The sequence below is a fragment of the Stenotrophomonas sp. PA-6-5C genome (genome assembly GCF_021605635.1).
Classification (GTDB): domain Bacteria; phylum Pseudomonadota; class Gammaproteobacteria; order Xanthomonadales; family Xanthomonadaceae; genus Stenotrophomonas; species Stenotrophomonas lactitubi.
Genome location: NZ_WKEE01000048.1, coordinates 1 through 42,716, shown reverse-complemented (window position 1 = coordinate 42,716; position 42,716 = coordinate 1). Strand labels below are relative to the sequence as shown.

Genomic DNA, 42,716 nt, shown 5'->3' with positions numbered 1-42,716 from the left:
CCCATCCCGAACTCGGAAGTGAAACGTAGCTGCGCCGATGGTAGTGTGGCCTAAGCCATGCGAGAGTAGGTCATCGCCAGGGTTTATACCCAAAAACCCCGCTGCTCACGCAGCGGGGTTTTTCTTTATTAAGTGAAGGCTCTGCTTTTTCGAGTTGCTTCCGCCCCAAGGGCAAGTACGCGAGCTGGCGCTGCAAGCGCTGCTGCAACCGTCTCCCTGGTGAAATTAGCGCTATGGAACCACCCGATCCCATCCCGAACTCGGAAGTGAAACGTAGCTGCGCCGATGGTAGTGTGGCCTAAGCCATGCGAGAGTAGGTCATCGCCAGGGTTTACATCCAAAACCCCGCTGCTCACGCAGCGGGGTTTTTCTTTGTGCGCAGGAAATACCCGCTAGTGCCGGCCGCTGGCCGGCAGATGCGTGGATGCCGCCGCTGCGTACGGTGCTGCCAACCAAGGTTGGCAACTACCAACGGCGGGGCCGGATGCGTCCTCCACACACGCACAAAAAAAGCGGCGCCCAGAGGGCGCCGCTTTGTGTACAGCTCGGCGGCGGGGGGACTTACTTCGCCGCAGCCGCCGGTGCCTTGGCCTTCATCATCGTGTCGCGGGCAGCCTTGAACGGATTGCCTTCGTACCAGTTCGGCCAACGATCGCCGCCGGCCAGTTCCTTGCCGACGCCGTACATCAGCTGCAGGTCCTCGACCGTGCCATCCAGCTTCCAGGTCGCCGCGTCATACTCGTCCTTCGGACCGTGGTAGCGGTTGGAACCGTAGTCGGCGGCCGCCTTGCGGCCCGCCTCGACGCCACCGTCGCGCAGGTCCTCACCGCCGTCGGCATACAGCGCCGGCACACCCGCCTTGGCGAAGTTGAAGTGGTCCGAACGGAAGTAGAAACCGCTCTGCACCGAGGTCTCGCCGTGCAGGGTGCGATCCTGGGCTGCAGCCAGCGGCTTGAGGATGTCTTCCAGCTCGGAACTGCCGAAGCCGGTCACCGTCACGTCCTTGGCACGACCGGCCACCGACATCGCATCGATGTTGATGACACCGGCGATCTTGTCCAGCGGGAAGGTCGGGTGGGCGACGTAGTACTTCGAACCCAGCAGGCCGGATTCTTCCAGGGTCACCGCCAGGAACACCACCGAACGTTCCGGCTTCGGTTCCTGGTGGGTCATGGCCTCGGCCACCTCAAGGATGCCAGCCACGCCGGTCGCGTTGTCGACGGCACCGTTGTAGATGTTGTCGCCCTGTTCGCCCTCGTGCTTGCCCAGGTGGTCCCAGTGCGCCATGTACAGCACGGCCTCGTCGGCGCGCTTGCTGCCAGGCAGCACACCCACCACATTGCGCGACTGCTTCTGCGCGACCTTGCTCTTCAGGTCCACCGACGCGGTTGCCTTCAGCGGCACCGGCTTGAAGCCGCGCTTGCTGGCGTCCTTGTAAGCCTGGTCCAGATCCAGCCCGGCGCCGGCGAACAGCGCCTTGGCGGCGTCGGCGCTCAACCAGCCCTGCACCGGCAGGCGCGGTTCGGCGTCGTCCTTGGCCGGCAGATCGTACTGCGGGCCGGCCCAGGAGTTCTTCACCACGTCCCAGCCGTAGGAAGCGCCTGCGGTGTCATGCACGATCAGTGCGGCGGCCGCACCCTTGCGCGCGGCTTCCTCGAACTTGTAGGTCCAGCGGCCGTAGTAGGTCATGCGCTTGCCGTCGAACAGCTTTTCATCATCGACATGGAAGCCCGGGTCGTTGACGAACATCACCACCGTCTTGCCCTTCCAGTCCTGGCCGGCGTAATCGTTCCACTTCTGCTCCGGTGCATCCACGCCGTAGCCGACGAATACGAGGTCGCTGGCATCGACCTTCACTTCTGTCTGGCCGGTACGGGTGCCCACCACCATGTCGGTGCCGAACTTCAGTTCGGTGGTTTTGCCGCCCTGGGTGAGGGTGAGCACGGTCGATTCATCGGCCGTGGTCTCGGTCATCGGCACGTCCTGGAACCAGCTGTCGCCGTTGCCGGGCTGCAGGCCGATGCGCTGCATCTGGTCGCGGATGTAGTTGACCGTCAGTTCTTCACCCTTGCTGCCAGGCGAGCGACCTTCGAACTCATCAGAGGCCAAGGTCTTCACCATCTCGGCAAAGTCGGCGGCGTTGATCGCGGCTGAGAACGTGTGCGGGGCCGGCTTGGCGGTGCTGTCGGCGCTGGGCGCCGGCGCCGGGGTGTCTTCGCCTTTGCAGGCGCTGAGCGCGGCCGCAGCGGCCAGGCACAGGAGGAGTTTGCGGGGCATCATCGGTTCCTGGAAACACAAGGGACGGCCGCGCAGCAGGCGCGACCGGTATCGGCAGTATCGCCCAAGCCGCAGGCTCAGTCCGCCGGGGCGGTATCGGTATCGAAGGGGATCGGGTCGGCGCCGGTGACCGGGCCGATGCGTGCACTGCTGTGGACATACAGCACCACTTCGCGCTCGAACAGCAGGCTGCCACTGACCGCCGCATTGGGGCCGATGATGACCCGCGGCTTGCGACTGGCCGTCAGCGAGACACTGAAGTTCGGCTTGCGCACATGCACACCGCCACCGACCTGCGAGCCGATGCCGATGGTGATGTCGCCGTTGACGGTCTCCACGTCCTTGCGCACGCGGCTGCCGACCAGGCCGATGCCACCGTTGACGGTTTCCACGCCGCCCTCGATCTGGCTGCCCTGGTCGCTGAAGATGCTGCCGTTGACCGTGCTGACATCGCCGTGGGCCGTCACGTCGCGGCCCATGCGGATGCCGCCGTTGACGGTCTCGATGCTGCCGGTGCGGGCCCGATCGGCGACCTTGACGCCGCCGTTGACGGTGTCGATGCTGCCGGTTTCCACGCCTTCGCCGACACGGATGCCACCATTGACGGTGTCCAGCTTGCCGTAGCGCTGGCCCGGATCGGCGCTGATGCTGCCGTTGACCTTGCTGACATCCGCCTGGCCCCAGGCCGGGCCACTGGCCAGCGCAATGCCCAACAGCAGCGGAATGGAGAGAGCTTTCATGGGAACCTCGTTGTTGTGCGGCTGGCAGGCCGCGTGCGGAGATGTCACCATTCCCCGCACGTCTCCGCATCTGCCTGAAGTCACTGGAAAGCCCTTGCGCAACAACGTCTTCCCCTCACGCCGGCATCACATCGCCACCCTGCGCGGTGGACGTTGCCTGTTGCTGGGAATGGCGCTTGCCCTGGCGCTGCCATTGCCGGGCGCGGCCCAGACCGCTTCGACCCGCGAGGCCGAGCGCAAGCTGCAGAAGCTGCGCAGCGAGCTGAAGGGCGTGGCGCAGGAGCGCCGGCAGATCGAGGGCCAGCGCGGACAGGCGTCGCAGCAGCTGCGCGAGGCCGATGAAAAAGTCGCGCGCAGTGGTCGCACCTTGGCCCAGACCGAGGCGGCGCTGCGTGAGCAGACCCAGGCGCTGGCCCAGGCCGAACAGCGGCGCAATGCATTGCAGTCCAACCTGGCCAAACAGAATCGCGAACTGGCGGGCCTGTTGCGCGCCGCCTACCAGTTGGGCAACCACGCGCCGTTGAAGCTGCTGCTTTCGCAGGACACGGTGGCCGATGCCAACCGTGCGCTGGCCTATCACCGCTACCTGCAGCGCGAGCGTGCGCAGCGCATCACCACGCTGACGGCCGATCTGAAGGAGCTGGAGACACTGCAGACGCAGATCGCCCAACGCCAGCAGCACCTGCAGGGTACCCAGCGGGAGCAGAAGCAGCAGGTCGCCACGCTCGCGTCGGACCGTCGCGAACGCGCGCAGACCGTGGCTTCGCTGGAAGAACGCTTCAAGGACAAGCGCGAGAAGGAACAAGCACTGGGCCAGGATGCCAAGGCGCTGGAAACCCTGTTGGCCAACCTGCGCGCTGCTGCGGCCCGTGCCGAGGCGGAGCGCCGTGCCGCCGCCCGCAAGGCCGCCGCCGAAAAAGCCGCCGCCGAGCGCGCGGCCCGCCAGGCCGCTGCCGCCGGCCGCCCACCGCCGCCGCCGACCAAGGTTCCCCCGGCGGTTGCCTCAGCGCCAGCGCCGAAGGTCGGTGGCTTGGGTTGGCCCCTGTCGGGCAATCTGCTGGCCCGCTATGGCGGCAAGCTGCCGGACGGCCGCACCAGCAGCGGCGTGTTGATCGGCGCACCTGCCGGAAGCACCGTCACCGCTGTGGCCGACGGCACCGTGGTGTTCTCCGATTGGATGACCGGCTACGGCATGATCCTGATCGTCGACCATGGCAACGGCTACATGAGCCTGTACGCCCACAACGACACCCTGCTGAAGGATGCCGGCGCGCGGGTCAGCCGTGGCGACGCGGTGGCCAAGGTCGGCAACTCCGGTGGCCAGGGCGTGACGGCGCTGTACTTCGAGCTGCGCCGTGGTGGGCAACCGGTCAATCCGGACAGCTGGCTGCAGTGGCGCTGAATTCCGGCTGGCCGCACGAGGCTGGATTCAACGGGAATTTAGCCACGCTTCGCGCATAATCGGTGCATGTGCCTTGGGCACGATGCCATCGTCGACAGGAGTGATCCATGCGCGCAGCCCGTACCGCCACCCTCTTGCTGGCTCTGTTGCCGGCCCTGTCCTGGGCCCAGCAGACCGCCCCCGTTCCATTGAAGGAAACTCCCGGGAAGGCGGCGAACAGCGAGGAGGCGGTGACCTCGAAGGTGCCGCTGGACGATATCCGGCGCTTCGTGGCCGTCTACAACGCGGTGCGCGCGGCCTATGTCGATCCGGTCGATGACAACAAGCTGATGCAGTCAGCCGTGCGCGGCCTGCTGCTCGACCTCGATCCGCACAGCACCTACTTCAACAAGGAAGATGCGGAGGCGTTCGACGAGCAGGCGAACGGCGCTTATGAAGGCATCGGCGTCGAGCTGCAGCAGCAGCCGGACAACGCCAGCATGAAGGTGATCTCGCCGATCGACGACACCCCGGCGGCCAAGGCCGGCATCCTCGCCGGTGACCTGATCATCGCCATCGATGGCAAGCCGATCAGCGCGATCGATGCCAGCGAACCGCTGCGTGGTCCGGCCGGCAGCAAGGTGGTGCTGACCATCGTCCGCGACGGTAAGCCCAAGCCGTTCGACGTCAGCCTGACCCGGCAGACGATCCGCGTGACCAGCGTGCGCAGCCGCCTGCTGGAGCCGGGCTATGGCTACATCCGCCTGAGCACCTTCCAGGCCGACACCGGCTCTGATTTCCAGAAGCACCTGCAGCAGCTGCAGAAGCAGTCCGGCGGCAACCTCAAGGGGCTGGTGCTGGATCTGCGCAGCAATCCGGGTGGTCTGCTGACCGCTGCCGTGCAGGTAGCCGATGATCTGCTCGACAAGGGCAACATCGTCAGTACCCGTGGCCGCATCAGCATCAGCGATGCACGCTTCGACGCCACCCCGGGCGACCTGTTGAAAGACGCGCCGGTGGTGGTGCTGGTGGATGCCGGTTCGGCCAGTGCATCGGAAGTGCTGGCCGGTGCCTTACGCGACAACAAGCGTGCGCGCGTGATCGGCAGCCGTACCTTCGGCAAGGGCTCGGTGCAGACCGTGCTTCCACTGGACAACGGCGATTCGGTGAAGCTGACCACGGCGCGCTATTACACGCCCAGCGGCAAATCGATCCAGGCCACCGGCATCGTGCCGGAAGTGGAACTGAAGGCCGCACCGCGTCCGGAAGATGAGGCGCTGCCGGCCAGCCTGAGTGATTACAGCGAAGCGACCCTGCCGGGCCACCTCCGTGGTGACGAGGAAGGCACCGAGGGCTACCACGCAGGCGCCGTGCTGCCGGGCGATGGTCCGATCAACGATGCGCTGGCCGAACTGAAGAACCCGGGTTCGGTGGCGGCGCGCTTGAAGGCAGAAGCCGCGAAGGCCGAAGCGGACAAGGCAGCGAAGGCCGCCGCCAAGCCTGCGCCGAAGGCGGAGCCCAAGGCTGAAGCGAAGCCCGAAGCAAAGCCGGAAGCAAAGCCCGAAGCAAAACCCGAAGCAAAGCCCGAAGCAAAGCCCGAAGCAAAGCCCGAAGCAAAGCCCGAAGCAAAGCCCGAAGCAAAGCCCGAAGCAAAGCCCGCAGAGGTCCCGGCCAAGCCTTGATTCTGTAGATTCGAGCCATGCTCGACTAATGTTCAAACACCGCCCGAGCATGTCTCGGGCGTTTCGCGGAACGCGGCAAGCGGACGCTAGAACCCGTGCCGCTTGCGCAGTCGCCGTGCGATCGCCGCGCGCACGTACATGCCGTACACCACACCGAACACGAAGCCGCCGATGTGCGCCCACCAGGCGACCATGCCGAAGGTCGGGCCGATGTAGGCGAACACCACCTGCAGCGCCGCCCACACACCGATCAGCAGATAGGCTGGGGCGCGCACGAATTCCAGGAACAGCCCCAGCGGAATCACCACGCCCAGGCGTGCGCCGGGGAACAGTGCCAGATAGGCGCCGATCAACGCCGACACCGCACCGCTGGCGCCGATGATGATCTGGTCCGGGCTGCCCATGGTGTAGATGGCGACCAGGTTCGAGATCGCACCGCCCACCAGGAACAGCAGCAGCAACCGCCACGGGCCCAGCACCCGCTCGGCCGGGAGGCCGAAGATCAGCAGGAACACCAGGTTGCCCAGCAGGTGCGACCAGTCGGCGTGCAGGAACAGGGCGGTGAAAAGGCGCAGCACGCTGCCGTCCTGCAGGGTCGCCCACCAGTCCAGCGGGTGGGTCAGGCCGGTGGACAGAGCGCCCCAGTCCAGCCACAGGCTTCCACGGGCATCGTCCGGGCGCGAGATCGACCACAGGAATGCCAGCCACAGTGCCGCAAACAGCACGGGTGTAGCCCACCGCAGGGTCGCCTTCTTGCGCGAGGGGAGGGAGACAAACATGACACTAGCCTAGCGTGCGGGCACTTTTGGCGGGGAGGGAGCCTGTTCAGCTTTTGCGACGAAGAAAGCCTCGGCGCTGTTATTGTTTCATTAACGGCTCTGGGTAATACTCGCATACGGCGTCGTATGTCGGGAGGGGAATCCGGCGCGCTTCGAAAGGCCATCCGGCCTGACGGGCGCAGGCGCACTCAGAGCACCATCACCGCTTACCGGAGAGAGAACTACGATGCAAACCGCTTCCACCATTGCACGACTGACCCTGCTGGCCGTCGGCGTTGCCGGTGCGCTGGCCGCCGCCGATGCCAACGCCGCCGCCTTCCAGCTGAAGGAAAACAGCGCCAAGGGCCTGGGCCGCGCCTTCGCTGGTTCCACCTCGACCGAAGGCGACGCCTCGGTCATCGCCACCAACCCGGCCTCCATGCGCCTGCTCGACGGCACCGTGGTGCAGGGCGACGTCAGCGCCATCAGCTTCGGCGCCAAGTTCCGCGGCGAAGGCCGCTACGGTAACGGCGCGCCGATTTCCGGCGGCAACGGCGGCGACGCCGGTATGATCGCTCCGGTTCCGGCAGCCTACTTCCACGTCCCGTTCGGCGAAAACAACAACATGCATTTCGGCGTGTCGCTGACCGTGCCGTTCGGCTTCAAGACCGAATACGACCGTGACTGGGTCGGCCGCTACAACGGCGTCAAGACCGAGCTGCAGGCCGTCGACCTGGGCGCTGCGTTCTCCTATGACGTCAACCCGTACCTGTCGTTCGGTGCGTCGGTGTTCGCCGAGCGCCTGAATGTCGACCTGACCAGCGCCGTCGATACCGGCACCGCCATCAATGCAACCGCCCAGCGCACCGCTGCTGCGCGCGTGCTGGCTGCCGGTGGCACCCCGGCCCAGGCCGCTGCCGCTTCCCAGGCCGCTGCCCGACAGGCCGCACAGCTCGGCTTCTCGCCGGGTACCGCCGATGGCTACCTGCGTATCAAGGGCGATGAGGTGTCGGTCGGCTACACCCTCGGCATGACCGTCACCCCGGTGGAAGGCACCAACATCGCCTTCAGCTACCGCTCGGAAGTCGAGCACAAGATCAACGACGGCAAGGCCGACTTCACCGTCCCGCAGAATGCTGCCGCCTTCCTGGCCACCGCTGCCCCGGGCACCTTCATCGACAGCAACGGCCGCGCCACCATCACTCTGCCGGCCAGCGCCACCGTCGGCTTCACCCATCGCGTGAACGACCAGTGGCAGATCATGGCCGAAGTCACGCGTACTGCGTGGAGCAAGTTCGACCAGGTCGTCGTCGATTACGACTCCAACCAGCCGGACAGCGTGCTGCCGTTCCACTACCGTGACACCACCTTCGCGTCGATCGGTACCGATTTCCGCGTCAACGACAAGCTGACCCTGCGTGGCGGCCTGGCCTATGACCAGACCCCGACCACCGACGCCCACCGCGACGTGCGCGTGCCGGACACCACCCGCAAGTGGCTGTCGCTGGGTATGACCTACGCCGCTTCGGACAAGATGGAATACAGCGTGGGCTACACCCACCTGTTCACCAAGGATCCGAACGTCAACTCGACCTCGGCAACGGCCAACACCGTTACCGGCAAGTACAAGGTCACCGGCGACGTGCTGGCTGCGTCGATGCAGTACAAGTTCTGATTCCGGCGATTGCCTGAAGCGGTACGAAGGAGGCCCCGCGCAAGCGGGGCTTCTTTTTTCCGGGGATCCGCATCCATGCATGGCGTGGATTTACTGCGACAATGGCTTCATGGCCGATCGCCGATACCTGAAGAAGATGACCCGCTACTGGGCTGCGGAAGAGGCCAAGGCGAACGCGATTCTGGATCGCGTGCTGGAGTCGGAATGGTTCGACTACTGGCACACGCATCTTGACTGGATGGGGCGCGGCAATCGCCATGTCAGTGACCGAATCGCCGTTGCCGCAGGGCTACTGCGGCTGCTCGAGCGGGCTGTGACGAGCGGGCGGGAGGATGTGCAGTGTTGGGTGACGCTGGCGCCGGATACCGGTCAGAGTGCGCTGTTCCTGCATTCGCCGAATCCTCGGGGAACACCGTGGCCGTACCCGTTCGATGGGGTGACCTGGGACATCGCTCCGCCTGACTGGCTTGCGCCTGTGCTCTCTTCAACCGGCCTGCAGCCAGGACGCTGGGGAAGCGGAGAGAGCCAGCGGTTGCTGGTGCGCGTGCGCGCTTGATTTCCATCCACGCATGGCGTGGATCTACTGGCTCAATCACGCATGGCGTGGATCTACGCGACAATAGCGTCATGAACCTGTCCGACCCGAACTTCCAGCTGGAGCTGGCCGCCAACATCGCCGTTGCCGGCTCGATTCTGCTGGCCGGCCGCAACAACGTGCATACGTGGTGGCTGGGTATCGTCGGCTGTGCGCTGTTCGCTGCCGTGTTCGAGCGCTCGCACCTGTACGCGGACATGGTGCTGCAGTTCTTCTTCGTGGTCATCAGCGTGTTCGGCTGGTGGCAATGGCTGCGTGGTGACCATGGTGCGCCGCTGCCGATCACCCGCTTGCCTGCACGCGCGTGGAGCTGGCTGCTGCCGTTGGCGGTGTTGGCGACCTTCGGCTACGGCTGGATGCTGACCCGGCTGACAAACGCCTATGCGCCGTATATCGACTCGGCGGTGCTGGTGCTGAGCGTGATCGCGCAGATCCTGATGATGCGGCGCAAGCTGGAATCATGGTGGGTGTGGCTGCTGGTCAACACCATCGCGGTGCCGCTGTACTACAGCCGTGGCCTGCATCTGACGTCGATCCTGTACATCGGCTTCTGGATCAACGCACTGGTGGCATTGCGTCACTGGCGGCACCTGATGCGGGATGAGGCCAGGGCGGCCGATGTTGTTGCCTGAGCACGCTGCGCGGGGCCTGGTGGTCGGCAAGTTCTGCCCGCTGCACCTCGGCCACGAGCGCCTGATCGAATTCGCCTCTACACGCTGCGCGCAGCTGCTGGTGATCGGCTGGTCGCAACCGGGCTTTGCCGGCTACAGCGCAGAGCGCCGCGAACGCTGGCTGCGCGTGCGCTTTCCGCAGGCCACCATCGTGGTACTTGATGATGAGCGGCTGGCCGCATTGTGCATGCAGCGGGGCGCGCCGGTTCGTGCTATGCCGCAGGACAGCGACGACGAGCAGATGCAGCGCGCGTTTACCGCATGGCTGTGCATGACGCTGTTCGGTGGAGCGGTGCAGGCGGTGTTTACCGGTGAGGACTATGGTGACGGCTTCGCGCAGGCGCTGGCCGCGCACTTCGGCACGCCGGTACGCCATGAGCGGCTGGAGCGCACTCTGGATATCGAACAGGCCTGCGGTACGCAGTTGCGCGCCGATCCGCATGTGCACCGGCACAGCCTGTCAGCGGAGGTGTATGCGGCCTACGTGCAGCGCGTGGCCTTCATTGGTGGCGAGTCCAGCGGAAAGACCACACTCGCGCGGGTGCTGGCCGAACGCCTGGGCACGGCATGGGTACCGGAGTTCGGACGTACGTTGTGGGAGCAGCAGGGCGGGGAGCTGCAGGCGCAGGATCTGCTGCGCATCGCAGTGACCCAGGCACAGCACGAGGACCAGGCCGCGCAGCACGCGCATCGTTGGTTGTTCTGCGATACCACGCCGTTGGTGACGCTGGGCTACAGCGGCTGGATGTTCGGCACAGCGCCCGAACCGCTGCAGCGGGCCGCAGCGCGTGCGTACGACCTGCTGTTCCTGTGTGCCCCGGATATTCCGTTCGAGCAGGATGGGACACGGGTGGGGCAGGAATTCCGCGTGCAGCAGCACGCGTGGTATCTGCAGCAGTTGCAGGCGCGTGGGGTCGACTACGTGTTGCTGGAAGGTGATCTGGAAACGCGTATCGCGCGCGTGCAGGCGGAGCTGGCAAAGCGTGCGGACAACCGGTTAAGCGTAACGGCGTGATCGTCGCCGGGCATGGCCCGGCGCTACCGGCAATGCACAAAAAAACCCCGCTTTCGCGGGGTTTTTCGTTCACCGCATGACGCCCGGAATCAGTCGCCCAGGGTCAGCAGCGAGGCGTTGCCGCCGGCGGCGGTGGTGTTCACCGTCACCGTCTTCTCGGTGGCGAAGCGCAGCAGGTAGTGCGGGCCGCCAGCCTTCGGGCCGGTGCCGGACAGGCCTTGGCCGCCGAACGGCTGCACGCCGACCACCGCACCGATCTGGTTGCGGTTGACGTAGACGTTGCCGACGTGGACGCCGTTGCTGATGCGGTCGACGGTCTCGTCGATGCGCGAATGCACGCCCAGGGTCAGGCCATAGCCGGTGGCGTTGATCTGGTCGATCACTGCGTCGAGCTGGTCGCCCTTCCAGCGGATCACGTGCAGGACCGGCCCGAAGATTTCCTTCTGCAGCTGGCCGAGATCCTTCAGCTCATACGCACGCGGTGCGAAGAAGGTGCCGTTGGCCGCGTCGGCGGACAGTTCGGCAGCCGCGATCAGGCGCGCTTCGCGGTCCATTCGCACGGCGTGGTCCTGCAGGATCTGCAGCGCATCGGCGTCGATCACCGGACCCACGTCGGTGGACAGCAGGCCCGGATTGCCGACCTTCAGCTCCTTCATCGCGCCAGCCAGCATGGTCATCACCTTGTCGGCGATGTCGTCCTGCACGAACAGCACGCGTGCAGCCGAGCAGCGCTGGCCGGCGGAGGTGAAGGCCGAACCGATCGCGTCCTTGACCAGCTGTTCCGGCAGCGCCGAGGAGTCGGCGATGAAGGCATTCTGGCCGCCGGTTTCGGCGATCAGCACGCCGATGGCGGCGTCACGTGCAGCCATCGCGCGGTTGATCGCGCGGGCGGTGTCGGTGGAGCCGGTGAAGGCCACGCCGGCCACGCGCGGGTCGGCAGTCAGCGCAGCACCGACGGTGGCGCCGTCGCCCGGCAGGTACTGCACCACGTCGGCCGGCACGCCGGCATCGTGCAGCAGCTTCACCGCGTAATAGCCGATCAGGTTGGTCTGCTCGGCCGGCTTGGCGATGACGCTGTTGCCGGCGGCCAATGCCGCAGCCACCTGGCCCAGGAAGATCGCCAGCGGGAAGTTCCACGGGCTGATGCAGACGAAGACGCCGCGGCCATGCAGCTGCAGTTCGTTGGATTCACCGGTCGGGCTCGGCAGCTTCTCGGCGTGGCTGAACTGCTCGCGCGCCTGCTTGGCGTAGTAGCGCAGGAAGTCCACCGCTTCGCGCACTTCGGCGATGCCGTCGGGCAGGCTCTTGCCGGCTTCCTTCACGCACAGCGCCATGAATTCGGGCATGCGCGCTTCCAGCTGGTCGGCGGCGTGCTCGAGGATGGCGGCGCGGCTGGCGGCCGGGGTGCGGTTCCAGCCCGGCTGCGCGGCCACGGCATTGGCCAGCGCCTTCTGCACGGTGGCGGCATCGGCGGCCTGCCACTGGCCGACCACTTCACGGGTGTCGGCCGGGTTGGTCACCGGCAGCGATGCGCCGGTCGGGTTCGCACCCGGCACCAGCGGTGCGGCCTGCCAGGGCTTCACTGCAGCGTTGAGCTGCTCGGCCAGGGCGCGCAGTTCGTTGTCGTTGGCGAGGTTGGCGCCCATGGAGTTCTTCCTGTCGTGGTTCTGGCTGCGCAGCAGGTCAACCGGCAGCGGGATCTTGGGATGCGGAATCGATTCGAACGAGGACACCATCTCGACCGGGTCGCGGACCAGGTCGGCGATCGGCACGCGTTCGTCGGTGATGCGGTTGACGAAGCTGGAGTTGGCGCCGTTTTCCAGCAGGCGACGCACCAGGTACGGCAGCAGGTCTTCATGCGAACCGACCGGCGCGTAGACGCGGCAGGGCAGGCCAAGGCGGTCGGCCGGCACGACTTCGGCGTACAGGTCGTCACCCATGCCGTGCAGCTTCTGGTGCTCGTAGACACCTCCATTGGCGATGCTGCGCACTGCGGCGATGGTGTGCGCGTTGTGCGTGGCGAACATCGGGTAGATCGCGTCGGCATGGGTGAACAGGCGCTTGGCACACGCCAGGTAGGACACGTCGGTGTTCTGCTTGCGGGTGAAAACCGGGTAGCCGGCATAGCCTTCGATCTGCGCGCGCTTGATCTCGGCATCCCAGTAGGCGCCCTTGACCAGGCGCACCTGCAGGCGACGGCCGGCGCGGCGCGCCATGTCGGCCAGGTGGTCGATCGTGTACGGCGTACGCTTCTGGTAGGCCTGCACAACGACGCCGAAGCCATCCCAGCCGGCCAGCGAGGCATCGCCGAACACCTGCTCGATGATGTCCAGCGACAGTTCCAGGCGATCGGACTCTTCGGCGTCGACGGTACAGCCGATGCCGTAGCTCTTGGCCAGCTGCGCCAGTTCCAGTACGCCCGGTACCAGGTCCTTCAGCACGCGCGCGCGCTTGGCGTGCTCGTAGCGCGGGTACAGCGCCGACAGCTTGATCGAGATGCCCGGCGCGTTGTTGACGTCGCCATCGGCGCGGCCGCCACGCGCCTTGTGGTCACCGCCGATGGCGTGGATCGCACGACGGTAGTCTTCCAGGTAGCGCAGGGCGTCCTTCATGGTCAGCGCGCCTTCGCCCAGCATGTCGAACGAGTAGCGGTAGCTGGCGCTGTCGCCCTTGTGCGAGCGTGCCAGCGCTTCGCTGATGGTGCGGCCCATGACGAACTGGTGGCCCATGATCTTCATCGCCTGGCGCACGGCCAGGCGTACCACCGGCTCACCGACGCGGCCGACCAGACGCTTGAACGCGCTGGGCGCATCGGCGCGGGTGGCGTCGTTCATCTGCACCAGCTTGCCGGTCAGCATCAGGCCCCAGGTGGAGGCGTTGACCAGCACCGAGTCGCTGCCGCCCAGGTGCTTTTCCCAGTCGGCATCGGCCAGCTTGTCGCGGATCAGCTTGTCGGCGGTCTCCTGGTCCGGAATGCGCAGCAGCGCTTCGGCCACGCACATCAGCAGCACGCCTTCCTCGCTGCCCAGGTCGTACTGGCGCATGAAGGCTTCGATCGCGCCCTGGTCCTTGGCGCGAACGCGCACGCGGGCGACCAGGTCGGCGGCCAGCGCCTGCACCTTGGCCTGCTCGTCGGCCGGCAGGCGTGCCTGCTCCAGCAGTTCGCGCACATGGCTGGCCTCGTCCTTCAGCCAACCATCGGTGATGGCCTGGCGGAACGGGTTGGGGGACGCCGGCAGTTCCGGCGACAGCAGCGCCGAGGGACGCGGAGCGTCGCTGGCGGCAATGGGAGAGGAAGGTGCGTTCATGCCGATCCGGCCAGTGGAAAACTTGGCGATTTTAATCATTTTTTCGACTTCAGGAAGGCCCGCGCAGCCACCTTCATGAATGCTGATAGCCCCTAGCGGTGGTGGATTCAGCGTGTTCAGCAAAGTCGGGTCATTTTGTGCCGAATTCGTCATTCGTGCTGTTGGGGTCATGCTGTGTTGCAGCATCGGAAAAAGTGTGAATGCACCCTTGCTACCGGCGAGAGGGCAGGGCTACCATCAAGGCGTTTCCCGCGGCAGGAACGCGGTTGCGACATGATCGAGGTGCTTACAGCTCCGGATGGGTCAGGTACGCAGCTGCGACTGCGTCCCCCACGGGCGCTCGATGCCCGGCAGTTCGTCCTGTTGTTTGCTGTGTTGTCGGGAGTGATGTGGCTGGTGTCCGCCTTCGGGTGGGTGGCCGGCAACGCATTCGCCCCCCTGTTCGCGCTGCTGTACAGCCTGTTGCTGGCAGCTGCGTTGCGCGCGTTGTGGCGCAGCGGTGAACGGCAGGAGGAGATCCGGGTAGTGCCGGCGTACGTGGAGGTCATCCCCGTGCCCGGTGGATCGCCGGTGTTCCGGGCTCACCCGCATTGGGTGCGCCTGCTCACCGACGACCAGAGGGTCCGGCTGGCATCCAGCGGCCGGCAGGTGGAGGTGGGGAGTTTTCTCGCGCCGGCCGAACGTCAAACGCTTGTTGAAACGCTTGAAGATTTGCTCGCCGCCAGCGATGGCGGCAACCGACGACGCTAAGGGTCTAGGCAATGAAGCAAAGCAGAGGGTGGGGCACGAAGTGCGTTGCAATGGCCGCCGCGATGGGGGCCCTGCTGTCGATGCCGGGGACGGCGCTGGCCCAGGCGGCCGATCCAAAGCCGTGGCAGTTGAACATGGGCAAGGGGGTGACCCAGACCTCACGCCTGGCCTGGGAATCGAACAACCTCTCGTTGATCGTCTGTACGGTGATCGGCGTGATCGTGTTCGGCGCCATGGCCTACGCGATGTTCAAGTTCCGCAAGTCCAAGGGCGCGGTCGCCGCCACCTTCAGCCACAACACCAAGGCCGAGGTCATCTGGACGGTGATCCCGGTGATCATCCTGGTGGTGATGGCGTGGCCGGCCACGGCCAACCTGATCAAGATGTACGACACCCGCGATGCCGAGATGACGGTCAAGGTCACCGGCTACCAGTGGATGTGGAAGTACGAGTACCTGGGCGAGAACGTGACCTTCACCAGCCGCCTGGACCGTGAGTCCGACCGCATGCGGCAGAGTGGCAAGGTACCGACCCGCGAGAGCCATCCGCACTACCTGCTGGATGTCGACAACCGGCTGGTACTGCCGGTGGACACCAAGGTGCGCTTCGTCATCACCTCCGACGATGTGATCCACGCCTGGTGGGTGCCGGCGCTGGGCTGGAAGCAGGACGCGATTCCCGGCTTCATCAACGAAGCCTGGACCAGCATCGAGCAGCCCGGTGTCTACCGCGGCCAGTGCGCGGAGCTGTGCGGCAAGGACCATGGCTTCATGCCGATCGTGGTCGAGGCGGTGTCCAAGGAAGAGTTCAAGCAGTGGCTGGCGCAGCGCAAACCGGCGCCTGCACCCGCGACGCCTGCCGCGCCCGCCGAACCCACCGCGCCTGCCAGTGAAACGCCGGCACAGCCGGCAGCACCGGCCGCCGCCGAGGCCGGCAACGCGCCTGCCGCGGCGGCCAGCGGAGCCTGATGTAACTGTCCGCGGCCGTGTCGCGGCCGCGGCGACAACCGATCCTGAGAGGTGTTTTGCAATGGCGCACTCGGCAGTTGGGCACGACGATCACCATCACCCGCAGAGCTTCTTCGAGCGTTGGTTCTTCTCGACCAACCACAAGGACATCGGCACGCTGTACCTGGGTTTCAGCTTCATCATGTTCGTCATCGGCGCGTTCATGAGCGTGCTGATCCGGCTGGAACTGGCCCAGCCCGGCATCCAGTACATCCGTCCGGAAATCTTCAACCAGCTGACCACCGTGCATGCGCTGGTGATGATCTTCGGCGGCGTGATGCCGGCCTTCGTTGGCCTGGCCAACTGGATGATCCCGCTGCAGATCGGCGCGCCGGACATGGCGCTGCCGCGCATGAACAACTGGTCATTCTGGCTGTTGCCGGTGGCCTTCAGCCTGCTGCTGCTGACCTTCCTGCTGCCCGGTGGCGCGCCGGCCGGTGGCTGGACGCTGTATCCGCCGCTGTCGCTGCAGGGCGGTTACAACGTCGCGTTCACCGTGTTCGCCATCCATGTGGCCGGCATCAGTTCGATCATGGGCGCGATCAACATCATCGCCACGGTGCTGAACATGCGCGCGCCCGGCATCGACCTGCTGAAGATGCCGATCTTCTGCTGGGCCTGGCTGATCACTGCGTTCCTGCTGATCGCGGTGATGCCGGTGCTGGCCGGTGCGGTGACGATGCTGCTGACCGACAAGTTCTTCGGCACCAGCTTCTTCAATGCGGCCGGTGGTGGCGACCCGGTGATGTTCCAGCACATCTTCTGGTTCTTCGGTCATCCCGAGGTCTACATCATGATCCTGCCCGCCTTCGGCGTGGTCAGCGAGATCATCCCGACCTTCAGCCGCAAGCCCCTGTTCGGCTACCAGGCGATGGTCTACGCCACCGCGGCGATCGCGTTCCTGTCATTCATCGTCTGGGCCCACCACATGTTCACCGTGGGCATGCCGCTGGGTGGTGAGATCTACTTCATGTTCGCCACCATGCTGATCTCGATCCCGACCGGTGTGAAGGTGTTCAACTGGGTCAGCACGATGTGGCGTGGTTCGCTCACCTTCGAAGCCCCCATGCTGTGGTCGGTGGCGTTCGTCATCCTGTTCACCATCGGCGGGTTCTCCGGCCTGATGCTGGCGATCGTGGCCGCCGACTTCCAGTACCACGACACCTACTTCGTGGTCGCCCACTTCCACTACGTGCTGGTGACCGGCGCAGTATTCGCGCTGATCGCGGCGGTGTACTACTGGTGGCCGAAGTGGACCGGGCGCATGTACAGCGAGAAGTGGGCCAAGGTGCACTTCTGGTGGTCGATCATATTCGTCAACCTGCTGTTCTTCCCGCAGCACTTCCTGGGCCTGGCCGGCATGCCGCGGCGCATCCCCGATTATTCGGTGGCGTTCGCCGACTGGAACCTGATCAGCTCGATCGGTGCGTTCGGCATGTTCGCCACGCCGTTCATGATGGCCGCGATCCTGCTGTCCTCGCTGCGCAATGGCGAAAAGGCCGAGGCGCGCTCCTGGGAGGGCGCGCGTGGCTTGGAGTGGACGCTGCCGTCGCCGGCACCGGCGCACACCTTCACCACGCCGCCGACCATCCGCCCGGGTGACCTGGCCCACGACGATATCGGTCATTGAGGTGGTGCATGCATAACGAGAGCCCGCTCCCGATCGGTAGAGTCGAGCCAAGCTCGACTAACGAAAAGCAGTCGAGCATGGCTCGGCTCTACAACACCGAAGAGCAGCCGACCAGCGGTCGGCTCCATCAGAGCGACAGCCAGATCCACGGCATCGAGCAGCAGCGTCAGCGCGCCAAGCGCACCGCGCTGTGGGTGGGTGCGATCGCCGTGCTGGTCTACGTCGGCTTCATCCTCAGCGGCGTGATCGGTCGATGAGCGAAACGCCGGCCACCGCTCCGTCACGCAGCGCCGGCCTGCCGCGCCTGATCGGCGTGGCGGTGGTGGTGTTCCTGCTGACGTTCTCGCTGGTACCGCTGTATCGCATCGCCTGCGAGAAGGTGTTCGGCGTGCGCCTGGAACGTGGCCCGGGCAGCGAAGCCAGTACCGGTGCCGCCAGTGGCAAGCGCACCGTGCGGGTGGAATTCGATGGCGGGGTCAATTCGCGGCTGCCGTGGTCGTTCCATCCCGAGCAGCTGACCATGGATGTGGTGCCCGGCGAGCTCAACGAGGCGCTGTACTTCGCCCGCAACGACAGCCAGCAGGCCGTAGTCGGCAGCGCGGTGCCTTCGGTGGCGCCGGCACGCGCGTCGGGATTCTTCAGCAAGACCGAGTGCTTCTGCTTCACTGCGCAGACCCTGCAGGCCGGCGAGAAGCGCGATATGCCGGTGCGCTTCATCGTCGATCCGGACCTGCCGCCGGAAATCCGGACGATCACCTTGTCCTACACCTTCTACCGCAACGATGCGTTGTCCGATCGGCTGGCTCTGGCCTCCACGTCGGAAGGCGCCCACGCTGCTCCCTGACCCGGATACCGACCATGGCCCAGACACCTACCGACGCCAACGTGTACTTCGTCCCGGCCCAGAGCAAATGGCCGTTCGTCGGTTCCATCGCGATGATGGTGACCATGGTCGGCGTGGCCAGCTGGCTCAATGACGCCAGCTGGGGCCGCTGGACCTTCTACATCGGCGTGGCAATGCTGGTGCTGACCCTGTTCTGGTGGTTCAGCGATGTGGTGCGCGAGTCGCAGGCCGGCAACTACAACCGGCAGGTGGACGGTTCGTTCCGGATGGGGATGGTCTGGTTCATCTTCTCCGAAGTGATGTTCTTCGGTGCCTTCTTCGGCGCGCTGTTCTACACCCGCCACCTCGGCCTGTCGTGGTTGAGCGGCGAAGGGCGCGGGGTGATGACCAACGAACTGCTGTGGCAGGGCTACTCGGCCGGCTGGCCGACCAATGGCCCGGCAGCGATCGGTGGCGCGTTCCAGACCATTCCGGCCTGGGGCCTGCCGCTGATCAATACGCTGATCCTGCTGACTTCGGGCGTGACCCTGACCATCGCCCATCATGCGCTGAAGGCAGGCAACCGCCGCCAGCTGCTGATCTGGCTGGGCCTGACGGTATTGCTCGGCCTCGGCTTCCTGACCCTGCAGGCGGAGGAGTACATCCACGCCTACAAGGAACTGAACCTGACACTCGGCTCAGGCATCTACGGTTCCACATTCTTCATGCTGACCGGCTTCCACGGCGCACACGTGCTGCTGGGAACGATCATGCTGATCGTGATGTGGCTGCGGTCGGCGAAGGGACACTTCACCCGCGACAACCATTTCGCTTTCGAAGCGGCCGCGTGGTACTGGCACTTCGTCGACGTGGTGTGGCTGATGCTGTTCCTGTTCGTCTACGTGCTTTGACCGCGCAGGCGTCGGCAGGCTCAGCCGCCGGCGCTGCCTGGTCTGATGTGGGGTCAGCTGCCGATGCCGTGCGGTTTGATCCAGCCCATGTAGATGCACACGATCACCAGTACGATCAACGCCACCGACACTCCGATGCGGCGGGTCAATGCATTGACCGTGCGCTTGGTCTGGCCGCGGTCCACCAGCAGGTAATACAGGCCGGCGCCCAGATTCCAGACGATGACGATCAGAAACGCGATTACCAGCAGGGTCTTCAGCGAATCACTCATGCGCGGCTCGAGGGCAGGGTGGATGTGCCTATCTGACCGCGTTTGCGCGGACTTGTCATGATGCGCCAGCACACGCGCCTGCTCGGATGGCTGATGGCGTTGCTGGCAATGGCCGGATTCACCGCGCTTGGCCTGTGGCAGCTGCAGCGGATGCACGCCAAACAGGCGCTGCTGGATGCGCAGGCCCCGGCTGCGGCGCAGGCGATGCCGTTGGCACAGGCGCTGGCCGCGCAGGGGGCGCTGCATGGCGTGGTCGATCATGGTCGCTTCCTGCCGGGCGTGGTGCTGCTGGACAACCAGACCCGCCACGGCCGCGCGGGAGTGAAGATCTATCGTCCGTTCCGCAGCGACGCGGGCAGCGTGTTGCTGGTGGACCTGGGCTGGCGCGCGCTGCCGCCCGACCGCACGTTGCCGGTGGTGGCGGCACCGCCGTCGCCGGTGGACGTGCGCGGCCTGCTGGCGCCGCCCCCCTCGGCCGGGCTGGCGCTGGGGCCGGCGTTCACCACCACCGATGTTGCAGGGCGCTGGCTGGCCAGTCGCCTTCCCGCCGATGGCCTGGCCGCTGCACTGGGCCTGCCGTCGTTGCCCGAGCGTGTGCTGCGGCTGGATCCGGCGTTGCCGTTCGGCGATGAGCGCGATCTCGACCTGCTGCCGAACACGCTGCCGCCGCAGCGCCACCTGGGTTACGCCGTGCAGTGGTTCGGGCTGGCGCTGACCGTGCTGGTGGTGGCGCTGGTACTGGAATGGCGCAGGCGGCAGCCCGTTGCCCGGTAGTACCGGCCGCTGGCCGGCATCCCTTTCCCAACCGTGAGAAAATGCCCCGCATGAACACTGCTACCTCCCCGCAGGCGCGCGGCAATGGCCGCCGGACCCTGGTGCTGCTGTTCGCCGTTTTCTTCGGGGCGATGGCGCTGGCCGCCATCCTGCGCTTCTCGGGCTGGCAGCCGACCGCGCATCGCAACAGCGGGCAATTGCTGAAGCCGCCGGTGGATCTGCGCCAGCAACCGCCGACGCTGGCCAATGGCGCGGCCTACCCCTGGAACCCTGACGCGCGCACCTGGCGCCTGCTGGTGGCACCGGCCGGTGCCTGCGACGCGCAGTGCGTCACTTTGTCGCAGGGACTGGGCAAGGTGTGGCAGCTGTTCGGCCATAACGCCGATAATGTCGAAATCCTGTGGCTGGGAACGCCACCGGCGTCGATCGCCTCGCTGCCCGCGCTGCGGCCGCTGGCCCCGTCGCCAGCCCTGCGCGCGGCGCTGCCCGGCGTCGATGATCCGGCGGGTCTGCCGGTCTACGTGATCGATCCGAACGGCTTCGTGATCATGCGTCATGCCCCCGGGAGCGATCTCGGCGGCCTGCGCAAGGACATGGCCACGTTGCTGAAACTGAAGTGAGTCCCGTTTGATGAGCCTTTCCGCGCGTCCGGCGCTGCACCGCAATTTCCACCGCCTGGCGTGGTTCGCCATGATCATGACCGCGAGCACGATCATGTTCGGCGCCTTCGTGCGCCTGTCCGACGCCGGCCTGAGCTGCCCGGACTGGCCGACCTGCTATGGGCAGGCGACCTGGCCGCAGCACGTGGAAGAGACCATCGGGCATCCGGCGGCGGAGATCCGTCCGCTGGAAACGCACAAGGCCTGGCGTGAGCAGGTGCACCGCTTCCTGGCGGGTGCGCTCGGCATCGAGATCCTGACCCTGGCCCTGTTGGCGACGCGCAAGCGGCGATTCGGAAGCACGGCGGTGGTCACCGCCTGCGTGCTGGTGGCTGCGGGCATACCGCTGTACATGATGGGCTGGCATGGAACCGCCAGCGCGCTGGCACTGATCGGCGAGGCCATCCTGCTGATCGCGGCATTGCGCTGGAGCAACATCGACCTGGCGCGCGCGGCGCTGCTGACGTTGGCGGTGGTGATCTTCCAGGCCCTGCTGGGCATGTGGACGGTGACCCTGCTGCTCAAGCCGATCGTAGTGATGGGCCATCTGCTGGGCGGCATGCTGATGTTCGGCCTGCTGGTGTGGATGGCCTGGCGGGCCACGCACATGCCGATCACCCTGGCCGAGGCGCCGAAGCTGAAGTGGTTGCTGCGCATCGGTGTGGCGGTGCTGGTCACCCAGATCGCGCTCGGCGGCTGGGTCAGCGCCAACTACGCGGCACTGGCGTGCGGCGGTGGCAGCGCCTCGCTGGACAATTTCCCGCGTTGCGCCAACCAATGGTGGCCGCAGCACAACTTCGCCGAGGGCTTCACCCTGTGGCGTGGAATTGGCGTGGATTACGAAGGCGGCGTGCTCGACGGTGCCTCGCGCATCGCCATCCAGATGGCCCATCGCCTGTTCGCGATTGTCGTTGCCGTCTACATGCTGTGGTTGGGCCTGCGCCTGTTCCGGCTGCCGAGCATGCGTGGCTGGGCCTCGGCCCTGGTCGCGCTGCTGGTGCTGCAGGTCACCCTCGGCATCCTCAATGTGAAGCTTGCACTGCCGCTGGAAGTGGCAGTGGCGCACAACGGCGTTGCCGTTGCCCTGTTGTTTGTATTGGTCAGCCTGCTGGCCCGCCTGCGTGCCCCGGACTGATTCCATGTTTTCCAACTATCGCCAGTACTGGGACCTGACCAAGCCCAAGGTCGTCGCCCTCATCGTCTTCACCGCCCTGGTCGGCATGGTCCTGGCCATTCCGGGCGTGCCCAGCTGGGAGCAGGTGCGCGCCGGCCTGCTCGGCTTCCTCGGCATCTGGCTTGCCGCCTCTGCAGCTGCAGCCATCAACCAGCTGCTGGATGCGCACATCGACGCGCAGATGGCGCGTACCTCGTGGCGACCGCTGGTGGTGGGCAAGGTCAAGCCATGGCAGGTGCTGGTATTTGCCGGCGTGCTGATCGTGCTGTCGATGGCGATCCTGGTGCTGTGGGTGAACTGGATCACCGCGGTGCTGACCTTCGCTTCACTGATCGGCTATGCGGTGATCTACACCGTCTACCTGAAGCGTGCGACCTCGCAGAACATCGTCATCGGTGGTCTGGCCGGCGCGATGCCGCCGATGCTGGGCTGGGCGGCGGTGACCGGCATGCAGGGCTCGTCGGACTGGGCGTACTCGTCGCTGCTGGTGCTGATCATCTTCATCTGGACGCCGCCGCACTTCTGGGCACTGGCGATCTTCCGTCGCGAGGACTACGCCAAGGCGGAAATCCCGATGCTGCCGGTCACCCATGGTGTGGTGCACACGCGCAAGCAGATCATGGCGTACTCGGTGGTGCTGGCACTGGTCTGCCTGCTGCCGTACCTGGTCGGGATGAGCGGCGCGTTCTACCTGGGCGGTGCGATCGTGCTCAACGCCGTGTTCCTCTGGTACGCCTGGCGCATGCTGAACCCGCCGGATGAGCTGTTCTCGATGAAGATGTTCAGCTACTCCATCGTCTACCTGATGGCGCTGTTCGCCTTCCTGCTGGTGGACCACTGGATCCTGCCCTGGTTGTGATGGGCTGATGTTCGGGGTCAGATCCCCGAAGGGGCTCTGACCCCGCCTGATCCAAGGCGCCAGTCCCATGTAGAGCCGAGCCCATGCTCGGCTGAGGGTGTATTGGAAGAGCAGCCGAGCGTGGGCTCGGCTCTACACTTGATCTCTTCCAGCCGCGTCGCCATTGCTGTTCCCGACCCCAAGGAAAGGAAGGAGCAGGGATGCATTCGATCTTCCGCTGGACCGCTGCGCTGCTGCTGGCACTGGGCATGTCCGCCAATGCGCACGCGGACGACGTAGCCGTGCAGATCCGCCAGCATTCTGGTGACCATCGCGTCATCGTGCTGGGAGAGCTGCATGGCACGCGCGAAGTTCCGGCGTTGCTGCGCGAACTGATGGAGGCCTACGCGGCCGACGGCGCACCGGTGCGGTTGGCGTTGGAGCTGCCGACCGGCGAGAACCCTGCGCTGGCGACCTACATGTCTTCTGCAGGCACGGCCGAAGCGCGCGCTGCATTGCGTGGCACGAAGTACTGGACGGTTCGCAGCCGGATGCATGACGGCCGTCGCAGCGAGGATATGCTCGACCTGATCGAAGCGGCACGCGTGCTGCGCGCCCAGGGACGTGACGTGCAAGTGTTCGGCTTCGACCGCGTGCTTCCTGCCGAAATGGCCGGTACGGGTGCACGCGACAGGGTGATGGCCGAAGAGGTCCGGGCGCGTGCAGAAGCGTTGCCCAAGAACGGGCGGCTGCTGGTACTGACCGGCAACGTGCATGGCATGCGCGCGCAACCGAGGATGATCGCCTACCCGCCGATGACGGCGTTGCTGAAGGATCTGGACCTCTACAACGTGCGCATCGAAGCACGCAGCGGAGAGGGCTGGGGCTGCACTGCGCTTGAACACTGTGGTGTGCGTCAACTGCCCAGCTACGCCGGAGAGTCACCCCGGCGGGATGCCGATACCGAACGCAGCTATGACCTGTGGGTATGGCTGCCGCGTTTCAGCGTGGCGCGTCTGCTGGACCGTGATTCGGCTTGGTGATCCTCAGCCGAGCACGGGCTCGGCGCTACAGTAGATCCACGCCATGCGTGGATGGTTGTTCCGCAGGTCAGGGCGCGCGCTTGGCGTAGCGCTGGGCGATCACGCCGCAGACGATCAGCTGGATCTGGTGGTAGATCATCACCGGCAGCACGATCGCACCGAGGCTGCCGCCAGCGAACAGCACCTTGGCGATCGGCACGCCGGTGGCCAGGCTCTTCTTCGAGCCGCAGAACACGATGGCGATCTCGTCTTCACGGTTGAAGCGCAGGCGGCGCGCGATGAAGGTGATCAGCGGCATGGCGATGCCGAGCAGTACCGCCGCCACCACCGCCACCGCGAACAGCGAGAGCAGGGGGGTCTTGCTCCACAGCCCTTCAGTGACCGCTTCGCCGAACGCCGAGTACACCACCAGCAGGATGGTGGCCTGGTCGGTGTAGCGCAGCAGCGCGCGCTGCTTTTCCACCCAGCCGGCGATCCATGGGCGCAGCAGGTGGCCGGCCACGAACGGCACCAGCAACTGCAGCATGATGCCGCCGATGGCATGCAGCGGGTCGTGCACGCCGCCGGAGGTCCCGGCCAGCGCGGTCAGCAGCAGGGGCGTCAGGAACACACCGAGGATGCTCGACAGCGAGGCACTGCACACGGCTGCCGGCACGTTGCCGCGCGCCATCGAGGTGAACGCGATGGACGACTGCACGGTGGACGGCAGGGTGCACAGGAACAGCACGCCCAGGTACAGCTCGGGCGTCAGCAGCCAGCCCGACAACGGCTTGAACAACAGCCCCAGCAGCGGGAACAGGATGAAGGTGCAGGCGAGGATCGTCAGGTGCAGGCGCCAGTGCAGCATGCCGCCGATGATCGATTCGCGCGGCAGGCGCGCGCCGTGCAGGAAGAACAGCGCGGCGATGGCGACGGTGGTGACATCGTCGAGCACCAGGGCGGCGGCGCCTTTCATCGGCAGCAGCGAGGCCAGGCCGACGGTGCACAGCAGGGCGAGGGTGAAGTTGTCCGGTCGCAGGCGCGACCACCAGCGGGTCATGGTGGATAGGCTCCTTGGTGCGGGGGGATTACCCCCGGGAATCAGGGGGTGGGAGAAGGGATCGCCAGGCGCTCGCGGGTGGCTGCTTCCAGCGACTTCAGGCCGGCACGCTGGCCCAGTTGCAGGGCCTGTTCCGGACTGGCGTGTTCGTAGCGCGCGTTGACCAGGCCGAGCACGGCACCGGCGCGGTTGCCGGAGGCACAGTGCAGCAGCACCGGGCCTTGGCTCTGCTGCAGGGCCTGGTGCACGGCGCGCACGTTGGCGGCATCCAGGCCCTCGGCACCGGCCACCGGAATGCGTACATAGCGCAGGCCCAGCGCTTCGGCCTCGCGTGTTTCATCGAAGCCGCGATCTTCATCGGGTTGGCGCAGGTCGATCACCGTGCGCACGCCCTGTGCAGCCAGTTCGCGCAGTTGCGCAGCCGTGGGCTGGCCGCCGGCGTACAGGCCGGGGCGGACTTCAGCAAGGGCGGGATTCACAGCCCAGGCTGGCAGAACCGGGCAGAGCGACAACAACAGCAGGCAGGTCAGGCGCAGCAGCATGGTCTCTCCGGGGATGTGTTCTGCCGCTACAGGCGCAGATTGGCACGTGCCTTCAGCAGCTCGCGCATCTCGTACTTGTCAGTATCGTCCAGACCCTGTTGTCGCTGCTTGGCGTTAAGGTCGTCGATCCGCTGGAACAGCAGCTGCTTCTCCAGCTGCCCGACCGCGTCATGCAGCTCCACCGTCCACATCGCTTCATCGCCCGCCAGCGTCTGCGCGGCCAAGGTGTGCAGCGACGCCTGTTCCTCGCGGCCGTCGAAATGCTCCAGCAGGGCACCGGTACTGATGTCCGGGCGCTGTTCGACCAGCCCCAGCAGTTCCAGCAGCAGCTCCACGCCCGGCAGGCGCAGGCCCTGGAAGTGGTGCTTGCCGCCCAGGGTCAGGGCCAGCGTCGGTTGCTGCAGCAGCACGGCGATCGCGCCGCGCACCAGGCTGCGCTTGGCCACCGGCTGGATCGTGCGCGAGACGGCGCGTTGCGGCATCTGCGGGCGGCCCGCCTGCGCATTGCCGCCCAGCCCGGTCAGCTGCCCCAGCTGCTGCTTCATCAGGTCGCCAAACGCGCCGTCGGGAATCTGCGCGAGCATCGGCTTGGCGCGCTCGGCCAGCCGTGCCTTGCCGTCCAGCGTACCCAGGTTGATCTCGCGGGTCAGCTCGTCGAAGAAGAACTGCGACAGCGGCGTGGCCTGCTTCAGGCGCTCGTCGAAGGCCTCGGCACCTTCCTTGCGCACGATGCTGTCCGGGTCTTCGCCATCGGGCAGGAACAGGAAGAAGGCCTGGCGGCCGTCCTTCATGCGTGGCAGCACCGATTCCAGCGCCTTCCAGCCGGCGCGGCGGCCGGCGGCGTCGCCGTCGAAGCAGAAGAACACGTCCGGCGCGTTGCGGAACAGCAGCTCGGCATGGTCCGGCGTGGTTGCCGTGCCCAGCGTCGCCACCGCCTGGGTGACGCCGAACTGGAACAGCGAGACCACGTCCATGTAGCCCTCGACCACGATCAAGCGCTCGATCTTCTGGTTGGTCTGGCGCACCTGCCACAGGCCGTACAGTTCGCGGCCCTTGTGGAACAGCGCGGTCTCGGGCGAGTTGAGGTACTTGGGACCGTCGTCCTTCTCGAACACGCGCCCGCCGAAGGCGATCACCCGGCCACGGCGGTCGAAGATCGGGAACATCACCCGGTCGCGGAACTTGTCGTAGACGTGGCCGCGGTCGTTCTTGGAGAACAGGCCGGCGCGGTCGAGCAGCTTCATCCGCCGCTCGTCCTTGCCCAGCGCATCGCGCAGGCCGCTGTAGCCATCGGGCGCGTAGCCGATCTGGAAGCGTGCGCGGTTCTCTTCGTCCACGCCACGCCCGTCGAGGTAGCTGCGTGCTTTCTCGCTGCCTTCCAGGTTCTTCTGGAAGAACTTGGTTGCCGCGTCCAGCGCGGAGTACAGCTCGCGGCTGTCATCCTGCTGCTGCGCACTGCGCGGGTTCTCGCTGCGCGGCACTTCCATGCCGGCACGCTTGGCCAGTTCATCCACCGCGTCGAGGAACTCGAGGCGGTCGTAGTTCATCAGGAAGCTGATCGCGGTGCCGTGCGCGCCGCAGCCGAAGCAGTGATAGAACTGCTTGGTCGGCGAGACGGTGAACGAGGCCGAGCGCTCGTCATGGAACGGGCAGCGTGCGGCGTATTCCTTGCCCTGGCGCTTCAGCGGCACGCGGCTGCCCACCACCTCGACGATGTCGGAGCGGGCCAGCAGGTCGTCGATGAAAGCGTCGGGGATACGGGCCATGGGCAACAGGACAGGGCGCGGCCGCCAGGGCGCGCTGCGGGGGCGGCAGGTCCCCTAGTTTACTCGCTGGCGGCGGCCGGGCCGGTTTCCTGTGGGGCCCCATCGGCGCTGGCCAGGCGTGCACGTGCGTACTGGCGTTCGTCGATCACCGCGGTCATCAATGCACCGACGAAGAACACGGCAGTGGCGTAGTAGATCCAGACCAGCGAAATCACCAGTGCACCCATCGAGCCGTAGGCACTGCCGGGGGCAACGGTGCTGATGTAGACGCCGATGCCATAACGGCCGAGGGTGAACAGCAACGAGGTGATGGCGCCGCCGATGAACGCCTGGCGCCAGGCCACGCGCCGGTCAGGCAGGTAGTGGTACAGGAAGGCGAAGGCCAGCGTGTACAGCAGCAGCGATGTCAGATAACCGATTGCGGGCAGCACCGAGGGCAGCTGCGCGAACACCACCTGCAGCGCGGTGGTGGCGGTCATCGACAGGATCAGCAGGAAGCCCAGTGCCAGCACCACGCCGAACGAGAACACACGCTTGCGCAGCCAGGCCTTGACCCCGTCCAGGCGTTGCCCGCTGGTATGGAAGATCCGGTTCAGCGCGTTCTGCAGCTGCGCGAACACGGCGGTGGCGCCGACGAACAACAGCAACGTGCTCCAGACCCCGGCCAGCGAACCGACGCTGGGCTGGCTGTTGGCGTTGTGCAGCACGGTGTCGGCCACGCTGGCCACGCTGCTGCCGGCCACCGAGCCGATCTGCCCGATCAGTGCCTGCTGCGCCGGCGGATACAACGAGGCGGTCAGCCACAGCAACAGCACCAGCAGCGGCGCCATCGACAGCAGGGCATAGAAGGAGACCGAAGCGGCCTGGGTCAGCACATCGATCTCGACGAAGCGCTTGGCCACCGCCATCGGGAAACTATCCTGCAGGCGCTCCAGGCGGGATCGGACGGTGTGCAGGGAACGGTGCGACTGTGGCATTGAGGGGGGTCAAGTGCGGGCGGAATGCCTTTGTTCTAGCAAAACCGCGCTTCGTGAAGGGTGAAGTTCCCATTCAGCTACGCGTCTGCGGCTGGGAGCGCGCTATCCTTCTGTCCGGCCGGCGGTGCATCAAGAGGGCTGCCGCAGCAGTATCCGTAGGCCGTTGCGGGGGCGCAGGGCCGCGAGGTTGCAACTTCACAGCAAAAAAGGACGATCTATGAAAGGAATGGTCTGCACGACGATGATGCTGTTGGCGATGAGTGGCTCGGTCGCGGCTTCTGCGGCCTGCGAGAAAGCGTTCAAGACGGTGGGCGATCCGCGCAATGGCGCGTTGTACATGGCTGATCTCACCATTCCAGGACTGAAGGTGCAGAGCGCACTGGACCAGTTGCGCAAGATCGGTGGCGATGATCAGCTGGACGTGGGTGGACAGCTCGTGGAGGGCAATACGGGCGACCAGTACCTGATCCAGCGAAAGGGCCTGCGGACGCCGTTGGTGTTGATCGGAACCGCCGATCGTTCCGGTCGCGTCACCCTGACGACCAAGCTTGCTCGTGGCCAGACGATTGAGCCGCAGATCGCGCGGCAGTCGATGTGCGAGATGCTGGACAAGCTCAAGGCCGGGAGCCAGGGCGATGCCCTTGCCGCCGCCGCGCGCACCCAGTACCCGATGCCGGCTGCCGAGGAAGTCAAGGCGCCGGACCTGTCCAAGAAGATGGGCAAGGAAGTACGCGACACGATGGCGCTGTACAACAGTGCAGGCAGCTTCAAGGACTTGATGCTGGGCACCACCACCAACAAGGAAGACATGGGTGACCGCTCGGCCACTTTCCTGCCGGTATATGCGAAGTACGTGGGACAGCGCTACCGGATCGATGGCCAGATCTATACGGTCAATTCCAACCGGTACTCGACGCGACCTGGCGACATCGGCTCAATCAACTATCTGGTGACGCCGACCCGCGGCTTGCTGCGCATCCGTCAGAACGACACCTTCAACAACAACAACTACACCATCCGCTGTGAGTTCGCATCGGACCAGGCGGCCTACGTGGCAATGCTGCGTGAGCGCGACTGGGCCAAGCTGGAAGGTGAAGTGAGTTCGGTTGAGGAAAGCTCAATGACATTGCGTAATTGCCGCCAGGCACAGTAAGCAGCGTGATTCAGGCAAGAATGACAAGGCCCGCGAGATGCGGGCCTTGTCCTGTGCGGCGCGCGAAGCTGAATCAGCTCGCCAGCTGCTGCTTGACCAGCTTGGACACCAGGCCCATGTCGGCCTGGCCGGCGAGCTTGGGCTTCAGCGCGCCCATCAGCTTGCCCATGTCGGCCGCGCTGCTGGCGCCGGTCTCGGCGATGGCCGCCTGGATCGCCGCGACGATCTCGGCTTCGCCCATCTTGGCCGGCAGGTAGGCTTCGATCACCACGATCTCGGCGCGCTCGATTTCCGCCAGGTCTTCGCGGTTGGCCGCTTCAAACTGGCTGACCGAGTCCTTGCGCTGCTTGACCATCTTGTCGAGCACGGCGATCACGGCGGTGTCGTCGAGCTCGATGCGCTCGTCGACTTCCTTCTGCTTGATGGCCGCGTTGATCAGGCGGATGACGCCCAGCTTGTGCTTCTCGCCGCCCTTCATGGCGGCCTTCATGTCTTCGGTGAGCTGCTGCTTCATGCTCATGGCGAACCTCGTGGTGGTGGTGGGGCAGGGCGGATGCCCGGGCCCGGAAACGCAAAAAGCCGGCGACGCTCGCGCGTGCCGGCTTCGACTCCACCGCGGCAGGGAATGCCCACCGCAATGAAGATGCGTCCGATCAGTACAGGCGCTGACGCTTGGTGACGTCGCGCGAGGAACGGCGCAGCTGACGCTTCACAGCAGCGGCGGCCTTGCGCTTACGCTCCTGGGTCGGCTTTTCGTAGAACTCGCGCTTGCGGGTTTCGGCCAGCACACCGGCCTTTTCGCAAGTGCGCTTGAAGCGGCGAAGAGCAAACTCAAAGGGTTCGTTCTCGCGGACTTTGACGCTGGGCATGGAATCTCCGGGACACAGTAGAACCGGGTCACGCCCGGCGAGCCGCACATTATAGTGGCGAATAAACAAACTGCAAGCCGCAAATCCTGAATAGGGGCAGGTTGTTGGATTGCAGTGAGACCTGCCAGTTCCCCCGAGGGGTTGGCAGGGGCGTCATAATAGCAGGCATGCGAGTCCTTGGCATCGAATCTTCCTGTGATGAGACCGGCGTGGCGGTGTATGACACCGACCTGTCCGGCAGCGCGGCCCTGCGCGCCCATGCGGTCTACAGCCAGATCGCCCTGCACGCCGAGTACGGCGGTGTGGTGCCCGAGCTGGCCAGCCGTGACCACGTGCGCAAGCTGCTGCCGCTGGTGCGGCAGACGCTGGCCGAGGCCGGGCTCGGCGTGAACGACATCGACGGGGTGGCCTATACCGCCGGCCCTGGCCTGGTCGGGGCGCTGCTGGTGGGTGCCGGTGTGGCCCGGTCGCTGGCCTGGGCACTGGAGGTCCCCGCCGTGGGCGTGCACCACATGGAAGGCCATCTGCTGGCACCGCTGATGGAAGACGACCCGCCGCAGGCCCCGTTCGTGGCCCTGCTGGTGTCCGGCGGCCATACCCAGCTGGTGGCCGTCGATGCCATCGGCCAGTACCGGCTGCTGGGCGAAACCCTGGACGATGCGGCCGGTGAAGCCTTCGACAAGACCGCCAAGATGATGGGCCTGCCGTACCCGGGCGGGCCGCAACTGGCCAAGCTGGCCGAGCAGGGCACGCCGGGCGTCTATCGCTTCACGCGGCCGATGACCGATCGCCCGGGCCTGGATTTCAGCTTCTCCGGCCTGAAGACCCAGGTCCTGATGGCCTGGCGCGACAGTGACCAGAGCGAGCAGACCCGCGCCGACATCGCTCGTGGCTTTGAAGATGCCGTGGTCGAGACCCTGTCCATCAAGTGCGAGCGCGCGCTGGAAGCGGCTGGCACCAATGTGATCGTGGTGGCCGGCGGCGTCGGCGCCAACAAGCGCCTGCGCGCACGCCTGCAGCAGATGGCCGAGCGCCTCGGCGGCCGCGCCTGCTTCCCGCGGCCGGCGCTGTGCACCGACAACGGCGCGATGATTGCCTTCGCTGGCGCACTGCGCCTGCAGGCGGGCCAGCACAGCCCGCCGAAGGTGGACGTCACCCCGCGCTGGGACATGGCGACGCTGCCGGCGGTCTGAGCCGGACCCGGTCCCGTGATGCCGGCCGCTGGCCGGCAACGTCATCAAGGTTTGCCAACCAATGGCGAGGCCGCGAGCACCGTCGTCGCCCGTTCATGGCGCTGCAGCCAGCCCAGGGTGTGCGGGCAACGGGCGTGGATCAGCCGCCCGATCGCGGCGAGGTCGGCGCCGATGTCGCGCTCAAGGATCGGTTCGTGGTGGGCGATGCGGTTGCGCAGCTGGCGGATGCGTCCAATGTCAACGTGCATGGCTTTTCTGATGACACTGGGGTGAGCCGAAGGCGCATGGCGCAGTACGCCGTTGAGTGCCGGAATCCACAGCGTGGAGTCGAAGCGACAGGTGAACAGCTGTTGCCAGAACACCATTGGCAGGTTGGCGACGATCTCGGAGGTACTGGTCGCGCGACAGGCTGCCTGTTCCAGCGCTGTCCTGGCGAAGGCGGATGATGATGCCGGCAGCCTGCGCCGGAAGGCATCATTCCACGGCCATCGCGGACCATGCTGCCGCGCCAGTACCGATGCCGCTGCATTGCGGATGACCACTTCGCAGAGGTGGACCGGCATCATCAATGCACCGCACATCCGCATGTTCCAGAGGTACAGGGATTCGGCAGTGACGTCAGGGCGGCAGGTCGATGCGATTCTCTCGTAGGTCGACAGACGCTCCGCTGACAGCGCGCGTCTCAATGCATCGTATGCAGCCATCGTGATGTGCGCTGGTGAGGGGAAGATCGATGTTGGCCAGGGATGGAGTCGGCCACCATCAGGGAACGCCTTTGTGTACGTGGCCGATTTCCCGCGTTCAAGCTGGGGACAAGACGTTGGTCTGCGTTGTCGCACATGGCCTTGACCCGCAGTTTGGTTCCTGCCTAATCTGATCACCTGCGCCACCGGGACTCGCGGCTTGAGAAAGCTCCCCCCGGGGACAAACGGTAGTACCAAAGGGCCCCGCTAGCAGGGCCCTTTGTCTTTTTCAGCCCCTGTGAATGCCCGGCGACCCGTCGCCCGTTCCGGGCAGGCTCACCGCCGTCCCGTTACCATGACCGCCTGTTTTCCGGCTGGTAACCGCAATGGACAAGGTTTTCATCGAAGGGCTGACGATCGACGCCCTGATCGGCATCTACGATTGGGAGCGGCGGATCCGCCAGGACCTGGTGTTCGATCTGGAGATGGGCTTCGACAACCGTCGTCCGGCGGCCAGCGATGACATTGCCCATACCCTGAACTACAAGGCGGTCAGCAAGCGCCTGGAGCAGTTCGTGCGCGAGTCGGAATTCGGCCTGGTGGAGACCCTGGCCGAGCGCTGCGCGCAGATCGTGCTGGACGAGTTCGACGTGAAGTGGCTGCGCCTGAAGCTGAGCAAGCCCGGTGCGGTGCGCGGCGCGCGCGCGGTCGGCGTGATCATCGAGCGCTCGCGGGACTGACCCGTTACTGCCAGCCGCCGGCTGGCAACCCCCGGTAGTGCCGGCCGCTGGCCGGCAACCTCAACAGCAATGAAGAAGGAGACAACCGATGGTGGACGCAGTGGTGGCGGTACAGTGGCTGGAACAGCTGCAGAACACACTGGAACCCTATCCTGGCGCCTACCTGGCGTTGATGATCTCGGCCCTGCTGATCGCAGCCGGCCTGGCCAACTGGGTGACCAAGCGCATCCTGGTGCGCGGCCTGCGACGCCTGCTGCAGCGCCTGCCGGGCGCCGAGTCCGGGCGTGGCAGCCACCTGATGCGGGTCATCGCGCGCCTGTCCAACGTGGTGCCCAGCCAGGTGATCGCCTCGGGCATCACCCTCATTCCCGACCTGCCGCCAGGCCTGGTCAACGTCATCATCAAGCTGTGCATCGTGTGGGCGGTACTGACCGTGTCGATGGCGTTCTCGCATGCGCTGGATGCGGCCAACAGCCTGTACGAACGCAAGCCCGATGCACGCAACAAGCCGATCAAGGGCTACCTGCAGGTGGTCAAGATCGTGGTGTTCGTGGCCGCGGGCCTGTCCATCGTCGCCACCCTGCTGGGGGTGAAGCTGGGCCCACTGGTCACCGGCCTGGGCGCGGCAACCGCGGTGCTGATGCTGATCTTCCAGGACACCATCCTGTCACTGGTGGCCAGCGTGCAGATCAGTGGCGATGGCCGCGTGCGCATCGGCGACTGGATCGAGATGCCGAGCCAGAACGCTGACGGCGATGTCATCGATATCGCCCTGCATACCGTCACCGTGCAGAACTTCGACAAGACCATCACCACCATCCCGACCAAGAAGCTGGTGACCGAGTCGTTCAAGAACTGGCGTGGCATGCAGGAAGCGGGGGGCCGCCGGATCAAGCGCGCGCTGTACCTGGACCAGCACAGCGTGCGCTTCATGGAAGAGGACGACCTGGCCTTCCTTGGCCAGTTCGCCCTGCTGGGCGACTACCTGCGCGGCAAGCAGCAGGAGCTGGGCCAGTGGAACGGACGCCTGCGCGAGCAGGGCGTGGCCGAGGTCAACAGCCGCCGGGTGACCAACCTGGGCACGTTCCGGGCGTATGTGGAGCGCTACCTGGCCAGCCACCCGGGCATCCACACCGACATGACCCTGCTGGTGCGCCAGCTGCAGCCGACCACCGAAGGCCTGCCGCTGGAGCTGTACTGCTTCACCCGCAGCACCGCCTGGGGCGAATACGAGGCGGTGCAGTCGGACATCTTCGACCACCTGCTGGCGATCCTGCCGGCCTTTGGCCTGCGGGTGTTCCAGGCGTCCAGCGACGCCATGTTGATGGCCGGGCAGCGCCAGTTGGCCGGCTCGGAGTAAGCTGCGATGCCCCCGGCCGGACCGTACGGATCCGGCTGGTGGCTGAAACTGAATGACGAAACCTCTCGCCAAATCGCCCGGGATCGCTAGAATGCCGGGCTTGTAAACGTTTTCATCAAGGACTGCCGGTGGCCTCCGATCGCATCGAATCCCTCATTGCCCAGATGACCGTCGAGGAAAAAGTCGGCCAGCTGGGTGTCTTCGCGGACATGGTCCGCCCGTTCGCCCCGGACGTGAACCCGGAAGCCAACGTGCGCAATGCCGACCAGGTGCTGCAGCAGGTGCGCGAGGGCAAGGTCGGCTCGCTGTTCAACGGTGTCGGCGCCGAGCTCGGCCGCCGTATCCAGCAGGTCGCCACCGAGGAGAGCCGCCTCGGCATCCCGGTGATCCTGGCCGCCGACGTCATCCACGGCATGCGCACCGTGTTCCCGATTCCGCTGGGCGAAGCGGCCAGCTTCGAGCCGGACCTGGCCGAGCGCACCGCGCGCGCCACTGCGGTTGAAGCCACCGCTGCCGGCCTGCACTGGACCTACGCACCGGCGGTGGACATCGCCCGTGACCAGCGCTGGGGCCGCGGTGCCGAAGGTGCCGGTGAGGACGTGGTACTGGGCTGCGCGTTCGCCGCCGCCCGCGTGCGTGGCTTCCAGGGCAGCGACCTGTGCGCGGCCGATTCGCTGCTGGCCACGCCCAAGCACTTCGCCGCCTACGGCGCGGTGATGGCCGGCATGGAATACAACATGGTCGACATCTCGCCGCAGACCCTGCGCGACGTGCACCTGCCGCCGTTCAAGGCCGCCTTCGACGCTGGCGCGATCACCGTGATGTCCTCGTTCAACGACATCAACGGCGTGCCGGCCAGCGCCAACGCCGAGCTGCTGACCGACATCCTGCGGGGTGAATGGAAGTTCCCGGGCGTGGTGATCTCCGACTACACCGCCGACATGGAACTGGTCGCGCACGGCTATGCCGCCGATGACCGCGATGCCACCGCCAAGGCATTCACCGCCGGCCTCGACCTGAGCATGCAGAGCGGCTTCTACGCCGAGCACCTGCCGGGCCTGGTGGAGAGTGGCGAGGTGCCGATGAGCGTGCTGGATGAAGGCGTGCGCCGCATCCTGTGGCTGAAGGAAACCATCGGCCTGTTCGACGACCCGTATCGTTCGCTGGACCCGGCGCGCGAAGCCGATACCTCGCATATCGCCGCCCATGACGAACTGTCGCGTGATGCCGCGCGCCGTTCGATCGTGCTGCTGAACAACCGCGACAACGTGCTGCCGCTGCAGAAGAACGGCCAGAAGATCGCGCTGATCGGCCCGTTCGTGCAGGACCGCGACAACATCGAGGGCTGCTGGACGCTGTTCGGCGACAAGCAGCGTTACGTCGACCTGGAAACCGGCGTGCGCGCGGCCATCGGCGATGATGCGCTGCTGGAAGTGGTGCCGGGTTGCGAGCTGGAAGTGGCCATTGCCGGTGGCACCGAAGCGGCCGTGGCGGCTGCGCTGCGTGCCGACGTGGTGGTGCTGGCACTGGGCGAGCCGCAGCGATACAGCGGCGAGGCACAGTCGCGCGTGGAGATCACCCTGCCGCCGGCACAGCAGGCGCTGGCCGAAGCGGTGGCGATGACCGGCAAGCCGCTGGTGGTGCTGCTGCGCAATGGTCGCGCGCTGGCCCTGCAGGGGGCGGTGCGCAATGCGCATGCCGTAGCCATCACCTGGTACCTGGGCACGCAGACCGGCCATGCCGTCGCCGATGTGCTGTTCGGCGATTACAGCCCGTCCGGCCGCCTGCCGGTCAGCTTCCCGCAGGTGTCCGGCCAGCAGCCGTACTTCTACAACCACCCGCGTACCGGCCGCCCGGAACTGCCGACGATGTCGGAGTTCAAGGCACGCTGGCGCGAGATTCCGAACGAGCCGCTGTATCCGTTCGGCCACGGCATCGGTTACACCACCTTCGCCTACGGTGTGCCGCAGCTGAGCAGTGCGCGCGTCGGCTGGGACGACACCCTGACCCTGACCACCACGCTGACCAACACCGGCAACGTGGCCGGCGAGGAAGTGGTGCAGCTGTACATCCATGACCGCGTGGCCAGCCGCGTGCGGCCGGTGCGTGAGCTGAAGGACTTCCGCAAGGTGGCCCTGCAGCCGGGCGAGTCGACCGAGGTGGTGTTCACCCTGACCCGTGAGCAGCTGGCATTCACCGGCCGCGACGGCGTGCTGCGTGCCGAGCCGGGCCTGTTCGATGTGTGGGTGTGTGCCTCGTCGACGGCCGGTGAGGCCGTGCAGTTCGAGCTGCTGAAGGCCTGACCGGTAGAGCATCCACGCATGGCGTGGATCTACTGGCAATGAGGAGCGCCGGGCCATGCCCGGCGTCCTCACCCATGGCGAACACGCCGGGCGCGGCCCGGCGCTACCATCGGACTCCCTGTATCGATGGAGCCCGCGCATGCGCACGATGGCCTACCTTGTTCCTGTCCTGTTGCTGGCAGCGTGCTCGCAGCCGGCATCGCCGCCCGAGCCCGCCGCCGATGCGCCGCCGCCGATGACAGGTGCGACGCCGGCTGAGGCGGCCGCCAGCACCACGCCCGATGCCGCTGCGGCACCGCAGGCTGCGGCGGAACACGCCAAGGATGCGGCAGCGACGCCTGCGGATGCTCCCAGCCCGGTCGAGCCCGCAGCAGACGACGCCCGCGCGCGCATCGAGACGCTGCTGGGCGATGCGGCGCAGTATGAAAAAGTATTCAATGCCTTCAAGACCGCCGTGGTCGCAGGTGATCGTCCTGCCGTGGTTGAAGAAGTGCGCTTTCCACTGAACATCAGTGGTGGCAAGAAGATCACCGGGCCCGGTGAATTCCAGCGCAACTACGAAAAGATCATCACCCCGGCGGTGGTCAAGGCCGTATCCGCGCAGGAGTTCGGCAAGGTCTTCGTCAACCAGCAGGGCGTGATGATCGGCGATGGCCAGGTGTGGTTGAACGGCGAGTGCCTGGACAAGGCCTGCACGCGCACGGAAGTGAAGGTCATCACCATCCAGTGAAAGCAGACGGCCCCGCATGCGGGGCCGTTGCAGTTCGGTAGTGCCGGCCGCTGGCCGGCAACCTGGCCAATCAGGCCTTCGGCGTGAGCTTCAGCAGCCGTGCCTTGCTGCCGTCTTCCAGCAGCCACAGCGCGCCATCCGGGCCCTGTTCCACTTCACGGATACGCTCGCCCATGTTGAAGCGTTCGGCTTCGCGTGCGTTGTCGCCGTCGAAGGCAACGCGCACCAGCGACGTGGACGACAGGCCGCCGATGAAGGCGCTGCCCTTCCACTGCGGGAACAGGTTGCCGCTGTAGAACATCAGACCGGCCGGGGAAATCACCGGGTTCCAGGTCACCTTCGGCGCGGCGAATTCCGGGCGGGTGTCGTGGTCGGGAATCGGACGGCCATCGTAGTGGTCGCCGTTGGACACGATCGGGTAGCCGTAGTTGGCACCGCGCACGATCAGGTTCAGCTCATCGCCGCCGGCCGGACCCATTTCCTGTGCCCACAGCTTGCCGTTGGCATCGAAGGCGATGCCCAGCACATTGCGGTGGCCCAACGACCACACCTGTGCGGCCACGCCACCCTGCGAGGCGAACGGATTGTCGGCAGGCAGGCTGCCGTCATCGTTGAGACGGATGATCTTGCCCAGGTTGCCGCTCATGTCCTGCGCCGGATCGAACTTCTGCCGTTCGCTGGAACTGATCCACAGCTTGCCGTCCGGGCCGAAGGCCAGGCGGTGGCCGTAGTGGCCTTCGCCACTGACCTTTGGTGTCTGCCGCCAGATCACCTTCAGGTCTTTCAGCTGGCCGCCGCCGTTGGCATCGAGGGCGAGGGTGGCACGGGCCACGGCCGCGCCGCGCGTATCCAGCGTGCCTTCCTCGGCATAGCTGACATAGACCACATGGTTGCGGGCGAAATCCGGATGCAGGATCACATCACCGAAACCACCCTGGCCGCCGTACGCGACCTTGGGGACACCGGTGATCTCATGCTTCTTGCCGCCGGCCAGGTCCAGGTGCTGCAGCTTGCCGCGCTTCTCGGTCACCAGCAGGCTGCCATCGGGCAGGAAGGTCATCGCCCACGGCTGGTCGAAGCGGCTGACCTCGGTGGCGGTGAAGGGGCGCTGGTCGGCGGCGGTTGCAGCGGTTGCCGGGACCTTCTGGCCAGTGGCATCAGGGCCGGCAGCATTGCAGGCGGTGGTGGCGAGGATCGGCAGCAGGCCGAGCGCGAGCAACAGGGGCGTGCGGGTCATGGGTATCTCCAGCGGAAGGGGATGCGGATGGCCAGGCTCTCTCTTGTATACCACTGGCGGGGTGACGGTCGTGGCCCGAAGGTCCTGCTACCCCCTGTGCGGCTTGGCGCGGATCGTCTAGGGTGTTCTCGCCCGGGCAAAGCATGCCCGCCTGTCTGCCAAGGAACTGCAATGAACGCACCGATCATCCATCGACCTTCGCCCGCCTTCATCGCCGCCTCGTGGGTGGCCCTGCTGCTGGGCGCGGTGGCCTACCTGGTAGGCCTGTTCAATGCCGAAATGCCGCTGAACGAAAAGGGCTATTACCTGACCCTGCTGCTGTTCGGCCTGTTCGCGGCGGTGTCGCTGCAGAAGAGCGTGCGCGACCGCGTCGAGAGCATTCCGGTGAGCAGCCTCTACTACGCGCTGTGCTGGTTCGCGCTGCTGTCGGCGCTGTTGCTGCTGCTGGTCGGCCTGTGGAACGCCACCCTGGTGCTGAGCGAAAAGGGCTTCTATGGCATGGCATTCGCGTTGTCGCTGTTTGGCGCGGTGGCGGTGCAGAAGAACACCCGCGACCTGATTGCTGCCAACGCGGCCGAGCCGAAGCGCGCTTCGTCGATTCCGCCACTGCCGGAACAGGACTGACGGGCGGAGGTAGAGCCGAGCATGGGCTCGGCTCTACAGCTGAGGCTTCAGCCGAGCATGGGCTCGGCTCTACAGCTGAGGCGTCAGCCGAGCATGGGCTCGGCTCTACAGGGCATGGTTATCCGCCGTTGTTCCGGCGCGGGTCCAGGTTCACTGCTTCTTCCCAGCCGCGCCGTACGGCACTGCGGGCCTGCGCCCATTCCAGCCGGCTCTTGCCGCGCTCTTTCGCCCACCGCGTTTCCAGCTCACCTTCGATCTCTTCGTATGCGCGGATCATGTCCTGCGCGCGCGCCGTGTGGCCGATCTGGTACGCCGGCTCGTAGTCGTCGAAGAACAGCTGGTTGTCGTAGTACGGCTCGCTGGTATAGCGATCACGCCAGTAGTCCGAAACGGCCTGGCGGGGTGTGCCGTCTTCCGGCACGCGGCCGGGGATCTGGTAATCGGGGCTCATGGGCAGGAGGCTCCGTGGTGGACGAAGCTTGATCCTGCCCATCGGCCGGTTAACGCGCCGGGCGGGCAGCGTGACCGCCAGGTCAATCCACGGCGACGTCCTTGCGCGGCAGCTTGTAGATGACCGCGCCAACAGCGAAGGCGACCAGCGCCGCGGCGATGTTCTGCCAGCTGGCACTGGCGAACAGGGCCATGCACAGCAGCAGGGCCAGCACCGGAATCAGCGGGCCACCGGGCAGCTTCAACGCACCGGGGCGGTCGGCATAGCGCTTGGCCAACACCAGCACCGCTGCTGCAGTACCGATGTAAGCGAACAGGCGTGTGGTCATCGACAACAGTGCCAGCTGCACGAACGACCCGGACAGGGCCAGGCCGAGGGCGATCAGGCCCTGGCAGAAGATCGCTGCGGCCGGGGTACGGAAGCGTGGGTGCACCTGCGCCAGCACCTTCGGGCCGTAGCCATCGCGGGCCAGGGCGAACAGGAAACGCGGGCCCATCATCATCGTGTTGCTGTTGGTGCCGAGGATGGAGATGGTCGCGCCCACGGTGAGGATCAGCGCCAGCGCCTCACCACCGAAGCTGGAAGCGGCATCGGCCAGCGGGGTGGCCGACGCGGCCAGGCCCGGCAGCGTGCCTTGCGCCACGATCTGCACCGCCGCGTAGATCACGGTGACGGTGACGATCATGGTGATCAGCGCGAACGGGATGTCGCGGCGTGGGTTGCGGTATTCGCCGGCCGCGGCCGGGATGTTCTCGAACCCGGCATAGGCATACAACAGCAACAGCGCTGCCTCGCCCATGCGCTGCAGGTCGTGCGGGTCGGGGCGCTGGCCGGAGAAGGCGAGCTGCGGGTCGATGTAGAACGCGCCGATGGCCACGAACAGCAGCAGCGGCAGCATCTTGCCGATGACCAGCACGATGCCGGTACGGGCAGCCGAACGCACGCCGATGATGTTCACCCCGGTCAGGAAGGCGAGCGAGACAACGATGATTGCGATGCGGCCCATGCCTGCGCCTGCCCACGGCCAGAAACGCGCCACGGCGTCGGCCAGCGCATTGCTGAGCGCTGCGGCGGAGCTGATGCGGGTCAGCCAGATCATCCAGCCGATCTCGAAACCGGCAAAGCGACCGAAGGCTTCGCGCGCGTACAGGTAGCTGCCACCGGGTTCATCGAAATAGCTGGCTGCCTGCGCATAACACAGCACCAGCAGGGCGACGACGATGCCGGCGGCGACCACGCCCCACAGGCTGAAGGGCCCGAGCAGGGCAACCGTGGCCGCCGGCAGCAGGTAGATGCCGCTGCCAACCACATCGTTGATGGACAGGCCGACAATCTGCCAGCGGCTGACCGCGCGTTGCAGTTGTGGTTCGTCGGCGGTGCTCAACGTGCGGCTCCTTCAAGCGCGGGCAGTTTCCATTGCGCCTGCAGGCGCTGGTATTCGGCGCGTGGCAACAGAACGAAACGCGGCGTGTCCTGCGGGCGCAGCCAGTCCAGCAATGCCTGCATGCGCGCCTGTGGCATCGCGGTGCAGCCGGCGGTGGCCTCGCCGGGCTGGCGCCACAGATGGGCGAAGATGCAGCTGCCCTTGCCAGGCTGGTTGTCCGGGTTGTGGGCGATCACGAAGCCTTCCTGGTAACGCACGTCGCCCTTGTTGTGCAGGTCCAGCCGCATCGGTTCGGTGGAGCCGGTGATGGCGGCACTGCCGACCTTCTTTGCATCGACGATGCGGTTGTAGAACGGCGACGCCGGTACGTCCATGCAGTAGCTGGTGCTGCTCATCGGCTGGTAGGTCATCGCCGTGCCGGGCCGGGTGACGGCATAACCGAACGCGCTGCCCAGCGCGAACACGCCGGCCGGGCTGCGGCCGTCGCCTTCCTGTTTCTGCGGGCCATCGGCCTGGGCAGGATGCAGGCCCAGGCCCCAGGCACTACCGGTGCGGCCCAGCGCCACCGGGAATGCCTGTCCGTGCGCGCGCCATTGCTTGCCGTCGCGCACGAAGGCCTGCAGCTGGCCCTGCGTGCTGTCCCAGTTCTCGCTGGTGACGACGATCAGTTGGCGAGCGTCGTCCAGCGGCGCAGCATGGACAGTGACGGCCGCTACGAGCAGCAGCGCGGCGGATGCAAGGCGGGCCAGCAGCAGGTTCATCGGGCGCTCCGGTCAGGAATCCAGCAGGTGATCGATCCGTTCCAGGTTCACCGCCAGCTGTTGCTGGCGATCCGGATTGGCATGGCAGAGCAGCACGAACAGGAAATCGAGCAGGGCGTGCATGGCGCTACGGTACAGCAGCTGTGCCACCTGCGGCGCACGGTCGTGCGCGCACACCACCAGCGCCGCATCGGCATGGGCGCGCAGCGGGTTGGCGGTGTGGCGGGTGATCGACACTACCTTGCCGCCCATGTCCTGGAACTGGCGCGAGAGCTGTGACAGCTGTGGCAGGTTGCCGAACTCGGAGAACATCAACAGCACATCGCCCGGACGCGCCGCGGACAGGTTGGCCAGCATCAGGATCGGATCGGTATGCGGCACCACCAGCAGGCCGAGCAGCGACAGCCGCATGGCGAATTCACGTGCGTACAGGCCGTCGTCACCGAGGCCGTGGACGAACAGCTTCGGCGCGCCGTCGAGCAGCTGCACGATGCGCTCGATCTCCTCGCGCGGGTTGGCCTGGCGGGTCTCCTCCTCGGCCTGCGCCTTGCTGCGGCGCAGGGCATCGCCCAGGCGCAGGTAGTCATCGCTGATATCCGGTGCGGCCGGCGCCTGCTGCGGGTCGGCACCGGCGCGGGCGACATCCTCGCCGATGGAGTACTTCAGGTCCGGGTAGCCCTTGAAGCCGAGCTTCTGGCTGAACTTGACCACGCTGGACTGGCTGATGCCCAGGGCACTGGCCAGCTGCTGCGAAGAGTAATCGCGCAGCAGGTGCGCGTTGTCGAGGATGAAGTCGGCAATGCGGCGTTCGATGGCCGACATCTGCCCGCGCTCGGTGCGGATTTTCAGCAGGGGCGGCATGCGGGGCGTCCGGGCGTGTGTAGGCGCGTTGCGGTGGGTCGCGCAGAGCTTGTCATGGGT

General features: G+C 66.1%; 41 protein-coding genes and 1 rRNA gene. 25 read left to right on the top strand and 17 right to left on the bottom strand.

The features are described 5' to 3' along the window. The first annotated feature begins 215 nt into the window (after nucleotides 1-215). Nucleotides 216-330 (top strand): 5S ribosomal RNA (gene rrf / locus GIW57_RS18365). Between the two features lie 231 nt (nucleotides 331-561). On the opposite strand, the gene GIW57_RS18360 is transcribed toward rrf, so the two are convergent. Further along, nucleotides 562-2,277, bottom strand: a complete 1,716-nt coding sequence (locus tag GIW57_RS18360; protein WP_100461594.1) for a M28 family metallopeptidase — start codon at nucleotides 2,275-2,277, stop codon at nucleotides 562-564. Between the two features lie 77 nt (nucleotides 2,278-2,354). Next, a complete protein-coding gene (locus GIW57_RS18355) occupies nucleotides 2,355-3,017 on the bottom strand; it encodes a hypothetical protein (protein ID WP_236512269.1) in 663 nt (220 codons plus the stop codon). 169 nt (nucleotides 3,018-3,186) lie between these two features. On the opposite strand from GIW57_RS18355, the gene GIW57_RS18350 reads away from it, so the two are divergent. Further along, nucleotides 3,187-4,419: a peptidoglycan DD-metalloendopeptidase family protein gene (locus GIW57_RS18350; protein WP_236512271.1), complete on the top strand. Its 1,233-nt coding sequence runs from the start codon at nucleotides 3,187-3,189 to the stop codon at nucleotides 4,417-4,419. Between the two features lie 107 nt (nucleotides 4,420-4,526). Further along, nucleotides 4,527-6,080, top strand: coding sequence for a S41 family peptidase (locus GIW57_RS18345; protein ID WP_236512267.1), 1,554 nt, complete (start codon nucleotides 4,527-4,529; stop codon nucleotides 6,078-6,080). Between the two features lie 86 nt (nucleotides 6,081-6,166). Here GIW57_RS18345 and GIW57_RS18340 read toward each other — a convergent pair whose 3' ends face one another. Next, a complete protein-coding gene (locus GIW57_RS18340; RefSeq protein WP_025878304.1) occupies nucleotides 6,167-6,859 on the bottom strand; it encodes a rhomboid family intramembrane serine protease in 693 nt (230 codons plus the stop codon). Between the two features lie 226 nt (nucleotides 6,860-7,085). On the opposite strand from GIW57_RS18340, the gene GIW57_RS18335 reads away from it, so the two are divergent. The 4 genes from GIW57_RS18335 to GIW57_RS18320 all read left to right on the top strand — a co-directional run bounded on the left by GIW57_RS18335 (nucleotide 7,086) and on the right by GIW57_RS18320 (nucleotide 10,794). Then, nucleotides 7,086-8,513: an outer membrane protein transport protein gene (locus GIW57_RS18335; protein ID WP_100461572.1), complete on the top strand. Its 1,428-nt coding sequence runs from the start codon at nucleotides 7,086-7,088 to the stop codon at nucleotides 8,511-8,513. A gap of 79 nt (nucleotides 8,514-8,592) precedes the next feature. Then, complete coding sequence (locus GIW57_RS18330) at nucleotides 8,593-9,069, top strand: hypothetical protein (protein ID WP_236512266.1); 477 nt, start codon at nucleotides 8,593-8,595, stop codon at nucleotides 9,067-9,069. A gap of 71 nt (nucleotides 9,070-9,140) precedes the next feature. Next, a complete protein-coding gene (gene pnuC / locus GIW57_RS18325) occupies nucleotides 9,141-9,740 on the top strand; it encodes a nicotinamide riboside transporter PnuC (protein ID WP_100461567.1) in 600 nt (199 codons plus the stop codon). Continuing rightward, nucleotides 9,727-10,794 carry an AAA family ATPase gene (locus tag GIW57_RS18320; protein ID WP_236512264.1) on the top strand — a complete coding sequence of 356 codons (1,068 nt, stop codon included), beginning with the start codon at nucleotides 9,727-9,729 and terminating at the stop codon, nucleotides 10,792-10,794. The genes pnuC and GIW57_RS18320 overlap by 14 nt, the downstream gene beginning before the upstream one ends. An 89-nt stretch (nucleotides 10,795-10,883) precedes the next feature. On the opposite strand, the gene putA is transcribed toward GIW57_RS18320, so the two are convergent. Next, nucleotides 10,884-14,102, bottom strand: coding sequence for a bifunctional proline dehydrogenase/L-glutamate gamma-semialdehyde dehydrogenase PutA (putA, locus tag GIW57_RS18315; RefSeq protein WP_236512262.1), 3,219 nt, complete (start codon nucleotides 14,100-14,102; stop codon nucleotides 10,884-10,886). A gap of 273 nt (nucleotides 14,103-14,375) precedes the next feature. Between putA and GIW57_RS18310 the strand changes: the two genes are divergently transcribed. The 6 genes from GIW57_RS18310 (at nucleotide 14,376) to GIW57_RS18285 (ending at nucleotide 19,223) form a co-directional block, all read left to right on the top strand. Beyond that, the gene (locus GIW57_RS18310) at nucleotides 14,376-14,852 is read left to right on the top strand and encodes a DUF2244 domain-containing protein (RefSeq protein ID WP_089238213.1); all 477 of its coding nucleotides are present in this window, start codon (nucleotides 14,376-14,378) and stop codon (nucleotides 14,850-14,852) included. A gap of 11 nt (nucleotides 14,853-14,863) precedes the next feature. Then, nucleotides 14,864-15,820, top strand: a complete 957-nt coding sequence (gene coxB / locus GIW57_RS18305; RefSeq protein WP_100461560.1) for a cytochrome c oxidase subunit II — start codon at nucleotides 14,864-14,866, stop codon at nucleotides 15,818-15,820. A 61-nt stretch (nucleotides 15,821-15,881) separates the two neighbouring features. Beyond that, nucleotides 15,882-17,489: a cytochrome c oxidase subunit I gene (ctaD, locus tag GIW57_RS18300; protein ID WP_100461558.1), complete on the top strand. Its 1,608-nt coding sequence runs from the start codon at nucleotides 15,882-15,884 to the stop codon at nucleotides 17,487-17,489. 8 nt (nucleotides 17,490-17,497) lie between these two features. Then, complete coding sequence (locus GIW57_RS18295) at nucleotides 17,498-17,746, top strand: hypothetical protein (protein ID WP_236512261.1); 249 nt, start codon at nucleotides 17,498-17,500, stop codon at nucleotides 17,744-17,746. After that, nucleotides 17,743-18,333, top strand: coding sequence for a cytochrome c oxidase assembly protein (locus GIW57_RS18290; protein WP_236512259.1), 591 nt, complete (start codon nucleotides 17,743-17,745; stop codon nucleotides 18,331-18,333). Before GIW57_RS18295 ends, GIW57_RS18290 begins: the two co-directional genes overlap by 4 nt. Before the next feature lie 14 nt (nucleotides 18,334-18,347). Continuing rightward, nucleotides 18,348-19,223: a cytochrome c oxidase subunit 3 gene (locus tag GIW57_RS18285; RefSeq protein WP_049468562.1), complete on the top strand. Its 876-nt coding sequence runs from the start codon at nucleotides 18,348-18,350 to the stop codon at nucleotides 19,221-19,223. 53 nt (nucleotides 19,224-19,276) lie between these two features. Here GIW57_RS18285 and GIW57_RS18280 read toward each other — a convergent pair whose 3' ends face one another. Beyond that, the gene (locus GIW57_RS18280) at nucleotides 19,277-19,495 is read right to left on the bottom strand and encodes a twin transmembrane helix small protein (RefSeq protein ID WP_089238223.1); all 219 of its coding nucleotides are present in this window, start codon (nucleotides 19,493-19,495) and stop codon (nucleotides 19,277-19,279) included. 57 nt (nucleotides 19,496-19,552) lie between these two features. Here GIW57_RS18280 and GIW57_RS18275 point away from each other — a divergent pair, with 57 nt between their 5' ends. The 5 genes from GIW57_RS18275 to GIW57_RS18255 all read left to right on the top strand — a co-directional run bounded on the left by GIW57_RS18275 (nucleotide 19,553) and on the right by GIW57_RS18255 (nucleotide 23,983). Continuing rightward, nucleotides 19,553-20,269 (top strand): SURF1 family protein, encoded by a 717-nt coding sequence (locus tag GIW57_RS18275; protein WP_236512257.1) that lies wholly within the window; start codon nucleotides 19,553-19,555, stop codon nucleotides 20,267-20,269. Nucleotides 20,270-20,319: 50 nt separating this feature from the next. After that, the gene (locus GIW57_RS18270; RefSeq protein ID WP_089238227.1) at nucleotides 20,320-20,889 is read left to right on the top strand and encodes a hypothetical protein; all 570 of its coding nucleotides are present in this window, start codon (nucleotides 20,320-20,322) and stop codon (nucleotides 20,887-20,889) included. Nucleotides 20,890-20,899: 10 nt separating this feature from the next. Further along, complete coding sequence (locus tag GIW57_RS18265) at nucleotides 20,900-22,063, top strand: COX15/CtaA family protein (protein ID WP_100461549.1); 1,164 nt, start codon at nucleotides 20,900-20,902, stop codon at nucleotides 22,061-22,063. A 4-nt stretch (nucleotides 22,064-22,067) separates the two neighbouring features. Continuing rightward, nucleotides 22,068-22,961 (top strand): heme o synthase, encoded by an 894-nt coding sequence (gene cyoE / locus GIW57_RS18260; protein WP_099821342.1) that lies wholly within the window; start codon nucleotides 22,068-22,070, stop codon nucleotides 22,959-22,961. A gap of 200 nt (nucleotides 22,962-23,161) precedes the next feature. Continuing rightward, nucleotides 23,162-23,983, top strand: coding sequence for a calcium-binding protein (locus GIW57_RS18255; RefSeq protein WP_236512255.1), 822 nt, complete (start codon nucleotides 23,162-23,164; stop codon nucleotides 23,981-23,983). 67 nt (nucleotides 23,984-24,050) lie between these two features. Here the strand turns inward: GIW57_RS18255 and GIW57_RS18250 are convergent, their stop codons facing one another. From GIW57_RS18250 to GIW57_RS18235, 4 genes are read right to left on the bottom strand one after another with little or no spacing between them, the layout of a single operon-like run. Then, the gene (locus GIW57_RS18250; RefSeq protein WP_099782541.1) at nucleotides 24,051-25,022 is read right to left on the bottom strand and encodes a bile acid:sodium symporter family protein; all 972 of its coding nucleotides are present in this window, start codon (nucleotides 25,020-25,022) and stop codon (nucleotides 24,051-24,053) included. 41 nt (nucleotides 25,023-25,063) lie between these two features. Next, nucleotides 25,064-25,564, bottom strand: coding sequence for a protein tyrosine phosphatase family protein (locus GIW57_RS18245; protein WP_236512253.1), 501 nt, complete (start codon nucleotides 25,562-25,564; stop codon nucleotides 25,064-25,066). 26 nt (nucleotides 25,565-25,590) lie between these two features. Continuing rightward, entirely contained in the window at nucleotides 25,591-27,330 is a 1,740-nt protein-coding gene (gene dnaG / locus GIW57_RS18240; protein WP_100554543.1) for a DNA primase, read from the bottom strand. Between the two features lie 59 nt (nucleotides 27,331-27,389). Further along, nucleotides 27,390-28,307 carry a YihY/virulence factor BrkB family protein gene (locus GIW57_RS18235; RefSeq protein WP_236512251.1) on the bottom strand — a complete coding sequence of 306 codons (918 nt, stop codon included), beginning with the start codon at nucleotides 28,305-28,307 and terminating at the stop codon, nucleotides 27,390-27,392. Between the two features lie 217 nt (nucleotides 28,308-28,524). On the opposite strand from GIW57_RS18235, the gene GIW57_RS18230 reads away from it, so the two are divergent. Beyond that, nucleotides 28,525-29,460 carry a hypothetical protein gene (locus GIW57_RS18230; protein ID WP_236512249.1) on the top strand — a complete coding sequence of 312 codons (936 nt, stop codon included), beginning with the start codon at nucleotides 28,525-28,527 and terminating at the stop codon, nucleotides 29,458-29,460. A gap of 73 nt (nucleotides 29,461-29,533) precedes the next feature. Here GIW57_RS18230 and GIW57_RS18225 read toward each other — a convergent pair whose 3' ends face one another. Both GIW57_RS18225 and rpsU read right to left on the bottom strand, forming a co-directional pair. Next, on the bottom strand, nucleotides 29,534-29,980 hold the full coding sequence (locus GIW57_RS18225; protein ID WP_100461532.1) for a GatB/YqeY domain-containing protein: 447 nt from the start codon (nucleotides 29,978-29,980) through the stop codon (nucleotides 29,534-29,536). Nucleotides 29,981-30,113: 133 nt separating this feature from the next. Continuing rightward, complete coding sequence (rpsU, locus tag GIW57_RS18220; RefSeq protein WP_002808376.1) at nucleotides 30,114-30,329, bottom strand: 30S ribosomal protein S21; 216 nt, start codon at nucleotides 30,327-30,329, stop codon at nucleotides 30,114-30,116. Nucleotides 30,330-30,496: 167 nt separating this feature from the next. Here rpsU and tsaD point away from each other — a divergent pair, with 167 nt between their 5' ends. Then, nucleotides 30,497-31,522 carry a tRNA (adenosine(37)-N6)-threonylcarbamoyltransferase complex transferase subunit TsaD gene (gene tsaD / locus GIW57_RS18215; protein ID WP_165376074.1) on the top strand — a complete coding sequence of 342 codons (1,026 nt, stop codon included), beginning with the start codon at nucleotides 30,497-30,499 and terminating at the stop codon, nucleotides 31,520-31,522. A gap of 44 nt (nucleotides 31,523-31,566) precedes the next feature. Here tsaD and GIW57_RS18210 read toward each other — a convergent pair whose 3' ends face one another. Beyond that, a complete protein-coding gene (locus GIW57_RS18210) occupies nucleotides 31,567-32,226 on the bottom strand; it encodes a hypothetical protein (RefSeq protein ID WP_236512247.1) in 660 nt (219 codons plus the stop codon). 365 nt (nucleotides 32,227-32,591) lie between these two features. Between GIW57_RS18210 and folB the strand changes: the two genes are divergently transcribed. The 4 genes from folB to GIW57_RS18190 all read left to right on the top strand — a co-directional run bounded on the left by folB (nucleotide 32,592) and on the right by GIW57_RS18190 (nucleotide 37,338). Next, the gene (gene folB / locus GIW57_RS18205) at nucleotides 32,592-32,945 is read left to right on the top strand and encodes a dihydroneopterin aldolase (RefSeq protein WP_025878255.1); all 354 of its coding nucleotides are present in this window, start codon (nucleotides 32,592-32,594) and stop codon (nucleotides 32,943-32,945) included. Between the two features lie 88 nt (nucleotides 32,946-33,033). Further along, nucleotides 33,034-34,305: a mechanosensitive ion channel domain-containing protein gene (locus GIW57_RS18200; protein ID WP_100461525.1), complete on the top strand. Its 1,272-nt coding sequence runs from the start codon at nucleotides 33,034-33,036 to the stop codon at nucleotides 34,303-34,305. A 128-nt stretch (nucleotides 34,306-34,433) separates the two neighbouring features. Beyond that, nucleotides 34,434-36,608: a glycoside hydrolase family 3 N-terminal domain-containing protein gene (locus GIW57_RS18195; RefSeq protein WP_236512246.1), complete on the top strand. Its 2,175-nt coding sequence runs from the start codon at nucleotides 34,434-34,436 to the stop codon at nucleotides 36,606-36,608. A 139-nt stretch (nucleotides 36,609-36,747) separates the two neighbouring features. Continuing rightward, complete coding sequence (locus GIW57_RS18190; protein WP_100461520.1) at nucleotides 36,748-37,338, top strand: hypothetical protein; 591 nt, start codon at nucleotides 36,748-36,750, stop codon at nucleotides 37,336-37,338. Nucleotides 37,339-37,408: 70 nt separating this feature from the next. On the opposite strand, the gene GIW57_RS18185 is transcribed toward GIW57_RS18190, so the two are convergent. Continuing rightward, nucleotides 37,409-38,575: a PQQ-dependent sugar dehydrogenase gene (locus GIW57_RS18185; RefSeq protein ID WP_236512244.1), complete on the bottom strand. Its 1,167-nt coding sequence runs from the start codon at nucleotides 38,573-38,575 to the stop codon at nucleotides 37,409-37,411. 171 nt (nucleotides 38,576-38,746) lie between these two features. Between GIW57_RS18185 and yiaA the strand changes: the two genes are divergently transcribed. Beyond that, nucleotides 38,747-39,199, top strand: coding sequence for an inner membrane protein YiaA (gene yiaA, locus GIW57_RS18180; protein WP_100461515.1), 453 nt, complete (start codon nucleotides 38,747-38,749; stop codon nucleotides 39,197-39,199). A 118-nt stretch (nucleotides 39,200-39,317) separates the two neighbouring features. On the opposite strand, the gene GIW57_RS18175 is transcribed toward yiaA, so the two are convergent. The 4 genes from GIW57_RS18175 to GIW57_RS18160 form a co-directional block, all read right to left on the bottom strand. Continuing rightward, nucleotides 39,318-39,650, bottom strand: coding sequence for a hypothetical protein (locus GIW57_RS18175; RefSeq protein WP_236512242.1), 333 nt, complete (start codon nucleotides 39,648-39,650; stop codon nucleotides 39,318-39,320). A gap of 82 nt (nucleotides 39,651-39,732) precedes the next feature. Next, entirely contained in the window at nucleotides 39,733-41,034 is a 1,302-nt protein-coding gene (locus tag GIW57_RS18170) for an amino acid permease (protein ID WP_100461511.1), read from the bottom strand. Continuing rightward, the gene (locus GIW57_RS18165) at nucleotides 41,031-41,795 is read right to left on the bottom strand and encodes a L,D-transpeptidase family protein (RefSeq protein WP_108265834.1); all 765 of its coding nucleotides are present in this window, start codon (nucleotides 41,793-41,795) and stop codon (nucleotides 41,031-41,033) included. Before GIW57_RS18165 ends, GIW57_RS18170 begins: the two co-directional genes overlap by 4 nt. Nucleotides 41,796-41,807: 12 nt before the next feature. Beyond that, on the bottom strand, nucleotides 41,808-42,656 hold the full coding sequence (locus tag GIW57_RS18160; protein WP_100461502.1) for a MurR/RpiR family transcriptional regulator: 849 nt from the start codon (nucleotides 42,654-42,656) through the stop codon (nucleotides 41,808-41,810). Between the last annotated feature and the right edge of the window lie 60 nt (nucleotides 42,657-42,716).

Coding starts and splice junctions, on each gene's coding strand:
- GIW57_RS18360 (WP_100461594.1), bottom strand. CDS start 2,277: ATGCCCCGCAAACTCCTCCTGTGCCTGGCCGCTGCGGCCGCGCTCAGC.
- GIW57_RS18355 (WP_236512269.1), bottom strand. CDS start 3,017: ATGAAAGCTCTCTCCATTCCGCTGCTGTTGGGCATTGCGCTGGCCAGT.
- GIW57_RS18350 (WP_236512271.1), top strand. CDS start 3,187: ATGGCGCTTGCCCTGGCGCTGCCATTGCCGGGCGCGGCCCAGACCGCT.
- GIW57_RS18345 (WP_236512267.1), top strand. CDS start 4,527: ATGCGCGCAGCCCGTACCGCCACCCTCTTGCTGGCTCTGTTGCCGGCC.
- GIW57_RS18340 (WP_025878304.1), bottom strand. CDS start 6,859: ATGTTTGTCTCCCTCCCCTCGCGCAAGAAGGCGACCCTGCGGTGGGCT.
- GIW57_RS18335 (WP_100461572.1), top strand. CDS start 7,086: ATGCAAACCGCTTCCACCATTGCACGACTGACCCTGCTGGCCGTCGGC.
- GIW57_RS18330 (WP_236512266.1), top strand. CDS start 8,593: ATGGCGTGGATTTACTGCGACAATGGCTTCATGGCCGATCGCCGATAC.
- pnuC (WP_100461567.1), top strand. CDS start 9,141: ATGAACCTGTCCGACCCGAACTTCCAGCTGGAGCTGGCCGCCAACATC.
- GIW57_RS18320 (WP_236512264.1), top strand. CDS start 9,727: ATGTTGTTGCCTGAGCACGCTGCGCGGGGCCTGGTGGTCGGCAAGTTC.
- putA (WP_236512262.1), bottom strand. CDS start 14,102: ATGAACGCACCTTCCTCTCCCATTGCCGCCAGCGACGCTCCGCGTCCC.
- GIW57_RS18310 (WP_089238213.1), top strand. CDS start 14,376: ATGATCGAGGTGCTTACAGCTCCGGATGGGTCAGGTACGCAGCTGCGA.
- coxB (WP_100461560.1), top strand. CDS start 14,864: ATGAAGCAAAGCAGAGGGTGGGGCACGAAGTGCGTTGCAATGGCCGCC.
- ctaD (WP_100461558.1), top strand. CDS start 15,882: ATGGCGCACTCGGCAGTTGGGCACGACGATCACCATCACCCGCAGAGC.
- GIW57_RS18295 (WP_236512261.1), top strand. CDS start 17,498: ATGCATAACGAGAGCCCGCTCCCGATCGGTAGAGTCGAGCCAAGCTCG.
- GIW57_RS18290 (WP_236512259.1), top strand. CDS start 17,743: ATGAGCGAAACGCCGGCCACCGCTCCGTCACGCAGCGCCGGCCTGCCG.
- GIW57_RS18285 (WP_049468562.1), top strand. CDS start 18,348: ATGGCCCAGACACCTACCGACGCCAACGTGTACTTCGTCCCGGCCCAG.
- GIW57_RS18280 (WP_089238223.1), bottom strand. CDS start 19,495: ATGAGTGATTCGCTGAAGACCCTGCTGGTAATCGCGTTTCTGATCGTC.
- GIW57_RS18275 (WP_236512257.1), top strand. CDS start 19,553: ATGATGCGCCAGCACACGCGCCTGCTCGGATGGCTGATGGCGTTGCTG.
- GIW57_RS18270 (WP_089238227.1), top strand. CDS start 20,320: ATGAACACTGCTACCTCCCCGCAGGCGCGCGGCAATGGCCGCCGGACC.
- GIW57_RS18265 (WP_100461549.1), top strand. CDS start 20,900: ATGAGCCTTTCCGCGCGTCCGGCGCTGCACCGCAATTTCCACCGCCTG.
- cyoE (WP_099821342.1), top strand. CDS start 22,068: ATGTTTTCCAACTATCGCCAGTACTGGGACCTGACCAAGCCCAAGGTC.
- GIW57_RS18255 (WP_236512255.1), top strand. CDS start 23,162: ATGCATTCGATCTTCCGCTGGACCGCTGCGCTGCTGCTGGCACTGGGC.
- GIW57_RS18250 (WP_099782541.1), bottom strand. CDS start 25,022: ATGACCCGCTGGTGGTCGCGCCTGCGACCGGACAACTTCACCCTCGCC.
- GIW57_RS18245 (WP_236512253.1), bottom strand. CDS start 25,564: ATGCTGCTGCGCCTGACCTGCCTGCTGTTGTTGTCGCTCTGCCCGGTT.
- dnaG (WP_100554543.1), bottom strand. CDS start 27,330: ATGGCCCGTATCCCCGACGCTTTCATCGACGACCTGCTGGCCCGCTCC.
- GIW57_RS18235 (WP_236512251.1), bottom strand. CDS start 28,307: ATGCCACAGTCGCACCGTTCCCTGCACACCGTCCGATCCCGCCTGGAG.
- GIW57_RS18230 (WP_236512249.1), top strand. CDS start 28,525: ATGAAAGGAATGGTCTGCACGACGATGATGCTGTTGGCGATGAGTGGC.
- GIW57_RS18225 (WP_100461532.1), bottom strand. CDS start 29,980: ATGAGCATGAAGCAGCAGCTCACCGAAGACATGAAGGCCGCCATGAAG.
- rpsU (WP_002808376.1), bottom strand. CDS start 30,329: ATGCCCAGCGTCAAAGTCCGCGAGAACGAACCCTTTGAGTTTGCTCTT.
- tsaD (WP_165376074.1), top strand. CDS start 30,497: ATGCGAGTCCTTGGCATCGAATCTTCCTGTGATGAGACCGGCGTGGCG.
- GIW57_RS18210 (WP_236512247.1), bottom strand. CDS start 32,226: ATGGCTGCATACGATGCATTGAGACGCGCGCTGTCAGCGGAGCGTCTG.
- folB (WP_025878255.1), top strand. CDS start 32,592: ATGGACAAGGTTTTCATCGAAGGGCTGACGATCGACGCCCTGATCGGC.
- GIW57_RS18200 (WP_100461525.1), top strand. CDS start 33,034: ATGGTGGACGCAGTGGTGGCGGTACAGTGGCTGGAACAGCTGCAGAAC.
- GIW57_RS18190 (WP_100461520.1), top strand. CDS start 36,748: ATGCGCACGATGGCCTACCTTGTTCCTGTCCTGTTGCTGGCAGCGTGC.
- GIW57_RS18185 (WP_236512244.1), bottom strand. CDS start 38,575: ATGACCCGCACGCCCCTGTTGCTCGCGCTCGGCCTGCTGCCGATCCTC.
- yiaA (WP_100461515.1), top strand. CDS start 38,747: ATGAACGCACCGATCATCCATCGACCTTCGCCCGCCTTCATCGCCGCC.
- GIW57_RS18175 (WP_236512242.1), bottom strand. CDS start 39,650: ATGAGCCCCGATTACCAGATCCCCGGCCGCGTGCCGGAAGACGGCACA.
- GIW57_RS18165 (WP_108265834.1), bottom strand. CDS start 41,795: ATGAACCTGCTGCTGGCCCGCCTTGCATCCGCCGCGCTGCTGCTCGTA.
- GIW57_RS18160 (WP_100461502.1), bottom strand. CDS start 42,656: ATGCCGCCCCTGCTGAAAATCCGCACCGAGCGCGGGCAGATGTCGGCC.